Source organism: Massilia polaris (genome assembly GCF_012927275.1).
GTDB classification, from domain to species: Bacteria; Pseudomonadota; Gammaproteobacteria; order Burkholderiales; family Burkholderiaceae_D; genus Telluria_A; species Telluria_A polaris.
This window is the reverse complement of sequence record NZ_JABBGG010000002.1, coordinates 170,685-226,312: the sequence shown is the minus strand read 5'-3', so window position 1 is coordinate 226,312 and position 55,628 is coordinate 170,685. Positions and strand designations below refer to the sequence as shown.

Below are 55,628 nucleotides of genomic sequence, written 5' to 3'. Positions count from 1 at the left end.
CGAAGGCACAGGTCAAGATCGTCTGGGTCAACAGCTGGTTCGACCCGGGCAAGGAACGCGACGCAACGCTGACGCTGCTGGGACAGGGCGCCGACGTGGTCACCCACCACACCGACTCGACCGCCGTGGTGCAGGCTGCCCAGGAAAAGGGCAAGTACGCGATCGCCTACCACTCGGACATGAGCAAGTTCGGTCCGAAGTCGCAGCTGGCAGCGGTCACCCACCACTGGGGCGACTACTACACCAAACAAGCCAAAATGGTGCTCGACGGCACCTGGAAGACCAGCAGCACCTGGGGCGGCATCAAGGACGGCATGGTCAAGCTGGAAGGCATCTCGGCAGCCGTACCGGCTGACGTGAGGAAGCTGGTGCAGGAGCGCGAAAAGGCGATGGTCGCCGGCACCCTGAACCCGTTCACCGGCCCGATCAAGGACAACGCCGGCAAGGTTCGCCTCGCCACGGGTACGCTGGATGATGCTGGCCTGAACAAGATGGATTACTTCGTCGAAGGCGTGCAGGGCAAGGTCGGCAAGTAAGTTAGCACTTGCTCTCACGACCTTGGAAGCGGCTGTGGATTGTTCCATCGCCGCTTTTTTCTTTTCTAGACTAGCACGATCGTTCTTTTTTCGAACTATAATAAGTTCGCTGTCCCGATCAACTTCCGTCTGCGAGTTCCCGCCATGGCATTACCCGCCGCGTTACAAAACCTCAGCCTCCCCGTCATCGCCTCGCCGATGTTCATCGCCAGCGGACCGCAACTGGTCGCGGCGCAATGCAAGGCCGGCATCGTCGGCGCCTTCCCGGCGCTCAATGCCCGTCCCGCGGAGCTTCTGGACACCTGGCTGACCGACCTGCAAAAGGAACTGGCCGAGTTCCAGCAAGCGAATCCCGGCAAGCGGGTAGGGCCGATCGCGGTCAACCAGATCGTCCACCAGTCCAACGACCGGCTCGAACATGACGTCGAGGTCTGCGTGCGCCATAAGGTGCCGATCATCATTTCGTCGCTGCGCGCGCCGCCGAAGGAAATGATGGACGCGGTTCACAGCTACGGCGGCATCGTCATGCATGACGTGATTTCGATCCGCCACGCGCAGAAGGCGCTCGAGGCCGGCGTCGATGGCCTGATCCTGGTGGCGGCTGGCGCGGGCGGGCATGCTGGCGCGCTGTCGCCGTTTGCGCTGGTCGGCGAGGTGCGCAAGTTCTTCGATGGTCCGCTGGCGCTGTCAGGCTCGATCGCTACCGGCGGCGCGATTCTCGCGGCGCAGGCGATGGGCGCTGACCTGGCGTACATCGGCTCGCGCTGGCTGGCGACGAAGGAGTCGAACGTCAGCGAGGACTACCGCAATGCGATTGTGGAATCGGCGGCGTCGGATATCGTGTACACCAACCTGTTTACCGGCGTGCATGGGAACTACCTGAAGAAATCGATCGTCAACGCGGGACTCGATCCGGAGGCGCTGCCGGAGTCGGACAAGAGCAAGATGAGCTTTGGATCGGGCAGCGCGAAGGCGTGGCGCGATATCTGGGGCGCGGGCCAGGGCGTCGGCTTGATGGATGACGTGCCGACCGTGGCCGAGATGGTGGAGCGGTTGAAGCGCGAATATGACGCGGCGCGTGGGCGGCTTTGCTTGTCGTAGAAAATGAAAAGGGACGGCGATGCCGTCCCTTTTAGGTTTACGCAATCCGTGCTTAATCGCGCGGCTTCAGGTCTTCCTCGCGAATCGCCCACAATCCCGGCAGGTTCCGCCAGTAGCCATACACATCCATCCCAAATCCAACCACAAACTTGTTCGGAATCGTCAGCCCGACGATATCGGCGTGCACCGGCTTGGCGCGCTTGAGGTCCTTGTCCGCGAACACCGCCAGGATCACCTCCGAAGCGCCCATGTCCAGCAAGCGCTGCTTCACATGCGCCAGCGTCTCGCCCTCGTCGAGGATGTCGTCGACCACGATAATCGTGCGGCCCTCGACGTTCGAGCGCGGAATCACCTTCCACACCACCTGGCCGCCCGTGTCGTCGTCGCCGTAGCGGGTCACATGGATGTAATCGAACTCGAGCGGGAAGTCGAGCTGGGTCAGCAGCTGGCCGGTGAAGACGACAGCGCCGCCCATCACGCCCAGCACGAGCGGGAAGGCCTCGTCGTCGGGATTGCCAAAGCGCTCGTTGAGGGTGCCGGCGACGCGCGTAACAGCCGCCTTGACGATGTCCGCGTCGAAGATTTCTTCGGCATTCTTGATCAGGTCGCGCGCGCGCTTGTAGTGGAAGTCTTGCATGGTGGTCACGGTAAAAAGGAGACCCAGCAATTATCCTTCATATCCCATCGACAGGCCGGACGGCAGTTGGTTTTCTGCCACAAGCTAACTGTAGTCGCGCGCGTCCTCGATAACCTTGCCGTCCGCGGGGAGCGAACCCGGCGCCGCGAACACGACCTCGCCACGCAGCTTGGTCACCTCGCGGATCGAGCCGATGATGGCCGCTTGCAGATCGGCCGATGCCTCGCCTGACACTTCACAGTGCAGCGTCATCGCATCGTTGGCCATGCGGCCCGACACCACCAGGCGCGCTTTCAATACCTCGGGATGACGGCGCACAATATTGTCGACCTGCGATGGGTGCACGAACATCGCGCGTATTTTGGTGGTCTGGTCGGCGCGTCCCATCCAGCCTTTGATGCGGTCGTTGGTGCGCCCGCATTTCGACGGCGGCGCGCCGACCAGCAGCGCCGACATGTCGCCCGTCGCAAAGCGGATCAGCGGATAGTCGGGATTGAACGAGGTGACCACGACTTCGCCCGTGTCGCCCGGCGCGACAGGCTCGCCGCTGCCCGGCCGGACGATTTCGACGATCAGGTCTTCGTCGAGCACCATGCCCGGATTGACCACGCCATCGCTGACGGTTTCGTAGGCGATGCTGCCGATATCGGCCGATGCATAGGTCTGGATCACGTTCGGTACGCCGTTCTCCTGGAACCACGCGCGCAGCGATTGCGGCAGCGCTTCGGCGCCCATCACCGCGTTGCGCACGCTGCTGATGTCGGCGCCCATCTCACGCGCCTTTTCGATGATGATGCGCAGGAACGAGGGCGTGCCGACGTAGGTGTCCGGCTTGAGGTCGGCCATCGCCTGCACCTGCATCTCGGTCTGTCCGGCGCCGGCCGGGATCACCGCGCTGCCAATGCGGAACGCGCCGCCTTCAACCATGAAGGCCGCCGGCGTGAAGTGGTACGAGAAGCAGTTCTGCAGCAGGCCGCCATTGCGCACGCCGCCCGCATACAGCGGCCGCGCGAAGCGCCACCAGTCCTGGCCGCGTCCTTCCGGATCGAAGATCGGGCCCGGCGAGATGAACACGCGCGACATGTCGGACAGCGGCGTCGTGTTCAGGCCGCCGAACGGCATCGGGTCTTTCTGCAGCGTTTTCAGGTCCGACTTGCGCGTGATCGGCAGCATCGCCAGCGCCGCGCGGCTGTCGATCGAGGCTGGATCGACGCCGTCCAGGATGCGCTGCCAGCCGGGCGCGCGCTTGGCCAGCGCGACGAGCTGCGGCAGCCGCGCCATCAGGTCGCGTTCACGATCAAAGGGGTCGCGGGTTTCCAGCGCGTCCAGGGTATCGATGGTCATGCCGCTTCTCCTATTTCGCGCTGAAGCTTCTTGGTCAGCTTCGCGAATGCCAGTTCGTAGGAACGGCGCAGCAGCTGCGCCGCTTCGCCGTCGCTCAGCGCCCTGGTGTCGTCGGTGTACACCCACTTGAGCCGCGCCATGTAAGGCGCGGGGATGATTCCCGGACGGTCGGTCAGTTCGAGGAAGCGGTCGTCGTCCACCTTGAAACTGATGCGCCGCGCGGGCAGGTCTGCGTTGGTAGCGGCGAACATCTTGCCGCCTACCGAAAACACCGTGACTTCACCCCACTTGAGGTCCTGGGTGGCGCCGGGGAAGGTCAGGCACACCGTTTTTGCTGATTCAAAGTCCATGCTTGTTCTTTAATGTCATTCCGATCCGCTGATTTCGCGCTGCAGCTTTTTGGTCAGCTTCGCGAATACCAGTTCGTACGAGCGGCGCAGCAGCGCCTCGGCTTCGGCGTCGCCAAGGGCGCCCGCGTGTTCCACGTAAATCCACTTCGCCCGCGCCAGGTAAGGCGCCGGGATAATGCCGGGGCGGTCGGTCAGCTCGAGGAAACGTTCGTCTTCCACCTTGAAGCTCATGCCCTTGGCCGGGCTTTCGTCACCGGTCACGGCGAACATTTTCTCGCCAACCGAGAACACCAGGTCGGCGCCCCATTTGATATCTTCGGTGGCGCCGGGGAAGGTGCGGCACAGTGCCTTGGCACGCTCAAAATCCATCATGCTATCTTTCGTTATGCCAGCCAGCGCTTGCGGCGGCGGTAGAATTTCATGTCGCGGAAGCTCTTGCGTCCCGCGCCGGAGACGCCAAGGTAGAACTCCTTGACGTCCTCGTTGTTGGCCAGTTCGCTCGCTTCGCCTTCCATGACCACACGCCCGTTTTCGAGGATGTAGCCGAAGTCGGCGTAGCGCAGCGCGACCGTGGTGTTCTGTTCAGCCAGCAGGAAGGAGACGCCCTCCTTGCGGTTCAGGTCTTTCACGATGTCGAAAATCTCTTCGACGATCTGCGGCGCGATGCCCATCGACGGTTCGTCGAGCAGGATCATCGACGGCTTGGCCATCAGCGCGCGGCCGATGGCGCACATCTGCTGTTCGCCGCCCGAGGTGTAGCCGGCCTGGCTGCTGCGGCGTTCCTTCAGGCGCGGGAAATACTGGTACACCGCGTCGAGCGAATCCTTCAGCTCCGCACGCGATACCGAGCGCGTGTAAGCGCCGGTCATCAGGTTTTCTTCGATGGTCAGGTGGCCGAAACAGTGGCGGCCTTCCATTACCTGCGACAGGCCGCGCTTCACCAGTTCGTTCGGCGTGAGCTGGTCCACACGTTCGCCCTGGAACCGGACCTCGCCCTTGGTGACGTCGCCGCGCTCGCCGCGCAGCAGTGTCGAAATGGTCTTCAGCGTGGTCGATTTGCCGGCGCCGTTGGCGCCCAGCAGCGCCACGATTTTCCCCTTCGGTACCTGCAGCGACACGCCTTTCAGGACCAGGATGACGTGGTCGTAAATGACTTCGATGTTATTCACCGACAGGTAGGGCTGGCTGGCTGCGTCGTTCGTCATGGGCTTTCCACTTGTTCGTAAAACGCCCCGGCTGTCGAAACAGCCGGGGTGCGGTCGTGCTTCTTACTGCATGCAGGCCGGCGTGAGGTTTTTCTCCTTGGCGTAGGCGGCCGAGGATTCTTCAACCAGCTTGCGGGTCAGCGCCTTGTCGCCCACGACCCAGTTCGGCGTGATGGCTTTCCACTTGCTGCCGTCCCACTGCTGGACCTTGACCGCGCCCGAACCTTCGTGGTCGTCGCAGCTGGTCTTCACGGTCGGGAACATGCCGAACGCGCCGAGCGCCTTCTGGCGTGCTTCGTCGACGTTCAGGTTTTCCAGGCCCCAGCGAACCTGCTCGCCCGTCATGACCTTGCCCTTGCCGTACTTCTCCTGCGCCTTGCGGATACCTTCGACCCACAATATGCCCATCGTCATGCCGCGCATGTGGTACACGGAGCCGATGCGCTTCTGGTCGGCCAGGTTGCCGTTACCTGCCGCGTAGACCTTGGTGCGGATCTGGTCGATGACCGGGTAGTTGCCCGGCGTGTTGAAGGTCATCGAGGTGTAGCCCTTGGCTGCGTCGCCCGATGGAATGGTGTCTTCTTCCGAGCCCGCCCACCATACCCCGAGGATTTTCTCGCGCGGGAAGCCGTTGCGCTGCGCGGTCTTGATCGCGACCGAGTTCATCACGCCCCAGCCCCACAGGATCACGTGGTCAGGCTTGGCCTGGCGGATCTGCAGCCACTGTGACTGCTGCTCGCTGCCCGGCGGCGCGACCGCGATCTTGATCAGCTCGAAGCCGTACTGCCTGGCCTGTGCCTCCAGCACCGGCAGCGGCTCCTTGCCGAACGCCGAGTCGTGGTACAGGTGGACAATCTTCTTGCCCTTCAGCTTGGCGTAGCCGCCGTTCTTGTCGGCCAGGTACTTGATCATCGCGGCAGCCTGGTTCCAGTAGCTGGTAATCAGCGGGAAGACATACGGGAAGACCTTGCCGTTGGCGGCGTCGGAACGGCCGTAGCCGAGGGTCGTCATCGGGATCTTGTCCTGCGCGACGCGGTCAAGGATGCCGTACGCGATACCGGTCGACAGCGGCTCGACCAGCGTGGCGCCGCCTTCCTGGGTTTTCAGGCGCTCGTAGCATTCGACGCCGCGCGACGGGTTGTATTCGGTCTCGCACTCCTGCCACTTGATCTTGACGCCGTTGATGCCGCCGCTGGCGTTGACAAGGTTGAAGTAGTCGATCGCGCCGCCATAGAAGCCGGAGCCGCCGGCCGCATATGGGCCGACGCGATAGGATGGCAGCGCGACGAACTGGTCGGCTGCGCTAACTTGGTTGAAGGCGCCTGCGAGGGCCGCGCACAGCAAGAGCTTGGTGGTCAGTTTCATTTTTTGTCGTCTCCTAAGGTCCGTAAATAGCAACGTTTGTTATTGCGTCCGTGCGGCCCGGTTAATGCGGGAAGGGCCACAGGCGCAATTTTTCTTTACCTACTTGCCACAAGCGCGCGAGGCCATGCGGCTCCACGATCAGGAAAAATATGATCAACGCGCCAAACACCATCAACTCCAGGTTCGATGCCACCGACGTGGGCAGGGACATCCCGTGCGCCACGATGTTGAGGAAGACCGGCAGCAGCACAATGAAAGCCGCGCCAAGGAAGGACCCGAGGATCGAGCCAACGCCGCCGATGATGATCATGAACAGGATGCGGAACGACAGGTCGAGGTTGTAGGCCTCCGGTTCCACGGTTCCCAGGTAGGCGTAGGCGTACAGCGCGCCGGCCACGCCGCAGTAGAAGGAGCTGACCGCGAACGCCAGCAGCTTGGTGCGCATCGGACGGAATCCGATGACTTCCGCCGCCACGTCCATGTCGCGCACCGCCATCCAGGAGCGCCCGACGTTCGAGCGCACCATGTTCTTGGCCAGCAGCGCCATCAGCGCGACGATCGCCAGCACCAGCATGTACTTGCTCGCAGGGGTGTCGAACGCATAGCCGAAGATGGTGATCTGCTGCGCCGTGATCACGCCGGAGGAGCTGTTGCCGGTCAGGTAAGGAATCTTGGTCAGGCACCAGACCACGAAGAACTGCGTGGCCAGCGTCGACGCCGCAAGGTAGAAGCCGCGGATGCGCAGCGACGGCAGGCCGAATGCGATGCCGACCATGGCCGCGCACAAACCGCCCAGCACGAACGCAAGCAGCATCGGAATGCCGGGGATACGCGCGACGAAGTTCCACGACGCGAACGCGCCAACGGCCATGAAGGCCGCGGTGCCGAGCGACAGCTGGCCGCAGTAGCCGGTCAGGATGTTCAGTCCAATGGCGGCAAGGGAAAAGATCAGGAACGGGATCAGGATCGCCGACAGCATGTAAGGCGAGGCGATCATCGGGACCAGCGCCAGCGCGATGCCCATCAGCGCAAGCATGGCGACGCGGTCCTGGCGGATCGGGAATACCTGGCCATCCGACTGGTAGGTGGTTTTAAACTGTCCGGCTTCACGGTAGAACATCTCAAATCCTCCGGATGATTTTTTCGCCGAACAGCCCTTCAGGGCGAACCAGCAGGAACAACAACGCAAGCACGTACGGGAACCAGCCTTCGATGCCGCCGCCGACATACGGCCCGAGGTAGACCTCGGCCAGTTTTTCGGAAGCGCCGATAATCAGGCCGCCGACAATCGCGCCCGGCACCGAGGTGAAGCCGCCCAGGATCAGCACCGGCAGCGCTTTCAGGGCGATGAATGTCAGCGCGAACTGCACGCCGTTGCGGGCGCCCCAGAGCATGCCGGCCACCAGTGCGACCAGGCCGGCCACGCCCCACAGGACGGCCCAGATCCGCTGCAGGGGGATGCCGACAGCCAGTGCGGCCTGGTGGTCGTCAGCCACTGCGCGCAGGGCGCGGCCTACTTTGGTCTTGGAGAACAGCAGCGCGAGGACGGTCACCAGTACGCCGCAGATGGCGGCGGCGGTCATGTCGAAGTTGGACACCAGGATGTTGTAGTTATCCATCAGGTAGGTGTTCGGTATGTCGTCGATCGGCAGGTCGAGCTTGCGCACCTGCGAGCCCCAGACCAGCTGGGCCAGCCCCTCGATGAAGAAGGCGAGGCCGATGGTGGCCATGAACAGGGTGATTTCGGGCTGGTTGACCAGCGGACGCAGCACGATGCGTTCGATGGCGATGCCAAGCAGGATCATCACCGCAATGGTGGCCGGGACCGCGACCCACAGCGACACGCCGAACTTGTCGATGATGCCCACGCACGTAAGCGCGGCGAAGAACACCATTGCACCCTGGGCGAAGTTGAATACGCCGGACGCCTTGTAGATCAGGACGAAGCCAATGGCCACCAGCGCATACATCACGCCGGAGAGCAGGCCGCCGAGAAGCACCTCAATAAAAAAGCTCATGTTCATTCCTTAGTTCCCGCAACTGAGAGACCGTCATTCCCGCTGTCGCGGGAACCACGTTAATGAGCGACGCCAAGATACGCATTGATGACGTTCTGGTTGTTGCGCACCTCGTCGGGCGTGCCGTCGCCGATCTTCTTGCCGTAATCGAGCACCACCACGCGGTCCGAAATATCCATCACCACGCCCATGTCGTGCTCGATCAGCACGATGGTGGTCCCGAACTGGTCGTTCACGTCGAGGATAAAACGGCACATGTCCTGCTTTTCCTCGACGTTCATGCCCGCCATCGGCTCGTCGAGAAGCAGGATCTCCGGTTCGGCCGCCAGCGCCCGTCCCAGCTCGACGCGCTTCTGCAGGCCATACGGCAGCCGCCCGACCGGCGTCTTGCGGATCGCCTGGATCTCCAGGAAGTCGATGATCTCCTCGACTTTCTCGCGGTGGGCGATTTCCTCGCGCCGCGCCGGCCCGATGTACAGCGCCTGCATCAGGAAGTTCGACTTCATCTTCAGGTTGCGGCCGGTCATGATGTTGTCGAGGACCGTCATGCCCTTGAACAGCGCGATGTTCTGGAACGTGCGCGCCACGCCTGCCTTGGCGGCCGCGTAGCAGTCCATGTTCTTGCGGGTTGCGCCGCGCAGGACGATCTCGCCTTGCTGCGGGCGGTACACGCCGTTGATCACATTAAGCATCGAGCTCTTGCCGGCGCCGTTCGGCCCGATGATCGCGCGGATCTCGTGTTGCTTCACGTCGAAGGAAATATCGGTCAGCGCCTTGACGCCGCCGAACGACAGCGAGATGTTCTTCAGGTCGAGGATGACGGGGCCGATCGCGCGGCCAGCTCCGACCCGGGCTTCCAGATCAGTCATATCCATGGTATCGGTCTCCGTCACGCTGCGCGCTCCATCGATGGGAAGGTTTTGGCGTCGACGATGCGCAGGTCGGCGCTGACGACGCCGGTGCGGCCGTCCTCGAACTTGACCTGCGTGCTGATGTACTGGCTGGCCTTGTCGCTGTACAGCGCGTCGATCAGCACCGCGTACTTCTCGGCGATGAACTTGCGGCGCACCTTGCGGGTGCGGGTCAGCTCGTCGTCGTCCGGGTCGAGCTCCTTGTGCAGGATCAGGAAGCGGTGGATCTGGGTGTCCCCCATCATCGCCTCGCTGGCCAGGTCGGCGTTGACCTTCTCGATGCAGTCGCGGATCAGCTCATACGCCTGCGGGTGCGCCGCCAGGTCGGTGTAGCCCGAATACGAGATGTTGCGGCGTTCGGCCCAGTTGCCGACTGCTTCCATGTCGATGTTGATGAAGGCGCAGACCCGGTCGCGCGCATTGCCGAAGGCGACCGCCTCTTTGATATACGGGAAAAACTTGAGCTTGTTCTCGATGTAGTTCGGCGCGAAGATGGCGCCGCCGTTCATCTTGCCCACGTCCGCCGCGCGGTCGATGATCTTCAGGTGGCCGTCGGCGTCGAAGATGCCGGCGTCGCCGGTGTGGAAGTAGCCGTTCGCATCGATCACCTCAGCGGTAGCGTCGGGGCGCTTGAAGTAGCCGTCCATCGTTGCCTTCGATCGCACCAGCACTTCACCGTTGTCGGCCAGTTTCACTTCGACGCCGGGCGCTGCGACGCCGACGCTGTCGAACTTGATGTTCCCGTCAGGCTGCAGGCAGACGTAGGCGCAGGTTTCGGTCGAGCCGTACAGCTGCTTGAGGTTGACGCCGATCGAACGGTAGAAACGGAACAGGTCCGGCCCGATCGCCGCGCCCGCGGTGTAAGCGACGCGGATGCGCGACATGCCCAGCACGTTCCTGAGCGGGCCGTACACCAGCAGCTTGCCGATGGCGTATTTGAGCCTGTCGCCCGCTGCAACCGGCTTGCCGTCGAGGATATCGGCGCCGCAGCGCCTGGCCACGTCCATAAAGTAGTGGAACATGCGGCGCTTGATGGCGCCCGCGTCTTCCATGCGGATCATCACCGTGGTCAGCATGTTCTCGAACACGCGCGGCGGTGCGAAGTAATAGGTCGGGCCGATTTCGCGCAGGTCGGTCAGCACGGTGTCGCCCGATTCGGGGCAGTTGACGGTGAAGCCCGCGACCATCGCCTGCGCCAGCGAGAACAGGCAGTCGCCCACCCAGGCCATCGGCAGGTAGGACAGGATGTCTTCGCGGTCGGTCAGCTTGTCGAAGCCGACGCCGCCGGTGCCGGCCGCGATCAGCGAGGTATGCGACTGCACCACGCCTTTCGGCTTGCCGGTGGTGCCGGATGTATACAGGATGATGGCCGGATCGCTGCCGAGTCCCGCTTCCACCTGCGCTTCGAAGAAGCCGGGGTTGGCCTGGTCGTAGGCGCGTCCGAGCGTGGCCAGCTGCGCCAGCGACACCAGGCCTGATTGGGTGTAGTGGCGCATGCCGCGCTCGTCCTCGAACGCGATGTGCGCGACGCGCGGGCACAGCGCCTTCAGTTCGAGCAGCTTGTCGACCTGTTCCTGGTCTTCGACCACGGCGAAAGCGACTTCCGCGTCGTTCAGCACATAGGCCATGTCGGCAGCCGGCGCGTCCTGGTACAGCGGCACAGGAACGCCGCCCAGGCTTTGCGCGGCCAGCATCGCCCAGTACAGGCGCGGACGGTTGTCGCCGATGATGGCCAGGTTCATGCCGCGCTTGAAGCCGATCGACGCCAGTCCGCAAGCCATGGCGCGTACTTCGGCGTTGACTTCGGACCAGTTCCAGGTCTGCCAGATGCCCAGGTATTTTTCGCGATAAGCTGGCCGCGTTGGGCGGGTCTGGCGGTGCGCCAGCAGCCGCCGCGGAAAAGTCTGCAGTTGCGATCCGTCGGGTGTATCCACCGCGTGTCTCCTTCGCTTGTAACGGCATTCCGGCCGCGCAAAAGGATTTGCAGGGCAGGATGCGTTTTTGTGTGATGATATTAGCTCGCGTTTCAATCTTGCGTTGTCATTTGGATGACAATTGCGCGACTTTCGATGCTGCGACGCACAATGGACAATCAAGCACAAACACTGACACAACATCTCCGGGCGACTATCTGGGCGCGCTGCCTGACGGCGGCGCAGATGGTGCGCGTCGAGGCCGAGACTTTCGAGCAATTCGTACCGAAGGGTGGATTCGTTTGCCGCAAGGGCGAGCCGATGGAAAGCTGGACCGGCATCATCGACGGTCTGGTGAAGATGAACAACTTCTCTCCGGCCGGAAAGAGCGTGACCTTTACCGGCGTGCCGGCGGGCGGCTGGTTCGGCGAGGGTTCGCTGCTCAAGGATGACCGCCGCAAGTACGACGTGATCGCGTTGCGCGATACGCGGGTGGCGCAGATGCCGCGCGCGACGTTTGAATGGCTGCTGGAAACCAGTCTGCCGTTCACGCGTTTTCTTTTGATGCAGCTCAACGAGCGCTTAGGCCAGTTCATCGGACTGGTCGAGACCGACCGCCTGCTCAACGTCGACACCCGCGTGGCGCGCTGCCTGGCGTCGATGTTCAACTCCCACCTTTATCCTGGCGTCGAAAAGGTCGTTCAGATTTCGCAGGAAGAGATCGGCTACCTGTCGGGCGCTTCGCGCCAGCGCGCCAACCAGGCGTTGCAACTGCTGGAGAAGGAAGGGCTGGTGCGCATCGATTACGGCGGCATCCGCGTGCTCGATGTCGACGGCTTGCGCCAGTTCGAGACTTAGGCGGCGGGCCCGGCAAAGCTGTCGGGCAGCGACAGGACTTGTCCAGGCAGCGCAACCGGGGCCACCGCCACGGGGTCGCCGTTGCCACCGATGATACGGGACTGACCCGGCATGGACGGGTCGGCCAGCCCGAACATCGATAGCATGGAAGGCGCGACGTCATACAGGCTGGTACCTTCGGGCCATAGTTCGTCGACAGCGACGCCCGGACCGCTGGCAATCCAGAACGGACGCGTTTCGTTACCGCCGGTAATCATTATCACCGCATCATTGCCGCCGAGTGCCAGCATGCGCGCGACGAAAGCGTCCAGCAGCGCGATCAGCGCCCACGCGGTACCCTTGCCGGTTTCGCGCTGCGCGGGGTCGCCGAACATGCCTCCCAATCCGGCCAGTACCGGGTAACGAACCGCACACATGTCCAGCGCGCCATGTTCGGCCAGGTAGGTGGCCACTGTGTGCGCGCCGCTGGTCTCCGCGAGCGCCCTGGCGAGCATACGCAATTGCTCCGGCCGCACAGATCCGCTCTCGCCCGCTACCAGGGGGCCGAGCTGGGACGGCGCCAGGTCTTCGGGATGGACACGCAGGTCGGCCAGCAGGCCTGCCATGCTTAGCGGCGCCAGCGCGCCCGGCGGTATTCCCCATTGTGCATAGCTGTGCGCGCGGACCTCGAAGAATCCATCGCTGGCGATTATGCCCCGGGCCAATTCATCGAAGTGGGTACCGCGCAGGTTGACCAGCGCGCAGCGCTTGCCGGCATCGTCCAGGTAGCGAGCGAAACCCGGCACCTTGAGGTGCAGCGCGCCGGCGAGGTCGGCGCCGAATCGGTCCGGGCGCGGCGCCATGGCCGCCAGCAAGCCGCTGTCGGCGGGGCCGCGTCCGGTCAGGACCACCCCATCCATTAGCGGATGCCGGCCGACCGGCGCGAGAGGACCCGCGCTGCCGCTTTCGATCAGGGCATGGAGTGTGGGCAGCCAGGAAGCCGCATCGTCGCGGCTCAGGCACTCCCAGGGCAGGCCGGGCAGATGGAGCAGCATGGCCTTCATTCGGATTCACTCGCGTACGGCAGCGGCAACTCGTACAGGCTTGCGGCGCCGACCTGGCGTACGCGGAAGCGCCGAGCCAAGGCCAGTACGCTTGTGTTGTCCTCGTGAATATGTGCCACGCCACGCGTGCAGCCCTGCGCGACGAGCCGGCGCAGGGTGGAATGAATAATGTGGGTGAAAGCCCATGTATTGCGGCTGCCGGGGGCGATCAGCAGCGGGTCGATGGCGGCGATGCCATCGCGTACGACGATGCCTAGTGCGCCGGCCAGCACGCCATTCACACGGAAGGCGCGGGCATGGCTGATATCGGCGTTGGGCGCCGGATATTCGCCGCATGCCTCAAGGTGGCCGCGCGTGAGAATGCCAAATTCGCGGACGCAGAGTGTCGACAGGTCACGCGCGGCATTGTCGCGATAGGGCTCGTCCGCCAGGCCAGCAGGCAGGCGGCCCGACACTTCGAGGTGGTGGTGCTGGATATCGACATGGTCGAATGCCTTGTCGAAGGCGAATTCGAAGACGAGCGTGCGGCGCCGCGGCGCAAAACCGAAGCGCGCCATCAGCTTGTGGCCGATCTCGCTGTCGACCGGCGCAAGCGGACGAAGCGACGGCGCGCGCAGGGTGCGGGCCGTCCCGATCACGTGTTCGAGCATGGCGCTGGCGGCGCCGCGGCGGCGCATTTGCGGCGCGACGGCCAGGTCAAAACGATAGGCGGGGTGTTCGGCGCCGGTGGGCGAGCACAGGAGCGCAAAGCCAATCAACGCAGGGCCCTCGTACGCGGCGTACATGGCCGGCGTGGCCTTGACGTCGCGTGCGCCGGGGAAGAGAGATGGGATCAATGCGCTGTGGGTGCGCGTCACATCGCGCACTTCGATTGACCTCATCTGCTTCCTTCAGCGTGGGATTAGCGCTTGGCGGCGCGGCGGCGCATGGCGCCAATGCCTGCAAAGCCAGCAGCCAGCAGCGCCAGCGATGCCGGCTCCGGCACTTCGGCGGGTGGAACGCCGTTGCATCCGGCAGCGGCGGAACCGGCGCCGATGGCCGTGTTGGCGCAGGTTTCGACCGCAGTACCAATGATGGTCGCGGCGCCAGCATGGTTCATCGCGATATTAGCCCAGCCGTAGAAGGTGTCGTCGCCGCTTGCCAGTGCAAAGCCGAGGTAGCCGCTGACGTCGCTGAATCCGTTGTTCCAGCTGCCGGAATGGCATGAACCGTTGGTGCTGGCCTTCGGGCCGCAGCCGACGCCGGCATACCAGTTCTGGTGCGAGTACGCAGCCAGCATGTTGTTGGCGTCGAAATCAGTCGACGCGCCGATCAGGTTGCCAAATGCCAGCGGGCCGCCCGCACTGACGGTCGCGCCATTCAGGCCTTCGACTTCATAGCTAAACTTGCTGGTGAAAAGCTTGAGCTTGATATGGTTGGTAAAACGCAAGTCTTTGATGCCGTCGCCGTTGACGTCAAGCTTGATGACCGTGGCATTCGCCGCGCCGGCCGCGAAAGCGCCGCCCAGTGCGATCATCGACAGGAACATTGGTTTGAAGTTTTGGCTTTTCATTTTCTATTTTTTTCAAAAAGTTTGAATGTATGAGTATCAAGCAATATTGATGCCAAGAATCTAAACTTGATAAATATCAATGACTTATCTCAAGCTTTTTGTCTTCTGGCAGACAAGGTGTAAAAAATTCCGACACAACTCGGCGCTTGCACTTGTCGCCCGGACAGCGGGTATCATAGTCCGATGACTGTCCAACAAAATTCTCATGACTTTTTCTGAACCAGCGCCACCGCGCGCGGTGCGCCTGGAACGCCTGCGCGCGGCTATGCAGCGCCACCGTATTGACGCCTGTGTCGTGCCGTCGGCCGACCCGCACCTGTCCGAATACCTGCCGGGCCACTGGAAGGGCCGCGAGTGGCTGTCCGGTTTCACCGGTTCAGTTGGCACGTTCATCGCCACGTCATCGTTCGCCGGCGTGTGGACCGACGGGCGTTACTGGACGCAGGCCGAAACCGAACTGGCTGGCAGCGGCGTCGAGCTGATGAAAATTCCATCGGGCGCCAGCCTGCTGCACATCGAGTGGCTGGCTGCGAACATGGCGCCCGGCCAGACAGTGGCGGTGGACGCGCGCGTGCTTGGGCTGTCGACTGCGCGCCTGCTGTCGGATGCGCTGTCGGCGCGCGGCATCCTGCTGCGCACCGATATCGACCTGCTCGACGAGGTCTGGAGCGAGCGCCCCGGCCTGCCCACTGACCCGGTGTTCGAACATGCCGCACCTTTCGCGTCCACAAGCCGCGCTGCCAAGCTGGCCGCAACACGGGAAGCGATGGCGGGCCTTGGAGCCAATGCGCATTTCATTTCGACGCTGGACGATATCGCTTACCTGTTCAACCTGCGCGGGGCCGACGTCAGCTTCAACCCGGTGTTCCTTGCGCACGCGCTGATCGCGCCGGAACGCGCCACCCTGTTCGTCGGCGACGACAAGGTTCCGCCCGCGCTGCGCGCCAGCCTGCAGGCCGACGGCGTCCACCTGGCTCGCTACGACGACGCGGCCGGTGCACTGGCCACGCTGGGCACCGAGACCACGCTACTGGTCGATCCGCGCCGCATCACGGCGGGAATGCGCGCGGCGGTGGGGCCCGGCGCGCGCGCGATCGAAGCGGTCAACCCGACCACCTTCGCCAAGTCGCGCAAGACCGGCGACGAAGCCGCGCACGTGCGCGCGACGATGGAGCAAGACGGAGCCGCGCTGTGCGAGTTCTTCGCCTGGCTCGAAGCCACGCTGCAGGACCCGCAGCGCGAACTTCTGACGGAAGTGGCCATAGACCGCCACATCACGGCTGCCCGCGCGCGCCGTCCGGGGTTTGTCAGCCCGAGCTTCGGCACCATCGCCGGCTTCAATGCCAACGGCGCGATCATGCATTACCGCGCCACAGCGCAGTCGCACGCCGTCATCCAGGGCCACGGCCTGCTGTTGATCGATTCTGGCGGCCAATACCTGGGCGGCACCACCGACATCACGCGCGTGGTCGCGGTCGGCGAGATCAGCGACGCGCACCGGCGCGACTTCACGCTGGTGCTCAAAGGGCTGATCGCACTGTCGATGGCGCAGTACCCGCGCGGTACCCGTTCGCCGCTGCTCGATGCGATTGCGCGCGCCCCGATCTGGGCCGCCGGTATCGATTTCGGCCACGGCACTGGACATGGCGTCGGCTACTTCCTGAACGTGCACGAAGGGCCGCAGTCGATCTCCCCAAGCACCGCGCCGGACCCGCACACCGCGATGGAGCCGGGTATGATCACGTCGATCGAACCTGGCATCTACCGGCCGGGCAAGTGGGGCATCCGCATCGAAAACCTGGTGCTGAACGTGCCGGCCGCAACGACGCAATTCGGCGAGTTCCTGCGCTTCGAAACGCTCACGCTGTGCCCGATCGATACGCGCTGCATGGACCTGTCGATCCTGCGCGCCGACGAGCGCGCGTGGATCAACGATTATCATGCGACCGTGCGCGCACGCCTGGCACCCCATGTCGCGGGCGCGGCGGCGGCATGGCTTCATACCCGGACGGAGGAAATCTGATGGCAAGTGGACGTTCAACCCGCGCGAGCACCGCCGTGGACCGCCTCAAGGAGCGCACCGGGAACCAGGGGTACTCGATGGCCCGCACTGGCGACGGCCTGTTCCAGCTGAGCGAAAAGCCAGGCGAGCCGCCGCTGTGCGAGCCGCTCGAACTCGACGAATTTGTCGCGTTCGTGAAGAAGCTGGGACCGCAGGAGGTCAGGCGCGTCAGCAAGTATGATGTCGCGTTCGAAAAACAACTGGTAAAGAAACCGACCACCTGAGCGGGCAACCGCCGAAAGACAGCGCATGGCTCCTAATGAACTGCTGGCCTCTTACTGGTCACAACCGGAAATCGGAACCAACCTGCTGATACTGGCCAATATGGTGGGCGCGCTGCTGCTTGGCCTGTTGGTGGGCTATGAGCGCAGCTACCACGGCCGCGCTGCCGGGATGCGCACCTACGGCCTGGTATGCATGGCGTCGGCCGCGCTGATGATGGTCGCCGGCTACCCCGACTCGTGGTACGGGGGGCAGGGCACCGCGATGACGCTCGGGATCGATCCGACCCGCGTCATCCAGGGCATCGTCACCGGCATTGGCTTCCTCGGCGCGGGCGTGATCATGCGCGAAGGCTTCAACATCAGCGGACTGACGACGGCCGCGTCGATCTGGACCGCATCGGCGATCGGCGTGATGGTCGGCGTCGGCTTCTACCTGGCTGGGATCGGCCTGGCGCTGCTGTCGGCCGGTATCATGATCTACCTGTCGCGGCTCGAAGGCATCCTGCCGTCGCGCCATGCGATCGCCATATCGCTGCGCTTCGACGCTGGCTACACGCCGCGCGAGACCGAACTGCGCCGGCTGGCCCTGGAACGCGGCTACGAAATCGCCGGCGGCTCGCTCACGATCAGCAACGACCACGGCGTGCACGAGTGGCGCTTCGTCGCGCTCGCGCTGTCGAAGCACAGCGGCGCGCCGTTGTCCGACCTGGCCCATGAATTGTCCAACTACGATGGCATTGCCAGCTTCAAGCTGGCGCACGCGCGTAACTGATTAAAAAGGAAAAACGTGACTCCGCAAGACGTTCTTGATTTCTGGTTCCTGCCCGCTTCCCACGAAGGCCACGGCAAGCCGCGCGCCGAATGGTTCCAAAAGGACGCCGCATTCGACGCTGCCATCACCGACCGCTTCGGCACGCTGATCGCATTGGCGGTCGGCGGCGGCCTGCGCGAGTGGGACGAGCACGGGCCGCAAGGAACGCTGGCGCGTATCGTGGTGCTGGACCAGTTCACGCGCAACAGCGCACGCGGCACGCCCGACGCATTTGCCGGCGACGCGCTGGCGCTGGCCGCCGCGCGCAAGCTGGCCGACAGCGGCGCGCACCTGGCGCTGACGCCGGTACAGCGCTCGTTCGCCTACATGCCCTTCGAGCACGCCGAGGACGCGGCGATGCAGGAGACTGCGGTACGGCTGTTCAGCGACCTGTCCAGGGAAAATCCTGGCTTCGAGATGGCCCTCGATTACGCGCACCGCCACCGCGGCGTGATCGCGCGCTTCGGCCGCTTCCCGCACCGTAACCCGATCCTTGGCCGTGCGTCGACAACCGGGGAGCTGGAGTACCTGAGCCAGCCCGGCTCCGGATTCTGATGGCGCCTACGCTGAACATCATCGGCGCCGGCCATGTCGGGCGCGTGCTGGGACGGCTGTTTGCAGCCAGCGGCGAGTTCGATATTGGCGGCGTCCTGACCCGCTCCGCCGGCAGCGCAGCCGATGCGGTTGCCTTCATCGGCGCAGGGCAGGCGCTGGAAAGCGTGGCGCAGCTTGCCCGCGCCGACACGTGGATGCTGGCGGTGCCCGACGACCAGATCGCGGCCGTGTGCGAACAGCTTGCGGCCACGGTGGCGCTGGACGGCGCACTGGTGTTCCATTGCAGCGGCGCGAAATCGTCAGTGGAGCTGGACTCGGCAGCCCGGGCCGGCGCGCTCACCGCGAGCGTCCATCCGATCCGCAGCTTCGCCGACCCGCAAGCTGTGGCCGGGTCATTCGGCGGCACGTGGTGCGGCGTCGAAGGCGCGCCCGGTGCGATCGCGATGCTGGAGCCGGCGCTGCTGGCCATCGGGGGAAGGGTGGCGCACATCGACGCCGCCGCGAAAACCCTGTACCACGCAGCGGCGGTATTCGCGTCGAACTATCTTGTCACCGTCGTCGACACGGCACTGCGCGCATACCAGGCTGCCGGCATCCCCGCAGCGGCTGCGCGCGAACTGGCACGGCCGCTGGCGACCGAAACGCTGGCCAACGTATTCAGGCTCGGACCGGAAACCGCGCTGAGCGGTCCGGTCGCGCGTGGCGATATGGCAACGGTAGCGCGCCAGCAGGCGGCGGTTTCGGCATGGGACCCGGAGGCGGGCAAGCTCTACGAAGCGCTGGCCGCAGCGACGGTCCAGTTGGCGGCGAGACGGACTTAGTTGCCATTTTGCACGGCTAATCTGTTGGTTTTGTCCGACGTTGGGCGCTGTTGATGTCGCGGTTAAAAAAAGATGCAAGGATGCATCGACAAACGCCAGAAATCGCAATAAGCTTGTTCCGTTACGGCAACTCATACCCGAGTATTGTCTAAAAGTCAGCTTTGGCGACGGTCAAGCGGAGAAAAGAATGCTATTCCTGAAAACTACATCTGTGACGAAGGCCCCAGGCATCTACGAAGTGGATATCGCGGCCAAGCCACCCGGCAAGACCTTCGGCATCTTCTTGGCGACCGACCCGGACAATCCCCCGGCCGGCGTGCTGGCTGCGCTGGAAGGCATCGGTTTCCAGAATACCTACAAGCAGAGCTACACCCACAAGGACAAGGGCAAGGTGCTCGACCTGCATTTCCAGAAGAACGGCACCGACCTGTTCAACGGCTGGAAAACGGACGAGTGCGCTGCCAACCTGGCCGCCATCGAGACCCTGTTCGACAGCGTCGGCGTCAAAGTCGCACCCCGCGTGATGAGCCTGGCCGAAGCCTACGCCTGAACCCCGATGTTGTCCTGCTCCATGCTGGTATCCTGTCGATGCGATGCCGGCATCCTGGCCGGCCAGCACAACAATGGACCTGTTCACCTCAAGCAATTCCCTGATCCAGATACCGATTCCGGACGGTGAATTGCTGTGGCTCGAGCAGTTGCCGCTCGGCCTGGGCAACGACGAGGTACTGGCGCAGCTGGTGGCGCAAACCGCCTGGCGCGCCGAGTCGATTACCCTATGGGGCAAGCAGCACCTGCAGCCGCGCCTGACCGCATGGCATGGCGACGCGCGCTACAGCTATTCCGGGCTCGACCTCGCGCCGCAGCCGTTCACGCCCCTGCTGTCGGAGATCAGGCAGGCCGTCGAAACCGCGACCGGACACCGGTTCAACAGCGTACTGCTCAACTACTACCGCAACGAGCGCGACAGCATGGGCATGCATAGCGACGACGAAGCCGAACTTGGCCCGGAACCCGCTATCGCTTCGGTCAGTTTTGGCGCCACCCGCACCTTCATCCTGCGTCACAGGCACTCGAAACAGACCCTGAAACTCGACCTGAGCAGCGGTTCGCTGCTACTGATGAGGGGAAAGACACAACATTTTTGGTTGCACGGAATTAACAAATCCGCACGCCAGATCGGACCGCGCGTGAACCTAACTTTCCGCTATATCACCTAAAAGTCGGCTAAAATTCGCAAAAATGCCCATGAAAATAGCTGAACACCAGGTCAGCTATTTTCAATTCGGGTTACATCTCATTACAAATCTTACGGGATACCCACGGACTCAGCCTTGCCGTTGATGCTATCTTGGCTACCTCGCAATTCAATCGAATTGCGGACCAGAACGTTTCAACAACACAGGAGTCCGTATGAAAAAGCTTATCTTCGCATTGATCGCAGGTGCCACCGCAATGGGCGCAGCCCAGGCACAGAACAAACCGTACCTTGGCGCCGGTGTGGTTGCCGCTGATAACACGTTTGAAGTGTCGGGTACGACCAACCGCAGCGCCGAAGGCTACAAGGCCGGCGGCAAGATCTTCGGCGGCGTCGAAATCGACCAGAACTTCGGCGTTGAGCTGGGCCACACCGACTTCAAGAAAACCGATGTCGGCTTCACCCGGAACGGCGTCGCCGGCCGCGGTGAGACCGATGGCCGTGCGACCTACGTCGCCGCCAAGGCAACCGCGCCGATGAACGAGCAGTTTTCCTTCTTCGGCAAGCTGGGCGTCGCCCACACCAAGGCTAAGCTGAGCAGCGCCACCCCTGGCATGACGCGCAGCGAGTCCGACAACGCGCTGTACGCCGGCCTGGGCGCCCAGTACAACCTGAGCCAGCAAGTCGCGCTGACCCTGGAATACGAACGCTATGGCAAGAAGCGCGATTTCGGCCCTAAGCCGGACGCGGTGACCCTGGCAGCACGTTACAACTTCTAAACTGAAGTCGTAAGTTTCAACGCAGGGCGGGAAGGGCCGATCGGCTTTCCCGCCCTGTTCTATTGTGGCGGCGTTTTTTCAGGTGGGAATCGCGTAGCCGGCCGCGACAAAGCGGTGCAGCGACGACCACGGCCAGTCTTCTGGCCGCTGGCACATGCCGTGCCGCAATGGGTTGCGGTGGACGCAGTCGACCAGCCTGCGGTATTCGGCCTCGTCGGGCACCGGGAGGTGCTGGTAGCGGCGCGTCCAGATGGCGCCCGCATCGCCGTTGCCCAGCCCTGACTTGCGCAGCGACTTGGAAAAAGCGATCTTCACCGCGCGCCAGCGCGTGGCGCAGTCGTGGTCGCCCGGCGGCAGGGTCCAGATCGCGTGCGCATGGTCGGGCAGCACCACCCATGCATCCACATGGAAGGGCTTGCGGGTGCGAACCAGCCGGATGGCTTCGCCGAAGGCCGAGATGTGATCCGTCAGCAGCGCGCTGTGCGGGTCGTCCAGCCTTACCGTAAAGAAGTAGGTCGGACCAGGGACGCGGTTGCCTTGGTAGTCGTTCATCAGAATTGCTCCGAGAAACCCTGTCCTTCAGGGCAGGGAGTGAAAGGAGCCGGGCGCGTAGCGCCCGCAGCCGTCCAGGTAAAAAAATGTTTTGAACTTGGTTGTTGGGGCATGGTCAAACTCCATAAGTGCTTCAGTATGCGATTACGCGCTGGGGCATGAGTCACCTGCACCGTTTTTTTCCGATCCGCAGTCGCCTTAGGCGAGGTCGAGAGATATCCTGCGGATTGAATAAGAAGCTGGGCTACTTTCAGTCCGGCTTCCGTCTGGGGCATCAGACGCCAGCAGTGGGAATCCCCTTCCGTTTACGAAGGGGAGGATGTCAACATCGTAGTTTGGACGATGGCTACGCGCCGCCATGTCGATTTGCTCAAACGGGCGGAATGGCTTTTCTGCGGCACAAAAAAAAAGCTCCCTTCAGAAGGGAGCTTGTGGCTGGCGCCGTTTCCGTTTACACGGTCAAGGGCTTGTAGCGAATACGTTTCGGCTTGGCGCCTTCTTCGCCCAGTCGCTTCTTCTTGTCGGCTTCGTACTCCTGGTAGTTACCGTCGAAGAAGGTGACCTGCGAGTTGCCTTCGAAAGCCAGGATGTGCGTCGCGATACGGTCGAGGAACCAGCGGTCGTGCGAGATCACCATCACGCTGCCGGCGAACTCGAGCAGGGCATCTTCCAGCGCGCGCAGGGTTTCCACGTCGAGGTCGTTGGACGGTTCATCCAGCAGCAGCACGTTGCCGCCCTGGAGCAGCGTCTTGGCCAGGTGCAGGCGGCCGCGTTCACCACCGGACAGGTTGCCGACGATCTTCTGCTGGTCCGAACCCTTGAAGTTGAAGCGCCCCAGATAGGCGCGCGACGGCATTTCGAAGCGGCCCACGGTCAGTATGTCGGCGCCGCCCGCGACGTCCTCGAACACCGATTTTTTGTCGGACAGTTCATCGCGGTGCTGGTCGACGATCGAGACCTTGGCAGTCTGGCCGATCGCCACTTCGCCGCTGTCCGGTTGTTCTTTGCCGGTGATCATCTTGAACAGGGTCGACTTACCGGCGCCGTTCGGCCCGATGATGCCGACAATCGCGCCCGGCGGCACGGTGAACGACAGGTTGTCGATCAGCAGGCGGTCGCCGAATGCTTTCGAGACGTTCTTGAACTCAATGACTTCATTGCCCAGGCGCTCGGCCACAGGGATGAAAATCTCCTGGGTTTCGTTGCGCTTCTGGTATTCGTGCTCGGACAGCTCGTTGAAGCGGGCCAGGCGGGCCTTCGACTTGGCCTGGCGCGCCTTTGGGTTCTGGCGCGACCATTCAAGTTCCGTCTTCAGCGCCTTCTGGCGTGCCGATTCGGTCGATTCTTCCTGCTTCAGGCGGGCCTGCTTCTGGTCCAGCCACGAGCTGTAGTTGCCCTTCCATGGAATGCCGCTGCCGCGGTCCAGTTCCAGGATCCACTCGGCCGCGTTGTCGAGGAAATAGCGATCGTGGGTGATGGCGACCACGGTGCCCGGGAAGCGCAGCAGGAACTGCTCGAGCCAGTCGACCGATTCGGCGTCCAGGTGGTTGGTCGGCTCGTCGAGCAGCAGCATGTCAGGCTTGGACAGCAGCAGCTTGCACAGCGCCACGCGGCGCTTCTCGCCGCCCGACAGCACGCCGATCTTCTGGTCCCAAGGCGGCAGGCGCAGCGCATCCGCAGCCATTTCCAGCTGCAGGTTCAGGTTGCCGCCGTCGGAGGACGAGATGATCGCCTCCAGCCGCGCCTGCTCGGTGGCGAGCGCGTCGAAGTCAGCGTCTTCATCGGCATAGGCCGCATACACGGCTTCCAGCTTGGCTTGCGCTTCGAACGCTTCGCCCAGGCCCGATTCGACTTCCTGGCGTACGGTGAGTTCAGGGTCCAGCTGCGGTTCCTGCGGCAGGTAGCCGATGTTCAGGCCCGGCATCGGGCGCGCTTCGCCCTGGATGTCGGTGTCGATGCCTGCCATGATTTTCAGCAGGGTGGACTTGCCGGAGCCGTTCAGGCCCAGCACGCCGATCTTGGCGCCCGGGAAGAATGAGAGGGAAATGTCTTTCAGAATCTGGCGTTTGGGCGGAACGATTTTGCCCACGCGGTTCATGGTATAGACGTAATTTGCCATTGAGTATCTCGGTTAAAGCGGAAGGTCAACAGGATACAGTAATCGGCAATGCTTATGGCCGTTTCACATCCATTTCACGGGGCGCGGCGCACGCTTGGGGTCATCCATTAACCAAGGAGCATGACATGACCCGTACTTTCCTCCGCGCAACCGCCTGGCTGGCCGGTATCCTGGCGATGCTCGCCGCCCTCGGCTGGGGCTATTACCTGAGCCTCGACCTCGACAGCATCCCGAAGGCCAACCAGCATGCGACCACGGCAGGCCTGCCTTACCTGAAGCAAGCCGTGAATGAGAAGCGTGGCCGCATCCTGGCCATTGTCAGCAGCGCCGAACGCGGCGGGCCGTTGAGCAAAAAAGCTGGCTACGAGCTGACCGAACTGTCGCGCGCCTATTACGCGTTCAAGGTGAACGGCTACGAAGTGGACATTGCGTCGCCACTGGGCGGCAGGCCGCCGGCCAGCATCGACACGGACGACCTGCAGGACCTCGATTACGCGTTCCTGAACGACGCCGAGGCGCAGGCAAAGGCAAGCCAGTCGCTGCCGCTGGCGCGGGTCGACACGGCGCGCTACGACGCCGTGTATGTCGTCGGCGGCAAGGGAGCGATGTTCGACCTTCCGGGCAACCGCGATGTTGCACGCATTGTGCTGGACGTCGCGCAGCGCGGCGTGGTTGGCGCGGTGTGCCATGGACCCGCTGCACTGCTGGACGTGGCCATGGCGGACGGCAAGCCATTTGTCGCCGGCAAACGGATGACCGGCTTCACCAACGATGAAGAGCTGTTCCTCGATGCGAATGCGCGTGCGCGCTTCCCGTTCCTGCTGCAGGACCGGGCGCTCGACCGCGGCGCACGCTTCGTCTCGGCGCCAAACTATCTTGACAACACTGTCGTCGACGGCCGCCTCGTGACAGGGCAGAATTCATGGTCGACCTGGTCGACCGTCGAGGCGATGATCAAGGCGCTGGGCCATGCGCCGGTTGCCCGTGAGCCAGGCCCCGACGAAAACAGCGTGCGCATGCTGGCCGCTTACCAGCGTGGCGGCCTGGCGGCAGCCCGCGCCGAGCAGGCGAGCGTGCCGCAGTTTGATAAGATGCTGGTACTGATGCACGCGCTCGTGGCTGCGATGGAGTGGCGCCTCGCCGACGCATTCCAGCTACAGCGCCTGGCAAACCGATAAAGGACCGCAGTCCGTGCACATACTCGTCGTCGAAGACCACGCGCCGCTGGCGCGCAACCTGGCTGAAGGCCTGGAGCAGCATGGCCACAGCGCCGACTTCGCGGCCGACGGCGCGCACGGGCTGGGGCTCGCGCTCGACAACCATTACGACCTCGTACTGCTCGACCTGACCCTGCCCGGCATCGATGGCCTCGAAGTCTGCCGGCGCTTGCGTGACCAGTCCGCGCGGCGCATCCCGGTGCTGATGCTGACCGCGCGCGACGCATTGCACGACAAGCTGGCCGGTTTCGACAGCGGCGCCGACGATTACCTCGTCAAGCCATTCGCGCTGGAAGAACTGCTGGCGCGCTGCCATGCGCTGGCGCGGCGCCACACGCTGCACCAGCATCACACCCTGGCGATTGGAAGCCTGAGCATCGATCGCCAGGCGCAGGCTGCGGCGCGCGACGGACAGCCGCTTCGGCTGCACCCGGCCGGCTACCAGATCCTGCTGGCGCTGGCCGAAGCGCATCCGCGCACGGTGACGCGCTCGGAACTGACGCACGCTTTATGGGGCGACGATCCGCCCGACTCGGACGCCCTGCGCAGCCACATGTACCTGCTGCGCCAGGCGCTGGACAAGCCGTTCGCCCGTGCGATGCTGCTGACGGTGCACGGCGTCGGCTTCCGCATCGACGCCGCCGCATGAGCGCGCCGAACCACAGCCTGCGGCGCAGGATCGTCGCCGCCTTTACCGTGTTCGCGCTGGCGACGGCACTGTGCTTCTCCGCTTTCAGCCTGATTTTTGTGTACACGGTCGAAGACAGCTTCTTCCACAACATGTTGCGCCAGGAAGTGGACCACCAGCGACAGGCTGGCGCCAGTCCCATCAAACCGCTGCGCGATTTCGTCAGCATCCATCGCGACAGCAGCACTTTTCCGCCCGACCTCGCGCGTCAGTTCAATGCCGGTGCCGGACGCGAGTTCTTCGGCGACGCAGGCCGCCATTACCACGTTGTTCCGCCAGGCGCGGTGCCGTATTACCTCGTCGCGGAGGTGAGCCGGGAGCTGGTCGTGCGTGCGCGCCTGCCATTCATCGCGGGCGTGCTTGGCGCGCTGGCGCTGGCGATGGCGGCGCTGACCGCGGGCTTCGGTTACTGGCTGGCGCGCCGCGCAACCGCGCCGCTGGACCGGCTCGCACACCTGGTCGCACATGCCGCACCCGGACAGCTGCCGCGCAGCTTCGCGGGCGACTTTCCCGACAATGAAATCGGCGCGCTGGCGAAGGGGCTGGAACAGGCGATGGACAGGATCGCCGAATTCATCGAGCGCGAACAGCATTTCACGCGCGACGCCAGCCACGAACTGCGTACCCCGCTGGCCGTTGTCAGCGGCGCCGCAGGCCTGCTTGCCAGCCAGCCGCTGGCGCCGCAACAAGCGGCGCAGGTGCAGCGCATCGTGGTCGCTTCCGAGGCCATGGCGCAATCGGTCGACACCCTCTTGGCGCTGGCGCGCGAAGACCTTGGTCAAACGCCGTCGGCGGAACCGGTGCTGATGCTGCCGCTGGTGGAAAGCGTGGTGGTCCAGCATGCGCACCTGCTGGATGGTAAAGCGGTAAAAGTGGTGGTGGATGTCGATGCGAAGGATTGCGCGGTGTGCCGCCGCGTCGCGCTGTCGATCCTGCTGTCGAACCTGGTCAGCAACGCATTCGCCCATACGATGGCTGGACAGGTTCGCATCAGCTTCGAACAGCCCTGCCTGATGGTGGCCGACAGCGGCCCGGGAATACAACCGCGCCTGCACAGGGCAGGCGCGAAGGGGGAGGGCAGTACAGGCTTCGGACTAGGCCTGTCGATCGCACACCGGCTGGCGGCGCGCAGCGGGATCGGCCTCGAGATCGACAGCGAAGCGGGTGCGGGCACCCGCGCCGTTCTGCGCTTTACTTAATTAGAGCGCTTCCACAGCCCTTCGGCCGCGTACAGCGCCAGCGCGCTCCAGATCATCAGGAAGCCGACCAGCTTGCCCGAGGTGAAGGCCTCGTGGAACAGGAAGATGCCAAGCGCGAACTGGATGGTCGGGCCGATGTACTGCAGCAGCCCGAGTACCGACAACGGGATCTTGCGCGCACCGGCCGCGAACAGCAGCAGCGGGATCGCGGTGATCGGTCCGGCCGCCACCAGCAGCCAGCGGGTGGTGTCGGACGCGGTGTTGATGAAGGCGTTACCGCCATTCATCGTCAGCCACACCACATAAGCGAGCGCGAACGGGAACAGCAGCATGGTTTCGAACGACAGGCCTTCGAGCGCGCCCAGTGCCGCGGTTTTGCGCATCAGGCCATACAGGCCGAAGGACGCGGCCAGCACCAGCGCGATCCACGGCATGCGGCCGGCGTCCCACGCAAGCCACGCCACGCCGGCCGCGGCCAGCGCGATCGCCGCCCACTGGCCGCGGCGCAGGCGCTCCTTCAGCACCAGGTAGCCGAGCATGACGTTGACCAGCGGGTTGATGAAGTAGCCCAGGCTCGATTCAATCACGTGTCCGTTGTTGACCGCCCAGATATACAGCAGCCAGTTCCCGGACAAGAGCAGGGCGCTGATCGCGAAGCTGCCGATCACGCGCGGCTGGCCGAGCAGCGGACGCACCCAGGCCCACTGGCGGCGCACGGTCAGCACGATCATCAGGAACAGCAGCGACCACACCACGCGGTGCACCATGATCTGGGTCGGCGGAACTTCGTTAAGCGCGTGGAAGTAGAGCGGGAACAGGCCCCAGCACAGGAATGCCAGGGCGGCGGACAGGATGCCGGTACGCATGAGGAACAATCAAAAAATTCGCTAAGACAACATTATCGCTGACCTGGATAATCGCCGCTGACGGCGGCTTACCTGCTGTAAAGGCGACCGCCGTGCTTGAGTGGTAAAGTGCCAACGACCCAAACTTTATTCCGCTTGCAAATTGCCTTCCACTGGCATATTGTGCAACGCATCAAAAACAACAATATGGTGCAACTTTGACCTCGGAACATAAGAAAAGCAGCGTTGCGGCGCTGACGCTGGCTGCGGTCGGCATCGTCTACGGCGACATCGGCACCAGCCCGCTGTACACCCTGAAAGCTGTTTTCGACACCACCCACGGCCTCGCGCTCAACACGCCCAACCTGCTCGGCGTCCTGTCCCTGATCTTCTGGGCGCTCACCATAATCGTTTCCCTCAAGTACGTCACCTTGATGCTGCGCGCCGATAACCGCGGCGAGGGCGGTGTCATGGCGCTGATGGCGCTGGCGCTCAATTCGGTCACCAAGGGGTCCGCCTGGTACGTGCCGCTGATGATGCTTGGCGTGTTAGGCGCCACCATGTTCTACGGCGACAGCGTGATCACGCCCGCCATCTCGGTGCTCGGCGCGATCGAAGGGCTCGAAGTGGCCGCCCCGGGAATGGAAGCGTATGTCGTGCCGATTTCGATCGTGGTGCTGGTCGCGCTGTACTCGGTGCAGTCGCGCGGCACCGCCGGCATCGGCCGCTGGTTCGGCCCGATCATGCTGGTCTGGTTCCTGACCCTTGCGGTGATGGGCGTGTACCACATTTTCGAGGCTCCCGAGATCCTGGCCGCGCTCAATCCGATGCACGCCGGCCGCTTCATGTTGGATAATAAGTTCACCGCGTTCGTCGCGCTTGGCGCCGTGGTGCTGGCGATGACCGGCGCCGAGGCGCTGTATGCCGACATGGGCCACTTCGGCAAGAAGCCGATCCGCCTGGCCTGGTTCGCGGTTGCCTTCCCCGCACTGGCGCTCAACTATCTTGGCCAGGGCGCGCTGCTGATCAGCCATCCTGACGCGGTCAGCAATCCGTTCTTCAACCAGGTCGACGGCTGGGCCGTCTATCCGCTGGTGGCGTTGTCGGCGATGGCCGCCGTGATCGCGTCGCAGGCGACCATTTCGGGCACCTTCTCGATGACCAAGCAGGCCATCGCGCTGGGCCTTCTGCCGCGCATGCGCGTGCTGCATACGTCGGCCAGCGAGATCGGCCAGATCTACATCCCCGCCGTGAACTGGCTGCAGCTGGTCGTGGTGCTGCTTGCCGTGGTGTCGTTCGGATCGTCCGACGAACTGGCGGGCGCCTACGGCATCGCCGTTACCGCCACCATGCTGTGCACGACCATCCTGACCTTCTTCGTCACGCGCTACCGCTGGCACCTGCCGCTGGTGCTGTGCTTCGGCGCGACCGGCTTCTTCTTCGTGATCGACGTGATGCTGCTGTCGTCGACCACGCTGAAACTGTTCCACGGCGGCTGGTTCCCGCTGCTGCTCGGCGCGATCCTGTTCACCGTGATGATGACCTGGAAGCACGGCCGCGAGCTGGTGTTCCAGAACCTGCAGAAGCATGCGATCCCGCTGCCCGACTTCCTCGACTCGCTGTTCGTGGCGCCGCCGGCGCGCGTGTACGGCACCGCGATCTTCCTGCGCGGCGAAAGCGACGGCGTCCCGCACGCCCTGCTGCACAACCTGTCGCACAACAAGGTGCTGCATGAGCGCGTGGTGTTCCTGACCGTGCATATCCTCGAACAGCCATGGGTATCGGAGCCGGACCAGGTCAAGGTCGTCGACCTGGGACACAAGTGCTACCAGCTGAACGTGTTCTACGGCTTCAAGGATGAACCGGACATCCCGCACATCCTGAAAATGGCGGCCGTCCACGGCCTCGAATTCGAGATGATGGAGACCTCGTTCTTCATCGCGCGCCAGACCGTGATTTCGGCGCCTGGCGGGGGCATGTCGCCATGGCGCGAGCACATGTTCGTGGCGATGTCGCGCAATGCGCGCGGCGCCGCCGACTACTACCAGATCCCGAGCAATCGGGTGATCGAACTGGGAACCCAGATCGAAATTTGATGTCGCCGCTTGCGCCTGGTAATTCGCCGCGTCGATAGCGCGCGAATGATCTGGCGCAGACTGGCGCGGGCAACTCGCCAGCATGCTTGGGATTCCACCCGAAAGGAATCCCGCCATGTTTTTCAAAGCCAACTTCGCAGGCATGCTCGCAGCACTTGTGCTGGGGGCGTCCGCGGCGCACGCCGCGCCCTTGTATTCCATTACGGCCCTGCCGGCCAACACCTTCGCCTACGCGATTAACAACGCCGGCCAGGTCGGCGGCGATGTCGGCGTGGGCGCCGAGGGCCATGCATTCATCTGGGCGGCCGGCGTTCTGACCGACCTGGGCTCGGCCGGCACCGCCAGCAGCGCACGCGCGGTCAGCCGCAACGGACTGGCGGCGGGCTTTACCACCTCAAGCGAGCAGAACCGGGCATTCGTGCACGACGGCACTGGCTTGATTCGGCTCGGAACGCTTGGCGGCGCCAACAGCACGGCGCACGCGGTCAACGCCCTGGGGCAGGTTGCCGGCCAGTCGAACAACGCCGCCGGCGAATTCCGCGGCTTTATCTATTCTGGCGGCACGATGACCGACCTGGGCACGCTGGGCGGGAATTTCGCCTATGCCGCCGCGATCAACCATGCCGGGCAGGTGGTCGGCGAGTCGGCGTTCGATCCGGAACGGGTGTCAGCCGTCCATGCCTTCATCTATGAAAACGGTTCGATGCGCGACCTCGGCACCCTCGGCGGAAGCCTCAGCAGCGCGGCCGCCATCAACGATGCCGGACAAATTGCCGGCCACTCCTATACCGTGGGCAGTGTGGAGCACGCGTTCCTGTACACCGGCGGAATGATGATCGACCTCGGCACCCTGGGCGGCGGGCGCAGTTTCGGCTACGGCATCAATGGGCTGGGGCAGGTGGTCGGCAGTTCCGGCCTGGAGGGCGATCTCGACATGCACGCCTTCATCTACAGCGCCGGCGCGCTGACCGACCTGAACGCGCTGATCGACCCGGCTTCGGGCTGGGTGCTGCACGAGGCGCGCGGCATCAACGACCTGGGGCAGATCGCGGCCTTCGGCTGCATGGGCGAGAACTGCCAGGCGGTGCTGCTGGACCTGGTGCCGCAGGTGCCGGAGCCTGCCGCTGTGCTGCTGATGCTGGCAGGACTCGGCGCGCTGGCGGCAGGACGGGTCAGCGCAGCATCTCGACGTGCATGATGCCGTCTTCGTCGTAGGGTTCGGACACGGTCTTGAAGCCGAAGCCGGCGTAGAACGCTTCAAGGTACTGCTGCGCGCCGATACGGATGCGGTGGCCCGGGTACAGCTGTTCGGCGCGGGCGATCCCTTCGGCGAGCAGCTCGCGGCCGATGCCGGTGCCGCGCGCGGCCTGGGTCGACAGCACCCGGCCGAGCGACATTTCAGTGTACTTCACGCCCGGCGCAATCACGCGCAGGCTCGCGCCCAGCTGGCGCTTGCCGTCGATGATCCTCCAGCCCAGCAGGTGCCAGGCATCCTGGTCGTAGCCGTCCAGGTCCGGATACAGGCATTGCTGTTCGAGCACGAACACGTTCTGGCGCTGGGCCAGCATTGCATAAAGGTCTGCGTTGGGGAGGTCAGCAAAGCTGCTCCACTGCCATTCGGTCATGCTGGACATCCTTGTAAAACTTTGCTGCCTGTGGTGTTCGTTGTAGAAGGCGACCACGAAGCACTCCTGCTCATTCGCCGCACAGGGTACTGCTGTTGTAGGCGGCGACGAAGTCGTCGAAGTTGCCGGTGTCGGCCTGTTCGATGCGTGCCTGTTCGGCCAAAGACACGGCCGCCATCTCGGCGAACATCGCCTCCTCGGCCGGCATCAGCGGGGACTCGCGGAAGTACGCGGCATGCAGTTCGCTCTGGCGCAGTCCGAAGGCCGCGCTGGAGCCGAGCGCGCGCACTTGTTCCAGCACGCGCGCCGACGGCGTCAGCGCCGGGTTGGCGACTTTCGCTTCCTGCACCGCCAGCGATGCCGCGTGCACGCCGGCTTCGTTGTGCTGTTCGTCGAGCAGCGCAGCGACCGGGCGGATGCGGTCCATCAGTTCGCGCGCCCAGTCCTGCAGCGTGACTTCCTCGCCGCCGCGGGTCAGCATCAATCCCGGCTTGCGGCCTTCCTTGACGGTGTCGGCGAAGTTACGCGCGTGGACCTGGCTTTCGATGGCGTCGATGAGCGGGCTGTCGTCGAGCGCGCAGAACAGCAGGAAGGTGTCGAGGAAGCGGCCGGTTTCGACACTGATGCCGACCGGCTCGAACGGATCGACGTCGAGGCAGCGCACTTCGATGTACTGCACGCCGCGACGGCACAAGGCCTGCACAGGGCGTTCCCCGGTGCGGATCACGCGCTTCGGTCGGATCGTCGAATAGTATTCATTCTCGATCTGCAGCACGTTGGTCGACAGCTGGATCCATTCGCCGTCCTTCTTGGTGCCGAGCTCCTGGTACGGCGCGTATGGGCGGTTGACCGCATCCATCAGCGTCGTGACATAGCTCTCCAGCGAATTCTCGTGCGGGGTCAGGCCCGATTGCGCGGCGTTCTGGTAACCCAGGTCGCTCATGCGCAGGCTGGTCGCGTACGGCAGGTACAGGGTGTCCCCGGACAGCGTCTCGAGGTCGTGCCGGCGTCCGCGCAGGAAGCTTTTCGACAGCGCAGGCGAGGCGCCGAACAGGTACATCAGCAGCCAGCTGTAGCGGCGGAAGTTGCGGATCGTGGCGATGTAGCCTTCGGACTGGAAGTCGCGCAACGGCCGGCGGCGTTCCTCCGGAATGCCTTCGTTGGCCGACAGAAGCTGCCAGAATTTTTCAGCCAGCGAGTAGTTGTAGTGGATCCCGGCGATGCACTGCATCGCCTTCCCGTAGCGCAGCGCGAGGCCGCGGCGGTACACGTTCTTGAGCGTGCCGATGTTCGAGGTGCCGTAGTACGCGATCTCGATATCTTCTTCGGCCGGCAGCTCGCAGGGCATCGACTCGCTCCACAGCATCTCGTCGCCCATGTGCTGGTAGGCGAAGCGGTGGATAGCGTCGAGCTGGTTGAGCGTGGTGCCGATGTCGTTTTCGGCCGGGGTGATGAATTCCAGCAGGGCTTCGGCGTAGTCGGTGGTGATCTGCGGATTGGTCAGCGCGGATCCCAGCGCGACCGGATGCATCGTCGCGGCGAGGTTGCCGCGCGGGTCGACGCGCAGCGTTTCGCGCTCGATGCCGCGCAGCCCCTCGCCCAGCACGGAACGGCGTTCGTCGTCGTCGAGAAGCGCCAGGCGGCGGCTTAATTGGTTGGACACTTGGGATCCTTTCTTCTACTGCGTGTTGTAAGTTGTGCAGAGATTAACCGAAAATCGGAGAGCGCGTCTGGCGCCCTGCGATTTTGCCGGGCCACCCCATTTCAGCTGCCATTGGCGGCGCGCGGCGGCGCCGGATGGGACGCCGCTTCCAGCGATTCTTCGATCCAGCGCCCGACCAGCCTTTCCATAATCGGCAGCGGCAGCGGGCCGTTGCCGAGCAGCGCTTCGTGGAACTGGCGCACGTCGAAGCGCTCGCCCAGCACCATCTGCGCGCGCGCCCGCAGCGCCTGGATGCGCAGCTGCCCGGCCTTGTAGGCCAGCGCCTTCGCGGGCTGCGCGATGTAGCGGTCGACCTCGATTTCGTTGTCGGCCGGCGCGTTGGCGGTGTTCGCGTTCAGGTAGTCGGCCGCCTGCTGGCGCGACCAGCCCATCGCGTGGATGCCGGTGTCCGCCACCATCCGCGCCGCGCGCAGCAGTTCCGAGTTGAGCTGGCCGAAAGCGGAAAACGCATCCTTGTAGAAGCCCATCTCGTAGCCGAGCGATTCGGCGTACAGCGCCCAGCCCTCGCCGAAGGCCGGATACCATGCATGGCGCCGGAACGCGGGCAATCCGGCCAGCTGGTGCGCGCGCGCGACCTGCAGGTGGTGGCCCGGCACGCCTTCGTGCAGGGCCAGCGACTCGATCTCCCAGATCGGGCGCGCATCGAGCCGCGCGGTGTTGACGACCAGCCCGGCCGCGCGTATCGCGCTGCCTTCTTCGTAATAGGCGCCGCCGAGCGCGTCGCCGTTTTCCCGCGCCGCCGGCTTGACCACCAGTTCTTCGGCGGGCAGCGTCAGGAACAGGCGCGCAAGCTGCGCGTTGGCGCGGCCCATGACGCTGCGGTAGCGCACCAGCAGTTTTTCCGGCTTCGTGTAGAACAGCCGCTTGTCGCTGTTGGCGAAGGCCGAGAACTGGGCAAACGTTCCGGTAAAGCCGGTGCGTGCGATCACGCCGCGCATGTTCGCGCGGATGCGCTCGACTTCGCGCAAGCCCAGCGCGTGCACTTCGGCTGGCGTCGAGGCGCCGCCGGTTTGCTGCGCCACCAGCAGCGCGTAGTATTCGGCGCCGCCGGGCAGGGCGGATGCGGCGATGGCGTCGCGCGCGGCCGGCAGGTATTCGTTGCGGATGAACGCTTCCAGCACCTGCAACGCCGGCGCAACCTTGATGCGCAGCGCAGCCGGCCCGGCGGCCGCGAGTTCCTCACGAAGCGCTGGCGTGATCGTCGCGGGTATGGCGGCGAAAGGCGCGGCCAGCGCGCCGCTCTCGATCGACTCGCGCATCGCCCGCAGCATGGCGGGCACGCCGGCAATGGTGGTCTTCGGCGCGACCCAGCCGGTGACCATCCCTTCGCGCATCTGCTCGATCAGGCCATCGACATGGGCCGGGACGGCGTCCAGCCGCGCGAGGTAGTTGCGGTAGTCAGATTCGGACGTGAACGGCATCTGCGCGACCATCTGCGCGAAGCGGATATGCAGTCCGTCCTGGTTCGAGATCGGCTGCAACTGGTATGGGTAGAAGGCCAGCTGTTTCAGGATCTCGTCGTGCTCGTGGATGAACAGTTCGAGCGAGAGCCGGTCCTGTGCCGGCAGGCGTTCGGTGACGATGGCGCGCGCCTGCTGCAGCATCGCGCGGTGGTGCAGCAAGGCGGCGCGGCTGGCGGCCAGCGAGCTGTCGGACAGCGCATTGTTGAAGCGGTGGTCGCCAATGGCCGTGGCGTATTCGGGGCGGGCCCGCAGGCGCCATTGCCAGTCTGCCGAATAGAGCGAGCGCGCCGGTTGCTCCGCCGTGTCTGCAGCCGCGGCCACCAGCGGCAGCATGGAGACAACACAGATGGCCAACAGTTTGCGCATGCACGGCTCCCTTGGGTGGGTAGCCATTCTAGCAAAGGCGTTCATCGCGGGTAGCGCGCCTAAGGTGCGCGTCCGCCGGTGACGCGCTCGATGCCGGCAAGGTCGCGCCAGCTTGCCACGTCCACATAGCCCTGTTCGGCCAGCAAATCCCGAACCTGCGCGGCCTGGTCGTAGCCGTGTTCCATCAGCAGCCATCCGCCCGGCTCGATGTGGGCCGGGGCGCCCGCGATGATGATGCGCAGGGCCGACAGACCGTCCGCATGGTCGGTCAGCGCGCCGGCCGGTTCGAAGCGCAGGTCGCCCTGCGACAGGTGGATGTCGCCCTCGGCGATATACGGCGGATTGGACACCACCATGTCGAAGCGTTCGCCTTCGATCGCGGCGAACCAGTCGCTTTGCACGAAGCGCACGCGGGCGCCGTTGCTTGCGGCGTTCTGGCGCGCGACGTCGAGCGCGGCGGGGCTGACGTCGAGCGCGCTGACCTGGGCGTCGCGGCGCGTGTGGGCGACCGCCACCGCGATGGCGCCGCTGCCGGCGCCCATGTCGAGCACGCGGCCTTGCGGCGGCAGGCGCTCCAGCGCCAGTTCGACCAGCAGTTCGGTATCGGGGCGGGGAATCAGCACCGCATCGGTGACGCGGAAGTCGAGCCCGAAGAACTCGCGCCGCCCGACGATGTAGGCGATCGGCTCGCCCTGCAGGCGCCGTTCGACCAGCGCTTCCAGCGCGGCCGCTTCAGCATCGGTGATGGTGCGTTCGGACTGGGTGATCAGGCCGACCCGCGAGAGGCCGAGCGCATGGCACAGCAGGATGCGGTTCTCCAGCGCTTCAAGCGGCAGTCCCGCCTGCAGCGCCGCGACCGTGGTGCCGGCCTCGATGTCCATCAGCGGCTGCGGCGCACCAGCGCGAACAGCAGGGCGATCGTCACGAGCGCGAACCAGACGCCCGACCACTGCGGGATCGACAGGCCGAACAGGGTGTCGCGCGCGTCTTCGCACAGGCCCTCGGCGCGGAACAGCCACGGCATGAATTCAGCGGTCGGGATCTTGTTGAGGAAGGTCTCCATCGGGTCGATGCCGCACGAGAAGCCGGGGTTGGCCAGCACGTACAGGTGCTTCGCCACATAGCCGACGCCGGTCAGCGCACTGGCCGCGGCGACCGCGGTCCAGATCTTCGGCTTGTTCGAAAACGCCGCCACCAGGCTGAACATGCCCGCGCCCAGGAAAGCGTAACGCTGGATCACGCACAGCGGGCAGGGAAGCATGTCCTTCCCGTGCTGCAGGTAGAGGGCGGCGCCGACCAGCGCGAAGCAGGTTGCGGCCACGGCCAGGAGCAGGGTGCGGTTGTTGGGCATCGTCTCTTCCAGTGAATGGTTGTTAAATTTTTCTTATTATTGCTGAGCAAACTTATTGCTGGCTTAATCGCCCAGCGCCGCCAGCAGTTCGGCCTGGTGCTCGGCGGCCAGCGCGTTGGTCAGCTCGGTCAGCTCGCCGTCCATGATGAAATCGAGCTTGTACAAGGTCAGGTTGATGCGGTGGTCGGTCATGCGGCCCTGCGGGAAGTTGTAGGTGCGGATACGCTCGCTGCGGTCGCCCGAGCCGATCAGGCTCTTGCGGGTGGCCGCTTCCTTCGACTGCTGCTCGCGCAGCTGCACGTCCTTGATGCGCGCGGCCAGCACCTTCAGCGCCGACGCCTTGTTCTTGTGCTGGCTGCGGTCGTCCTGGCATTCGACCACGATCCCGGACGGCAGGTGGGTGATGCGCACCGCCGAATCGGTCTTGTTGATGTGCTGCCCGCCGGCGCCCGAGGCGCGGTAGGTGTCGATGCGCAGGTCGGCCGGGTTGATGTTGACGTCCTCGACTTCATCGGCCTCCGGCATCACGGCGACCGTGCATGCGGAGGTGTGGATGCGGCCCTGGGTTTCGGTGGCCGGCACGCGCTGCACGCGGTGGCCGCCCGACTCGAACTTGAGCTTCGAGTAGGCGCCGTTGCCGACCAGGCGCACGATGACTTCGCGGTAGCCGCCCAGGTCCGACGGCGACTCCGACACCATCTCGACCTGCCAGCGGTTACGTTCGGCGAAGCGGGTGTACATGCGCAGCAGGTCGCCGGCGAACAGCGCCGATTCGTCGCCGCCGGTGCCGGCGCGGATCTCGAGGAAGATGTTGCGCTCGTCGTTGACGTCCTTCGGCAGCAGCATCTTCTGCAGGTCCAGCTCCAGCCCCGCCACGCGGTCCTTGCCCGCTTCGATCTCTTCCTGCGCGAAGTCCTTCATGTCCGGGTCCTGCAGCATCTCCTGCGCCTCGGCGATGTCGGCCTGGGCGCGCTGGAAGTCCTTGTACAGCGCCACCAGCGGGCCGATCTCGGCGTGCTCGCGCGTCATCTTGCGGTAGCTGTCCATGTTCGACGTGGCTTCCTGGCGCATCAGGAGTTCGTCCAGTTCCACAAGGCGGTTGGCCAGTTGGTCCAGCTTGGCCAGCATCGATGGTTTCATAAGGCTGTTCTAAAGAGTGTGGGGGATGCGCGCGGTGCGCGGCCATGCGAGGCGCCGCTTTCGGGAGCGGCGCAAATACTGGAAGGCGCTAACGGCGGCCGCGGAACAGCTGCGGCAGCAGCGAGGCGAGGCGGGCGCGCTCGTCGCCCTGGGCACGGTGCAGCGCCTGCTGCGGGCCGTGCAGGAACTTGGCGGTGAGGCCCTTCGACAGCGCTTCGAGCACTGCTTCGACGTCGTCGCCGCGCGCCAGCATCTTGCGCGCGCGTTCGAGTTCGAACAGGCGCATCGCTTCGCTGTTTTCCTGGATGTCCTGGATGACCGGTACCACGGCGCGGTCGTCGATCCAGTGCATGAACGACTGCACGCGCGTTTCGATGATGGCTTCGGCCTGCGAGACGGCGGCCTGGCGGCTCTCGAGGCCGGTCTGTACCACCTGGCCGAGGTCGTCGACGGTGTACAGGAAGGCGTCGTCGAGGCGCCCGACTTCGGCTTCGATATCGCGCGGCACCGCCAGGTCGACCAGGAACATCGGCTTGTGGCGGCGCGCCTTGAGCGCGCGCTCGACCAGTCCGAGGCCGATCAGCGGCAACGTCGACGCGGTGCACGAGATGACGATGTCGAACTGCGGCAGCTGCTCCGGCAGGGCCGAAAGCGCGATGGCGCGGCCATTGAAGCGGTGCGCCAGCGCTTCGCCGCGCTGCATGGTGCGGTTGGCGATGGTGATGCTTTTCGGGTTCTGCGCGGCGAAGTGGGTCGCGCACAGTTCGATCATTTCGCCGGCGCCGATGAACAGCACGTTCTGGTCGGCGACCTTGTCGAAGATGCGCTGCGACAGGCGCACCGCGGCGGCGGCCATCGAGACGCTGTGGGCGCCGATTTCAGTGGTGCTGCGCACTTCCTTGGCGACCGAGAAGCTGCGCTGGAACAGCTGGTGCAGATAGGTGCCAAGGCCGCCCGCTTCGTCGGCGTGGCGCACCGCGTCCTTCATCTGGCCGAGGATCTGCGGCTCGCCCAGCACCATCGAATCGAGGCCGGAGGCGACGCGGAACGCATGGCGCACCGCTTCGCCCTGCGGCAGCATGTACAGGTGCGGGCGCAGCTCGGAGAAAGCGAGGCGGTGGTAGCTGGCGAGGAAATGGGCGCTGGCGTCGAGCGGGTCGGCGACCTGGCTGGCCGCGTACATTTCGGTGCGGTTGCAGGTCGAGAGGATGGCCGCTTCGTCGCTGCCGTGCGAATCGAGTTTGGCAAACCAGCCGCGCGCAGCCTGCACCGCCTGGCCGAGCTGGTCAGGCGCAAGCGCCAGTTGCTCGCGAATCGAGACCGGTGCGGTGGTGTGGTTCAGGCCAACGGCGAGGAGTTGCATGTATGTACATTATGCGGTGCGGTGCAGCCATTATACCGTGCCGGACAAGGTCCCACATCGGAACAGCCCGGTATTGGCACTATGAAAAGCCGGATCGGCGTGACTTACGCGCCGAGTTTTTCCAGCCGGTAACCGTAGCTGTAGACAGGTACCAGCCGGAAGCCGTTTTCTGGCTTGAGCTGGAGCTTGTTGCGGACGCGCGAAACGTGGGTGTCCATGGTGCGCGACGGCACTTGCGTTTCGCGGATCCACACCGCTTCATGGATGTAGGCGCGCGACAGCGGGCGGCCGATGTTACGGAAGAACAGCAAGGCCAGGTAAAACTCCTTGTGCGTGACGTCGATGACGGCACCGTCCATCAGCAGGCGGCCCGGGCGCGTTTCGAACACGTAGGGACCGAACTGCAGCATTTCCGCACCATTCTGGGACGGGTAGGCGCGCCGCAGCATCGCCTGCACCCGCGCCACCAGCTCGCCGCGGCGCAGCGGCTTGATCATGTAGTCGGTGGCGCCCGCGCCGATGCCGGCCACGATGTCGTCTTCGCCCGAGCTGCTGGTCAGGAACATGACCGGCATATTGCCGGGCATCTTTTCACGCGCCTTGCGCACGACGTCGGCGCCGTCCATGTCGCCGACCTGCCAGTCGAGGATCAGCATGTCGGTACTGTCCTTGCGCAGGTGCGCAAGCAGCTCCTTCCCGCTGTCCCAGGACTGGCAGGAATGGCCGGCGGCAGTCAGTACCTGGCATATCAGGTCCGCCTGGCTGCGATCGTTGTCGAGGACTGCGATTCTCATGATGGAAGAGGTCTGACGTAAATCGCCATTGTAGGATACATCCTACAAATATTTAAAGAATAGTTACTCGAAATATAACAGGCTTTTACAAATAAGACACATAAGAGACACTTCTTTACCCAAACGCCTGCAAGCAGCCGGGCGGCCAGCCGTGCTCCGTACTAAATTTATAACAAGGTACACTGTATAAAACCGCGATATCAGTAATTATAAATCTTCAGAGAAACATTCAGGGAGAACGAGCATGACAAGCGTTGCGGCGGCGCAGTGGGGAACAATCCCCGTGAATACCAAGGAAATCAATGACGTACGTGAACGCTGCCGGCGCCTGGTGCGGCGCAAAGCCGTCATCGCGGCCGGCGTGTCGGCCGTGCCGATCCCGGGAATCGACGTGGTGTCCGACCTGTCGCTGTTCGCCAAACTGGTCGACGAAGTCAATACATCGTTCGGCCTGACGGCGGAGCAGATCGACCGCCTGCAGCCCAGCCACAAGCTGATCGCCTACAAGGCGGCAGTCGGCATCGGGGGTATGTTAGTGGGAAAGATTGTGTCGCGCGAGCTGCTGCTCGGCGTCTTCAAGCGCATGGGCGTGCGGTCGGCGGCCAAGTCGGCGACCAAGTTCGTGCCGATTGCCGGGTCGATCGTCGCGGCGGGCATTGGATTTGCCGTGTTCCGCCACCTCGGCTACAAGCACGTCGAGGCGTGCGCCAATGTGGCGCGCGAACTGTCCGGCGCGCAGCCGGCGTAGGCAGTCCGGCCGCCCTTTCGCAGGCGCGGCCGGCCAGGCCGGTTAGTTGTCCGGCAGCACCACGTTTACGTCGAGCACTTCAAGGTTGCCCTGGCGGTCCAGGGAAATCTTGATGTCGTCCGCATTGACCTTGGTGTATTTCGAAATCACTTCGATCAGCTCGCGGTGCAGCGCCGGCAGGAAGTCGGGGCCGGCGCGGTGGGTGCGTTCACGCGCGATGATGATCTGCAAGCGTTCCTTGGCGGCGGTCGCGCTCTTCGGCTTCGGAGGGAACAGGAATGAGAGCAGGGCCATGTCACTTCGTCCCAAAGATGCGCTGCAGCAGCCCCGGCTTTTCGTAGCTGGTGAAGCGCAGCGGCACGTCTTCGCCGAGGAAGCGCGAAATCACATCTTCGTACGCCTCGGCAACGTCGGTACCTTTGAAATGGATGGCCGGGTTGCCCTGGTTCGATGCGTGCAGCACCGATTCGGATTCCGGGATGATGCCGATCAGCGGGATGCGCAGGATTTCCTGCACGTCCTGGTAGGACAGCATTTCGTCCGCTTCGACCCGCTTCGGCGAGTAGCGCGTGATCAACAGGTGCTCCTTGACCGGCTCGGCGCCGGTCTGGGCGCGGCGCGACTTGGCCTGGATGATGCCGAGGATGCGGTCGGAATCGCGCACCGACGATACTTCCGGGTTGGTCACGATGACCGCTTCGTCGGCGAAGGTCAGCGCCATCAGGGCGCCGTGCTCGATGCCGGCCGGCGAATCGCAGATGATGTACTCGAAGCCCATGTTGATCAGCTGGTTCAGCACGCGCTCGACGCCTTCTTCCGACAAGGCATCCTTGTCGCGGGTTTGCGAGGCCGGCAGGATGAACAGGTTGTCGCAGTGCTTGTCCTTGATCATGGCCTGGTTCAGGGTCGCTTCGCCATTGATCACATTAATCAGGTCGTACACCACGCGCCGCTCGCAGCCCATGATGAGGTCGAGGTTGCGCAGGCCGACGTCGAAGTCGAGCACCGCGGTCTTGTGGCCACGCATGGCCAGCCCGGTGGAGAAGCTGGCGCTGGAGGTGGTCTTGCCGACGCCACCTTTGCCGGACGTCACAACAATAATTCTTGCCACAGAAGGTCCTTTTCAGTATCTGGTTTTCAGGCGCGGGTAGCCGAACTGAGCGATAGTATATCGAGTCGGTCTCCGTGCAAACGGATTTGTGCAGGCCGCAAGGCCAGTTCAGGCGGGAAACCTTCGTCGAAGGTACGGTACACCCCGGCGATGGAAACCAGCTCCGGCTGCATCGACAGCGCGAAAATGCGCGCTTCCGCATTGCCGGAGGCGCCGGCCAGGGCACGCCCGTGCAAGGCGGCGTACACGTGGATGCTGCCGTCGGCGATGATTTCAGCGCCATTGTTGACGACAGCGGTAATGATCAGGTCGCAGCCGCGCGCATACACGCGCTGGCCGGCGCGCACCGGGGTATCGACGATCATCGCGCCGAGTGGCGCCGCGGCGACTGGCGCCACAGGGGCGGCAGGGGCGGATGCGGGCGCCGGGACCGGCGCCGCCGGCGCCGCTTCGGCTTCGTCGCGCGGCTTGACGCCGCTGCTGCCGTCGTCGATCGACAGGCCGCGCGCGCGGATCGCCTCGGCCATGGCCGGGGTGGCGCCGCGTACCGCGACCGCGTTCAGGCGGTATTTCTTCAGGACATCAACGAGCTGGTCCCAGTCGATGTGGCTCACGTCGGCGGCGATCGCGCCGACGTCGATCACCGCGAATTCATCTTCGAAGAAGTCGGACACGCCGCCCGTCATCTGCTTCAGGGCGGCGTCGATGGCCAGCGGCTCGGCCGAATGCAGGATCGTGGAGATCGCAACGACGGTGGAAATCTTGATTTCGATGGGCAGTTGGGACGGGCTTTTGAGCATAAATATCTGGCTGGGGGTTCGGCGCCATCGGTCGTTCCTGACGGCAACTAAGCCCGGCGGATGCAGGGCCCGTGCATTCTACTGTGAAATTTGCCTGAACGGGAGCATGGGACAAGACGGGCGGACCTGCGGCCCCGGCATGTATAGGCAATTTCCGGAAAATTGACTTGCCCGCGACAGTAGATTTTCGTGAATTAGCTGATAAGATTGATTTTGCTCAAACGCGGGCCAGATCAGCAATTTAGGATAGATAACTTTGCCGCCTGGGCGCAGTGCCCTGAAACCCTTCGGCCAGTGGCCGGAACATGGAGAAATACATGGAAGACGTCGTAATTGTGGCCGCCGGCCGAACCGCAGTCGGCAAGTTTGGCGGCACGCTATCCAAGATCCCCGCTGCGGAGCTGGGCGCCCACGTAATCCGCGGCCTGCTGGCAAAAACCGGCATCGACCCCGCCACCATCAGTGAAGTCATCCTTGGCCAGGTGCTGACCGCCGGCGTCGGGCAAAACCCGGCGCGCCAGGCGGCGATCAAGGGCGGCATCCCGAACATGATCCCGTCCTACACCATCAACAAGGTGTGCGGCAGCGGCCTCAAGGCCACCCACCTGGCGACTCAGGCGATCCGCTGCGGCGACGCCAGCATCATCATCGCCGGCGGCCAGGAAAACATGAGCGCGTCGCCGCACGTGCTGAACAACTCGCGTGACGGTTTCCGCATGGGCGACGCCAAGCTGGTCGACACCATGATCGTCGACGGCCTGTGGGACGTCTACAACCAGTACCACATGGGCGTGACCGCCGAAAACGTCGCGAAGAAGTTCGAAGTCTCGCGCGCCGAGCAGGACGAGTTCGCGCTGCAGTCGCAGCTGAAAGCCGAAGCGGCGCAGAAAGCGGGCAAGTTCAAGGACGAGATCATCGCGCTGGAAATCCCGTCGAAAAAAGGCGCGGTGATGTTCGACACCGACGAGTATCCGAAGCATGGCGCGACGCTTGAATCGCTGTCCGGCCTGCGCCCTGCGTTCGACAAGGCGGGCACGGTCACCGCGGGTAACGCATCGGGCCTCAACGACGGTGCGGCCGCGGTCATCATGATGACGGCCTCGAAGGCGCGCGAACTGGGGCTGACCCCGATGGCGCGAATCAAGGCGTATGCGTCGTCCGGCGTGGCGCCTGAAATCATGGGCATCGGCCCGGTGTCGGCATCGACCCTGTGCCTGCAGAAGGCCGGCTGGACGCACCAGGACCTCGACCTGATGGAGATTAACGAAGCGTTTGCCGCACAGGCGATCGCCGTCAACCGCCAGATGGGCTGGGACACCAGCAAGATCAACGTCAACGGCGGCGCCATCGCCATCGGCCACCCGATCGGCGCATCCGGCGCGCGCATCCTGGTGACCCTGCTGCACGAGATGGCGCGGCGCGACGCCAAGCGCGGCCTGGCGAGCCTGTGCATTGGCGGCGGCATGGGCGTGGCACTGGCAATCGAGCGCGACTGAACGTAGAGAGTAGTTATGGATCACCTATAAAAACTGGAGAAGACACATGGCTAGAGTGGCATTGGTAACTGGCGGTATGGGCGGCTTGGGCGAGGCAGTATGTTTCAAACTTGCCGCGCTGGGATACAAGGTCGTGACGACGTATTCGCCTGGTAACAGGAAGGTCGAATCGTGGCTCGCTTCGACGAAAGACATGGGCTACGGGTTCAAGGCCTACGAGTGCGACGTGGCGGACTACGATTCGGCGCAGGCCTGCGTGACCAGGGTCGAGAAGGAAGTCGGCCCGATCGACGTGCTGGTCAACAACGCCGGCATCACGCGCGACATGACCTTCAAGAAGATGGACAAGCCGAACTGGGATGCGGTGATGTCGACCAACCTCGACTCCGTGTTCAACATGACCAAGCCGGTCTGCGACGGCATGGTCGAACGCGGCTGGGGGCGGATCATCAACATCTCGTCGGTCAACGCATCGAAGGGCGCATTCGGCCAGACCAACTACTCGGCGGCCAAGGCCGGCATGCACGGCTTCACCAAGGCGCTGGCGCTGGAAGTGGCGCGCAAAGGCGTCACCGTCAACACCATCTCGCCGGGTTATATCGGCACCAAGATGCTGACCGAGATTCCGAAGGAAGTCCTGGAGACCAAGATCATTCCGCAGATCCCGATGGCGCGCCTTGGCAAGCCGGAAGAAGTGGCCGGCCTGGTGGCTTACCTGGCGTCGGACGAAGCGGCATTCGTCACCGGTGCTAACATCGCGATCAACGGCGGCCAGCACATGTCGTAAGCGCTCAGCCAGACGTACACCGTCATTCCCGCGCAGGCGGGAATCCACGCCGCCCATGAACCGGGGTGCTATGGATTCCCGCCTTCGCGGGAATGACGCATTTTGTGCCGTACTTTTTCTTGTTACATCCGTTAACGTCAATGACCATAACCAGCTACCGCATCGCGTGCTCGCGCGACATCCCGGCAATGTCGGCGATCCGCCTTGCCGTCGTCGAAAACCAACTGCGCGATCCTGCGCGCATCACGCCGAAGATGTACGCCGACTATCTCGGGGCGCTGGGCCGTGGGTGGGTGTGCGAACGCAGTGGCGTCATCGCGGGCTTTGCCTATGCAAGCCGCGACGACGGCTCGATCTGGGCGCTGTTTGTCGACCCGGCGCATGAGGGGTCTGGCATCGGCAAGCAGTTGCTGGCGCTGGCGACCGGCTACCTGTTCGAACAGGGGCATGCGAAGGTCGTGCTCAGCACAGGACCAGGCACGCGCGCCGACCGCTTCTACACCGCGCAGGGCTGGCGGCGCAGTCATGGCGACGGCGCCGCCGAAGCCTTTTTTACACTGGACCGGCCCAGCCATGCGGCCAGCCAAAAAGCAGAGGTAACACCATGTTCACACTCCAGCGGGGCGGCATGACACTGTCGTCACTCGACGAACGAGTGCTGCATCCCGGCGTCAAGGGCCTTCCGATTACCGAGCCGCTGCGCCAGGGCGCGATCGGCGTGCAAGGCTGGAATGTGCTGAACGCGGATACCAGCTTCCCCGTTGCAGTGCTCAAGACGTCGGCGCTGCAGCATAACCTGGACTGGATGCGCGCATTCTGCGACCGCTACGGCGCGACGCTTGCGCCGCACGGCAAAACCACGATGAGCCCGCAGCTGTTCGGCGCCCAGCTGGCCAACGGCGCCTGGGGCATCACGCTCGCCACCGCAGCGCAGGTCCAGGTAGCGCACCGCTTCGGCCTGCGGCGCGTGCTGCTGGCCAACCAGCTGGTGGCAAAGGCCGACATCAACAGCGTGCTGCACCTGATGCGCGGCGACCCGGACTTCGAGGTGTCCGCACTGGTCGATTCGCTCGACGGCGTCGCGCGGCTCGGTGAAGCCGCAGCCGCGCAGGCGCTTGCGCGCCCGCTGCCATTGCTGGTCGAACTGGGCCTGCCCGGCAAACGCGCCGGATGCAGGAGTCCGGAGCAAGTGATGGCGGTCGCGCGCGCAGTCGCCGCCACGCCGGGCCTGCAACTGGCCGGCATCGAAGGCTATGAAGGCCTGCTGGTCTCGAACGACCGCGAAGCCGACGTGCGCGAGGTAGCAGCCTTTGTCGCGCGCATCGCCCAGCTTGCGCGCGATGCCGACGGCGAAGGCTTGTTCGGCAGCGCCGAGATCCTCGTGTCCGCAGGCGGTTCGGCCTATTTCGACCTCGTCGCGCGCGGCTTCAACGGCATGCGCGGCCTGTCGCGCCCTGTCCGGCCGGTGTTGCGCAGCGGCTGCTACCTGACCAGCGACCACGGCTCCTACCAGCGCCTGATCGGCGCGCTCGACGAACGCGAAGCGCGCGGACCCGGGTTGCGTCCCGCGCTGGAAGTCTGGAGCATGGTGCAGTCGCGGCCGGAACCGGGCCTCGCGATCCTCACGATGGGCAAGCGCGACGCCTCTTACGACATCGACCTGCCGCTGCCGCTGTATGCGCACCGGCCCGGCCCCGGCGCGCCGACTGTCCTGCCCGAGGGCTGCAGCATCGTCAAGATGAACGACCAGCACGCGTACCTGCAGCTGCCGGAAGGCGACCCGGTGTGCGACGCGCTGGTCGTCGGCGACCTGGTCGGCTGCGGCATTTCGCATCCCTGCACGACCTTCGACAAATGGCCGCTGCTGCTGGCGGTGGACGACGCATACAACGTGCACCATGCGGTGAATACGTTTTTCTAGTGCGCTACAATCCGGACTCGACCACCACGAGACCAGCCATGCCCGCGAATCCGACATCCCTGTTTCCCCCGATCCTGCCGACCCGGCAAGGCATGCTCGAAGTCGACGAGCTGCACACGATCTACTGGGAGGAGGTCGGGAATCCGGAAGGCGTGCCGGTCGTGTTCCTGCACGGTGGTCCGGGCGCCGGCCTGTCGCCGCAGCACCGCCGCTTCTTCGACCCGCAGCACTACCGCGTGATCCTGTTCGACCAGCGCGGCGCCGGCAAGTCGACGCCGCTCGGCGAGTGGCGCAACAACACCACGCAGCTGCTGATCGAAGACATCGAAAAACTGCGCGTCAGGTTCGGCATCGACAAGTGGCTGGTGTTCGGCGGCTCGTGGGGATCGACGCTGGCGCTGGCTTACGGCGAAGCGCATCCCGAACGCTGCCTTGGCTTCATCCTGCGCGGGATCTTCCTGTGCACGGCCTCTGAAGTCGACTGGTTCCTGAACGGCGTGCGCTGGTTCTACCCCGAGCTGTACGACGAATTCGTGGCGCCGATTCCCGAGGCCGAGCGGGGCAACCTGCTCAAGGCGTACAGCGAGCGCATGCTGGGCACCGACCCCGAAGTCTACTGGCCTGCCGCGCGCGCGTGGAGCCGCTACGAAGGCCGCCGCGTATTCCTGCTGCCACAGGAAGAAGAACCTGCATCCGACACGCTCGACCTGGGCGTCGGCCGGCTCGAATCGCACTACATGGCCAACCTTGGCTTCTTCAGCGACGACCAGCTGGTGAAAAACGTCGGCCGCATCGCCCACCTTCCAGCCGTGATCGTGCAGGGCCGCTACGACGTGATCTGCCCGCCGCTGTCGGCTTACCGCCTGCACCAGGCCTGGCCCGAATCGCGCCTGCGCATGATTCCGGACGCCGGCCACGGCGCGCTGGAAGCGGGCATTTCGAAGGCGCTGGTGGCCGCAACCGAGCAGTTCAAGCGGATGGGCCGCTTCGACTAAGCCCCTGTCCGGCCGGGGCGCCTGATACACTAGCGCCACAAGACCGATAAAACAACGTTGCCTTACCCATGAACATCCAGATTAGCGACATAGGCCACGTCATCCAGCTGGCGATTGCACCGGTATTCCTGCTGACCGGCGTGTGCACCATGCTGATGGTGCTGACCAACCGGCTGGCGCGCATCATCGACCGCTCGCGGGTGCTGGAAGACCGGCTCGAGATCGCCGCCCATGATCCCTACTTCGACGAACTCGACGTGCTGGACCGGCGTTCGCACCTGATCAACTACTCCATTACGCTCAGCACGACCTGCGGGTTCCTGATCTGCCTCGTCATCGCGCTGCTGTTTGTCGGCGACACGACCAACCTGCCGCTCGACCGCTACGTCGCCGGCCTGTTCGTGCTTGGCATGTTCGCCCTCATTGGCAGCTTCGCCTACCTGCTGCGCGAAATCTTCATTGCGTCGACGGCGATGCGCGCGCGGCGCCATATGCGTCCGCGCCGCATGCGCGCCGATGGCTCTTAACCGAAAAAATTATCTATGCACGATTACAAACGCCCACCGACCCTGTACCGCTACTCGCTGCGTTCGGAACTCGAACTGTCGCTGAAGGAAGGCGCGTTCATGCTGACCTCCGCGAATAACTTCCTGACCCTGTCGTTCTCCAGATCCTGGGACAAGTCGCTGTTCGACGTGCACACGGCCGACAGCTGCCTGGTCATCCACAACACCGAGGAATTCGGCGAGCGCCTGCACCGCGCGGTGCAGCGCACGCTGCCCAACTGGGCCGGCATCGACGGCGCCGTCGAATACGGCGTGCGGGCCGCACTGGGCGCGGCGTTTACCAAGTCCAGCGCCGAAGCCGACGAGCAGGAATGGCTGTTCGCATGGCGCGCGATGTCGCCGAAAATGAGCATGAACCCGGTCACGGTGCGGATCGGGAATACCGAAAGCTTCGCAGAGCTGCGCGGACGCGACTACTACGCAGCCTGACAGGCTAGCGATTAGAACCCGGCATCTACACGAATCGGGTTCTAATGGGGATTGGCGTCGATACTACTAAAATAATGACCACTCCCAGCTACCCGCACCTTCTCGCCCCGCTCGACCTCGGCTTCACCACGCTGCGCAACCGCGTCATCATGGGCTCGATGCACACCGGGCTCGAAGACCGTTTCTACAACTACGGCAAGCTGGCGGCGTTCTACCGCGAACGCGCGCGCGGCGGCGTCGGACTGATCGTCACCGGCGGCATCTCGCCGAATCGCCAGGGCTGGCTGCTGCCGTTCGGCGGGACGATGAATTTTGCGGGCGACGTCATCAACCACCGCCGCGTGACGAATGCGGTGCACGAAGAGGGCGGCAAGATCCTGATGCAGATCCTGCATTCGGGCCGTTACGGCTACCAGCCGTTCGTCGTATCCGCATCCAGCGTCAAATCCCCGATCTCCAGGTTCAAGCCGCGCGCGCTGAGCGAAGAGGGCATCGAGGCCACCATCCGCGACTACATCCGCTGTGCCAGGCTCGCCAAAAAGGCCGGCTACGACGGCGTCGAGGTGATGGGCAGCGAAGGCTACCTGCTGAACCAGTTCCTGTGCGCGCGCACCAACCTGCGCACCGACCGCTGGGGCGGCAGCATCGAGAACCGCATGCGCCTCGCCGTCGATATCGTCGCGCGCATCCGCCGGCAAGTGGGCGAAGACTTCATCATCATGTACCGCCACTCGCTGCTCGACCTGGTCGATGGCGGCAACAGCTGGGAAGAAGTGGTCGCGGTCGCGAAGGCGCTGGAACAGGCCGGCGTCACGATCCTCAATACCGGCATCGGCTGGCATGAGGCGCGGGTGCCGACCATCGTCACCTCGGTGCCGCGCGCGGCCTTCGCCAGCGTGGCCGGGCGGCTGCGGCGCGAAGTGAAGGTGCCCGTGGTGGCGTCGAACCGGATCAACATGCCGTTCGAAGCGAACGACATCATCGAGCGCGGCGACGCCGACCTGATATCGATGGCGCGGCCCTTCCTTGCCGATCCGTTCTTCGTTGCCAAGGCGGCGCAAGGGCGCGCTGACGAGATCAACACTTGCATCGGCTGCAACCAGGCCTGCCTCGACCATACCTTCGCGAACAAGCGCGCCACCTGCCTGGTGAATCCGCGCGCCTGCTACGAGACGGAGCTGGTGTATTCGAAGGCCAGCGTGGTGCGCAAGGTGGCGGTGGTGGGCGCCGGGCCGGCGGGACTGTCAGCGGCGACTGTCGCGGCGGAGCGCGGGCACGATGTGACGCTGTTCGATTCCAGCGACAGCATCGGCGGCCAGTTCCGCATCGCGATGCAGATCCCGGGCAAGGAAGAATTCGCCGAGACCATCCGTTATTTCGGGCGCCAGCTCGAACTGGCTGGCGTGAAGCTGCGCCTCGGCCAGCGCGTCGCGCGCGATGAACTGGCGGCCGCGGGATTTGACGATGTGATTGTGGCGACCGGTATCAAGGTGCGCATGCCTGCGATCGACGGCATCGGCCACAAGAGCGTGCTGTCGTATATCGATGTGCTGCAGAAGAAGGCGCCGGTGGGCAGGCGCGTGGCGATCATCGGCGCGGGCGGCATCGGGTTCGATGTGGGGGAGTACCTGGTGCACAATGCCTCGCATCCGCTGCCGGTGCCGATCCGCGAGTGGACGGGCGAGTGGGGCGTGGACCTGAATGCGATCACGGCGGGCGGACTGGTGAAGCCGGTGGAGCCGGAACCGGCACGCAAGGTGTATCTCATGCAGCGCAAGGCGTCCAAGCCGGGGGCTGGGCTGGGCAAGACGTCGGGGTGGGTGCACCGCGCGACCCTGGTGCGTAACGGCGTGGTGATGATGGCGGGGGTGCAGTACAACCGCATCGACGACCAGGGGCTGCATGTTACGGTCGGCGGCGAGGAGCGGCTGATCGCGGTGGATAACGTGGTGATCTGCGCGGGACAGGACAGCCTGACCGAGCTGATGCCGCCGGAAGGCGCGACCGGCGGGCCCAGGTTCTACAAGATCGGCGGGGCGGCGCTGGCGGCGGAACTGGATGCGAAGCGGGCGATCAGGGACGGGGCGGAGGTGGCGGCGAAGCTGTAACGCCGTTCCCGCAGGGCCGCCGAGGCGTCCGCGGGAACGACGGTTCGATTATTTTTTTCGCACTACCACGCAGCCAATCGAATAGCCGGCGCCAAACGAGCAGATCACGCCATTCGCACCCGACGGCATGTCCTCATGGTGCGTGTGGAACGCGATGATCGACCCCGCCGACGAAGTATTCGCGTAGGTGTCGAGGATCACAGGCGCCTCGTCCGGCCCGGCGTCGCGGCCGAGCAGCATGCGCGCGATCAGCTGGTTCATGTTCAGGTTCGCCTGGTGCAGCCAGAAGCGCGAAATGTCCGATACCTGCAGGCCCGCGCGTTCCACCGTCTCCTTGATCATCTCGGCGGCCATCGGGCACACTTCCTTGAATACCTTGCGGCCCTGCTGGCGGAACAGCTTGTCGGCCTTGCCCACGCCAGACTCGTCGAAGCGGTTCATGAAACCGAAGTTGTTGCGGATGTTGTTCGAGAACTGGGTCTTGAGCTTCGATTCGAGAATCTCGAACTGGTGGCGGCCCTTCGCCGTCTCTTCCGCTTCGATGATGATCGCCGTGCAGGCGTCGCCAAAAATGAAGTGGCTGTCGCGGTCGCGGAAATTGAGGTGGCCGCTGGTGATCTCCGGGTTCAGCACCAGCACCGCGCGCGCCTGGCCGCTTTGGACCGCCGACATCGCGGTCTGGATGCCGAAGGTGGCCGACGAACAGGCCACGTTCATGTCGAAACCGAAGCCCTGGATGCCAAGCGCTTCCTGCACTTCGACGGCCATGGCCGGATAGGCGCGCTGCATGTTGCTGCAGGCGACCACCACCATGTCGATGTCGGCAGCGGCGCGGCCGGCGTTGTCGAGCGCCTGGTGCGCGGCCCTGACGCAGATTTCCGCTTGCAGCGACAGTTCGTCGTCGCCACGCTCGGGAATGCGCGCGGTCATGTGCTTTGGATCGAGGATGCCGGACTTCTCCATCACGTAGCGCGACTTGATGCCGGACGCTTTTTCGATGAAGGCGGCGCTCGACGGTTCGATCGCGGTCACCGTGCCTTCCGCTATCGCCTGCGCGTTTTCTGCGTTGAACAGTTCGGCGTAGCCGTTGAAGGCGGTGACCAGCTCTTCATTCGTGATCGAATTGGCCGGCGTGAAAAGGCCAGTGCCGCTGATGACGACTTTTTTCATAGGGAGACTTTCAAATTAGGTAAGCCGGGACGTGCCCGGCAGGCGGGATGATTTTACACGCCTGTCTTAGCCCGGACAAAAGAACAGTCCGGACCTGTCAGGGCCTGGAAGCCGCCGCCGCCGGCTTGGCCGCCTGGTGGGCCAGCGTGGTCTTCGCCTGCGTCGTGGACAGCTGGACCGGCAAGCCTTTCAGGTGGTTCAACGCCTGCTTCAGCTGGAAGTCGCCAGTGCTGCCATATTCGAGCGGCCCGCGCTTGCGCTCGATCGCGAGGATGCGCATCTGCTCTTCCATCTCGTCGTTGCGCGCGCTCGCGGCTTCCTCGTCGCGGTCGTTCGACAGGTGCTTTTCCAGGTCCGCCTCGCGCATGCGCAGGCCATTCAGCCCGTCCCCATCCGCGTGTTCATCCACCTGCAGGTCGGGCGCGATGCCTTTGGCCTGGATCGAACGTCCCTTCGGCGTGTAGTAGCGCGCGGTGGTCAGCTTGACTGCGGTGTCGTTGGTCAGCGGGCGCACGGTCTGTACCGAGCCCTTGCCGAAAGTCTGGCTGCCCATCACGATGGCGCGCTTGTAGTCCTGCAGCGCGCCGGCCACGATTTCCGACGCCGACGCCGAACCCGTATTCACCAGCACCACCATCGGTACATTCTTGATCGCCAGCGGCAGGCGCGCCAGCGCGTCGTTGTCGCTCAGCGCATAGTATTCGGCGCGGCCGTAGAAGCTTTGCTTCGAGTCGGGCAGCTGGCCGTTGGTCGAGACGATTTCGGCGTCCTTCGGCAGGAAGGCCGCGGACACGCCAATGGCGCCCTGCAGCAGGCCGCCCGGATCGTTGCGCAGGTCGAGCACCAGGCCTTTCAGGTTCGGGTCCTGCTTGTACAGGGCCGTGATCTTGGCGGCCATGTCGTCCACGGTCGGCTCCTGGAACTGCGAGATGCGCAGCCATGCGTAGCCCGGTTCGACGATCTTGCCCTTGACGCTCTTCTGCACGATCTCCTCGCGCATGATCGTGAATGCCAGCGGCTGCGGCGCGTCCTTGCGCAGGATGGTCAGGTTGACGTTGGTCTTCGGCTCGCCGCGCATCTTCTTGATCGCCTCGTCGATGGCGAGGCCCTGGATCGGCACCGAATTGATGCGGGTGATCAGGTCGCCCGCCTTGATGCCGGCGCGGTACGCGGGCGAATCCTCGATCGGCGACACGATGCGGATATAGCCTTCCTCGCTTTCGGCGATCTCGATGCCGAGGCCGACGAATTTGCCTTCGGTGCCTTCGCGCAGTTCGCGGAAGGCCTTCTTGTCGAGATAGGCGGAATGCGGGTCGAGCGAAGCGACCATGCCGGAGATGGCGTCGGTCAGCAGCTTCTTGTCCTGCACCGATTCGACGTAATCGCTTTTGATCAGGCCGTAAACGTCGGCCAGCTGGCGCAGCTCCTCGAGCGGCATGCCCGGATTGACGGGGCGCTGCGCGAGTGCGGAAAATTGCATCGACACTGCGACGCCGGCGATGACGCCCAGGCCGACAAGGCTGGTATTTTTAAGTGTTGAGCCCATGAGATCACCTGACCGATGCTAGAAATTCAATGTTTGCGCCTGAGTCCGCGCACGGTCCAGTATAAACCCGATTCCCTCAAGCGCGCACGGCCGTGCAAGCAACGGCGCCTTAGCGCATGCATACATTGTGTCGTTCTGTATCGAAAAGTAAAAAACGGCTGCCGCGCATTTGCGGGAAGGTAACAGAAGCTAGAATGCGATCATCCCACCATCCCTGCGTGGGGCGTGCATATTCCGCCTCCGCTTGCGGTACCTATTTTGAATGGCCCAATGAAAAAAATAATTCCCATTGCCTGTGCAGCGCTGCTGAACGGCGCCGCAGGCTACGCCGTGGCGCAAGTGACAAGCGCCGTCGCCGCCCAGCCGGCGCCTGACACCGCACCCGCGGCTCCCGCCGCTGCCGCCAACAAGCTGCAGCAGGTGACCGTCACCGGCAGCCGCGCCAACGACACCGAGGCGCGCCGCAATTCAACCGCAGGCAAGATGATCTTCGGACGCGAAGAACTGGACCGCAACGGCGACAGCAATGTCGGCGAAATTCTCAAGCGCCTGCCTGGCGTGACGATGGGCGGCGCGCCGGGACGCGGCGGCGGCGGCGTACGCATGCGCGGCCTTGGCAGCGGCTACACCCAGATGCTGGTCAACGGCGAGCGTCCGCCTCCGGGCTTTTCGCTGGAATCGCTGGCGCCCGACCAGGTCGAGCGCATCGAGGTCATGCGCGGCCCGGTGGCCGAATTCTCCACGCGCGCCATCGCCGGCACCATCAACATCGTGCTGCGCGAGGGCTACCAGCAGAAGGACATCCAGCTGCGCGTCACCGACAGTATCGAGAACGGCCTGCACAGCCCGGACGTGTCGCTGACGGTTCCCGGCAAACAGGGCGCGCTGACATGGCTGCTGAACGGCTCGGCCGGCGTGCGCCGCGAGCGCGACGAAAGCTACTCGTTCGACCAGGACATCCTTGAGAGCGGCGATATCCAGAAGGAACAGGAGATCTTCGGCAGCGGCGAGCGCCGCTCGACCCGCCTGCACCTCGGCCCGCGCGTCTCGTACAAGTTCGAGAACGGCGACACGCTGACCTACCAGCAGTTCCTGATGCACGCGAAGAGCGTCGGCACCACCGATAGCGTGCTGGCGCAGCGGATCGGACTGGTGGCGCCGGAGTACGCGCTGTCGCAGGGCGTGTCGGACGCCACCTCCACCTTCACGCGCGGCTTCGGCAACTGGGTCCACCGTTTCGAAGGCGGCGCCAAGGCCGACGTCAAGTTCGGCCTCGGCGGCGGGCGCAGCGAAAGCGAGTCCGAGCGCTACCACTACGGCGGCGATGGCGCGCTGACCGACCGCTTCTTCGACGGCGACGAATCGCGCAGCACCAGCTTCAGCTTCGGCGGCAAATACACCAAACCGGCAGGCACCGGTCACACGCTGGCCGCGGGCTGGGATGTCGAAACCGGCAGCCGCAGCACCACCCGCGTATCGCTCGACAACGGCCTGCCGCAGTTCGAGGATTCCGGCTCCGACCTGTCGGCCGACACCCGCCGCATCGCCGCCTTCGTGCAGGACGAGTGGGACATCAGCAAAACCTGGTCGGCATACTTCGGCCTGCGCTGGGAAGGCATCCGCACCGAAAGCACCCGCGCCGGCACCGACGTCGAGAACAACACCAGCGTTTTCAGCCCGGTGCTGCATACGGTGTGGCGCATCCCGGGTTCCGAAAAGGACCAGGTCCGCGCCAGCTACACGCATAGCTACAAGTCGCCCGACCTGAATGACCTGATCGCGGCGCCGACCTTCTCGCGCCTGAACAGCGCCACGCGCCCTGACCGCATCGGCAATCCTGACCTGAAGCCGGAACTGGCCAAGGGCATCGACCTCGCGTACGAGCACTACCTCGGCCGCAACGGCATCGTGTCGGCCAGCGCCTTCGTTCGCAACATCGACAAGCTGATGCGCCGCGAGATCAGCCTGCGCAACGGCCGCTGGGTATCCAGCCCGGCCAACATCGGCAGCGCGCGCACCAGCGGCATCGAACTGGAGGCCAAGTTCCAGCTGGCCGAGCTGATGACCGACGCGCCCGACGTCGACTTCCGCGCCAATTACAGCCGCTTCTGGTCCGACGTCGAAGGC

At 64.3% G+C, this 55,628-nt stretch carries 55 protein-coding genes (2 of these 55 cut by a window edge); 26 read left to right on the top strand and 29 right to left on the bottom strand.

The genetic code is table 11. From position 1 onward, the window contains the following. A protein-coding gene (locus HHL21_RS04830) for a BMP family ABC transporter substrate-binding protein (protein ID WP_169464121.1) crosses the window boundary here: on the top strand, positions 1–536 show its 3' portion. Its footprint begins 547 nt before the window's first position; only the last 536 of its 1,083 coding nucleotides appear in the window; the start codon falls outside the window, past its left edge; the stop codon is at positions 534–536. A gap of 144 nt (positions 537–680) precedes the next feature. Continuing rightward, positions 681–1,637 (top strand): NAD(P)H-dependent flavin oxidoreductase, encoded by a 957-nt coding sequence (locus tag HHL21_RS04825; protein ID WP_169464120.1) that lies wholly within the window; start codon positions 681–683, stop codon positions 1,635–1,637. 52 nt (positions 1,638–1,689) lie between these two features. Here HHL21_RS04825 and HHL21_RS04820 read toward each other — a convergent pair whose 3' ends face one another. The 10 genes from HHL21_RS04820 to HHL21_RS04775 form a co-directional block, all read right to left on the bottom strand. Continuing rightward, positions 1,690–2,274: a hypoxanthine-guanine phosphoribosyltransferase gene (locus tag HHL21_RS04820; protein WP_169464405.1), complete on the bottom strand. Its 585-nt coding sequence runs from the start codon at positions 2,272–2,274 to the stop codon at positions 1,690–1,692. Between the two features lie 84 nt (positions 2,275–2,358). Beyond that, positions 2,359–3,618: a phenylacetate--CoA ligase family protein gene (locus HHL21_RS04815; protein WP_169464119.1), complete on the bottom strand. Its 1,260-nt coding sequence runs from the start codon at positions 3,616–3,618 to the stop codon at positions 2,359–2,361. Further along, positions 3,615–3,968 (bottom strand): MmcQ/YjbR family DNA-binding protein, encoded by a 354-nt coding sequence (locus HHL21_RS04810; RefSeq protein ID WP_169464118.1) that lies wholly within the window; start codon positions 3,966–3,968, stop codon positions 3,615–3,617. Before HHL21_RS04810 ends, HHL21_RS04815 begins: the two co-directional genes overlap by 4 nt. Before the next feature lie 15 nt (positions 3,969–3,983). Further along, positions 3,984–4,340, bottom strand: a complete 357-nt coding sequence (locus tag HHL21_RS04805; RefSeq protein ID WP_229496045.1) for an MmcQ/YjbR family DNA-binding protein — start codon at positions 4,338–4,340, stop codon at positions 3,984–3,986. An 11-nt stretch (positions 4,341–4,351) separates the two neighbouring features. Further along, positions 4,352–5,173, bottom strand: a complete 822-nt coding sequence (locus HHL21_RS04800) for an ABC transporter ATP-binding protein (RefSeq protein ID WP_169464117.1) — start codon at positions 5,171–5,173, stop codon at positions 4,352–4,354. Positions 5,174–5,236: 63 nt separating this feature from the next. After that, positions 5,237–6,538 (bottom strand): ABC transporter substrate-binding protein, encoded by a 1,302-nt coding sequence (locus HHL21_RS04795; protein ID WP_169464116.1) that lies wholly within the window; start codon positions 6,536–6,538, stop codon positions 5,237–5,239. A gap of 61 nt (positions 6,539–6,599) precedes the next feature. Beyond that, positions 6,600–7,658, bottom strand: a complete 1,059-nt coding sequence (locus HHL21_RS04790; protein WP_169464115.1) for a branched-chain amino acid ABC transporter permease — start codon at positions 7,656–7,658, stop codon at positions 6,600–6,602. Between the two features lies 1 nt (position 7,659). Beyond that, a complete protein-coding gene (locus HHL21_RS04785) occupies positions 7,660–8,556 on the bottom strand; it encodes a branched-chain amino acid ABC transporter permease (protein ID WP_206085589.1) in 897 nt (298 codons plus the stop codon). A 59-nt stretch (positions 8,557–8,615) separates the two neighbouring features. After that, positions 8,616–9,431 carry an ABC transporter ATP-binding protein gene (locus tag HHL21_RS04780; protein WP_169464113.1) on the bottom strand — a complete coding sequence of 272 codons (816 nt, stop codon included), beginning with the start codon at positions 9,429–9,431 and terminating at the stop codon, positions 8,616–8,618. Between the two features lie 14 nt (positions 9,432–9,445). After that, the gene (locus HHL21_RS04775; RefSeq protein ID WP_169464112.1) at positions 9,446–11,401 is read right to left on the bottom strand and encodes an AMP-dependent synthetase/ligase; all 1,956 of its coding nucleotides are present in this window, start codon (positions 11,399–11,401) and stop codon (positions 9,446–9,448) included. Between the two features lie 150 nt (positions 11,402–11,551). On the opposite strand from HHL21_RS04775, the gene HHL21_RS04770 reads away from it, so the two are divergent. Further along, entirely contained in the window at positions 11,552–12,238 is a 687-nt protein-coding gene (locus tag HHL21_RS04770) for a Crp/Fnr family transcriptional regulator (RefSeq protein ID WP_169464111.1), read from the top strand. On the opposite strand, the gene HHL21_RS04765 is transcribed toward HHL21_RS04770, so the two are convergent. The 3 genes from HHL21_RS04765 to HHL21_RS04755 are packed head-to-tail and all read right to left on the bottom strand — an operon-like array spanning position 12,235 to position 14,833. After that, entirely contained in the window at positions 12,235–13,272 is a 1,038-nt protein-coding gene (locus tag HHL21_RS04765) for a hypothetical protein (protein ID WP_169464110.1), read from the bottom strand. The genes HHL21_RS04770 and HHL21_RS04765 overlap by 4 nt on opposite strands. Positions 13,273–13,277: 5 nt before the next feature. Beyond that, positions 13,278–14,162 (bottom strand): GNAT family N-acetyltransferase, encoded by an 885-nt coding sequence (locus HHL21_RS04760; RefSeq protein ID WP_169464109.1) that lies wholly within the window; start codon positions 14,160–14,162, stop codon positions 13,278–13,280. Between the two features lie 20 nt (positions 14,163–14,182). After that, on the bottom strand, positions 14,183–14,833 hold the full coding sequence (locus tag HHL21_RS04755; RefSeq protein ID WP_169464108.1) for a PEP-CTERM sorting domain-containing protein: 651 nt from the start codon (positions 14,831–14,833) through the stop codon (positions 14,183–14,185). Between the two features lie 205 nt (positions 14,834–15,038). Here HHL21_RS04755 and HHL21_RS04750 point away from each other — a divergent pair, with 205 nt between their 5' ends. From HHL21_RS04750 to HHL21_RS04715, 8 genes are all read left to right on the top strand, one after another. Continuing rightward, positions 15,039–16,856 carry an aminopeptidase P family protein gene (locus HHL21_RS04750; RefSeq protein WP_169464107.1) on the top strand — a complete coding sequence of 606 codons (1,818 nt, stop codon included), beginning with the start codon at positions 15,039–15,041 and terminating at the stop codon, positions 16,854–16,856. Beyond that, a complete protein-coding gene (locus HHL21_RS04745) occupies positions 16,856–17,119 on the top strand; it encodes a hypothetical protein (RefSeq protein WP_169464106.1) in 264 nt (87 codons plus the stop codon). Before HHL21_RS04750 ends, HHL21_RS04745 begins: the two co-directional genes overlap by 1 nt. A 25-nt stretch (positions 17,120–17,144) precedes the next feature. Continuing rightward, a complete protein-coding gene (locus tag HHL21_RS04740; RefSeq protein ID WP_169464105.1) occupies positions 17,145–17,891 on the top strand; it encodes an MgtC/SapB family protein in 747 nt (248 codons plus the stop codon). 15 nt (positions 17,892–17,906) lie between these two features. Beyond that, a complete protein-coding gene (locus HHL21_RS04735) occupies positions 17,907–18,485 on the top strand; it encodes a DUF924 family protein (protein ID WP_169464104.1) in 579 nt (192 codons plus the stop codon). Continuing rightward, a complete protein-coding gene (locus tag HHL21_RS04730) occupies positions 18,485–19,306 on the top strand; it encodes a Rossmann-like and DUF2520 domain-containing protein (protein WP_169464103.1) in 822 nt (273 codons plus the stop codon). Before HHL21_RS04735 ends, HHL21_RS04730 begins: the two co-directional genes overlap by 1 nt. Before the next feature lie 187 nt (positions 19,307–19,493). Next, positions 19,494–19,856, top strand: a complete 363-nt coding sequence (locus tag HHL21_RS04725) for a hypothetical protein (protein ID WP_169464102.1) — start codon at positions 19,494–19,496, stop codon at positions 19,854–19,856. 73 nt (positions 19,857–19,929) lie between these two features. Next, a complete protein-coding gene (locus HHL21_RS04720) occupies positions 19,930–20,526 on the top strand; it encodes an alpha-ketoglutarate-dependent dioxygenase AlkB family protein (RefSeq protein ID WP_169464101.1) in 597 nt (198 codons plus the stop codon). Positions 20,527–20,719: 193 nt separating this feature from the next. Further along, positions 20,720–21,283 carry a porin family protein gene (locus HHL21_RS04715; RefSeq protein WP_169464100.1) on the top strand — a complete coding sequence of 188 codons (564 nt, stop codon included), beginning with the start codon at positions 20,720–20,722 and terminating at the stop codon, positions 21,281–21,283. A gap of 78 nt (positions 21,284–21,361) precedes the next feature. Here the strand turns inward: HHL21_RS04715 and HHL21_RS04710 are convergent, their stop codons facing one another. Continuing rightward, a complete protein-coding gene (locus tag HHL21_RS04710; protein WP_169464099.1) occupies positions 21,362–21,835 on the bottom strand; it encodes an REP-associated tyrosine transposase in 474 nt (157 codons plus the stop codon). Positions 21,836–22,286: 451 nt separating this feature from the next. Beyond that, positions 22,287–23,954: an energy-dependent translational throttle protein EttA gene (ettA, locus tag HHL21_RS04705; protein ID WP_169464098.1), complete on the bottom strand. Its 1,668-nt coding sequence runs from the start codon at positions 23,952–23,954 to the stop codon at positions 22,287–22,289. A 125-nt stretch (positions 23,955–24,079) separates the two neighbouring features. On the opposite strand from ettA, the gene HHL21_RS04700 reads away from it, so the two are divergent. Genes HHL21_RS04700 through HHL21_RS04690 form a run of 3 tightly spaced genes read left to right on the top strand, consistent with a single transcriptional unit; the run spans position 24,080 to position 27,058 of the window. Beyond that, a complete protein-coding gene (locus HHL21_RS04700; RefSeq protein WP_169464097.1) occupies positions 24,080–25,132 on the top strand; it encodes a type 1 glutamine amidotransferase domain-containing protein in 1,053 nt (350 codons plus the stop codon). A gap of 13 nt (positions 25,133–25,145) precedes the next feature. Beyond that, positions 25,146–25,820 (top strand): response regulator transcription factor, encoded by a 675-nt coding sequence (locus tag HHL21_RS04695; RefSeq protein WP_370659665.1) that lies wholly within the window; start codon positions 25,146–25,148, stop codon positions 25,818–25,820. Continuing rightward, positions 25,817–27,058, top strand: a complete 1,242-nt coding sequence (locus HHL21_RS04690) for a sensor histidine kinase (protein ID WP_169464096.1) — start codon at positions 25,817–25,819, stop codon at positions 27,056–27,058. Before HHL21_RS04695 ends, HHL21_RS04690 begins: the two co-directional genes overlap by 4 nt. On the opposite strand, the gene rarD is transcribed toward HHL21_RS04690, so the two are convergent. Further along, entirely contained in the window at positions 27,055–27,924 is an 870-nt protein-coding gene (rarD, locus tag HHL21_RS04685; RefSeq protein WP_169464095.1) for an EamA family transporter RarD, read from the bottom strand. The genes HHL21_RS04690 and rarD overlap by 4 nt on opposite strands. A gap of 197 nt (positions 27,925–28,121) precedes the next feature. Here rarD and HHL21_RS04680 point away from each other — a divergent pair, with 197 nt between their 5' ends. Beyond that, positions 28,122–29,999, top strand: coding sequence for a potassium transporter Kup (locus HHL21_RS04680; RefSeq protein WP_169464094.1), 1,878 nt, complete (start codon positions 28,122–28,124; stop codon positions 29,997–29,999). A gap of 115 nt (positions 30,000–30,114) precedes the next feature. Further along, a complete protein-coding gene (locus HHL21_RS04675) occupies positions 30,115–31,197 on the top strand; it encodes an HAF repeat-containing PEP-CTERM protein (RefSeq protein WP_169464093.1) in 1,083 nt (360 codons plus the stop codon). Here the strand turns inward: HHL21_RS04675 and HHL21_RS04670 are convergent. The 8 genes from HHL21_RS04670 to HHL21_RS04635 form a co-directional block, all read right to left on the bottom strand. Then, positions 31,172–31,624, bottom strand: coding sequence for a GNAT family N-acetyltransferase (locus HHL21_RS04670; RefSeq protein WP_169464092.1), 453 nt, complete (start codon positions 31,622–31,624; stop codon positions 31,172–31,174). The two genes, HHL21_RS04675 and HHL21_RS04670, sit on opposite strands and share 26 nt — an antisense overlap. Positions 31,625–31,694: 70 nt before the next feature. Then, a complete protein-coding gene (gshA, locus tag HHL21_RS04665) occupies positions 31,695–33,287 on the bottom strand; it encodes a glutamate--cysteine ligase (RefSeq protein WP_169464091.1) in 1,593 nt (530 codons plus the stop codon). Positions 33,288–33,388: 101 nt separating this feature from the next. Next, the gene (locus HHL21_RS04660) at positions 33,389–35,176 is read right to left on the bottom strand and encodes a DUF885 domain-containing protein (protein ID WP_169464090.1); all 1,788 of its coding nucleotides are present in this window, start codon (positions 35,174–35,176) and stop codon (positions 33,389–33,391) included. A gap of 59 nt (positions 35,177–35,235) precedes the next feature. Further along, a complete protein-coding gene (gene prmC, locus HHL21_RS04655) occupies positions 35,236–36,057 on the bottom strand; it encodes a peptide chain release factor N(5)-glutamine methyltransferase (protein ID WP_169464089.1) in 822 nt (273 codons plus the stop codon). After that, positions 36,057–36,527, bottom strand: coding sequence for a disulfide bond formation protein B (locus HHL21_RS04650; protein ID WP_169464088.1), 471 nt, complete (start codon positions 36,525–36,527; stop codon positions 36,057–36,059). Before HHL21_RS04650 ends, prmC begins: the two co-directional genes overlap by 1 nt. Positions 36,528–36,590: 63 nt before the next feature. Further along, positions 36,591–37,667 (bottom strand): peptide chain release factor 1, encoded by a 1,077-nt coding sequence (gene prfA / locus HHL21_RS04645; RefSeq protein WP_169464087.1) that lies wholly within the window; start codon positions 37,665–37,667, stop codon positions 36,591–36,593. An 88-nt stretch (positions 37,668–37,755) separates the two neighbouring features. After that, the gene (gene hemA / locus HHL21_RS04640; RefSeq protein ID WP_169464086.1) at positions 37,756–39,030 is read right to left on the bottom strand and encodes a glutamyl-tRNA reductase; all 1,275 of its coding nucleotides are present in this window, start codon (positions 39,028–39,030) and stop codon (positions 37,756–37,758) included. Positions 39,031–39,134: 104 nt separating this feature from the next. Beyond that, positions 39,135–39,824 carry a response regulator transcription factor gene (locus HHL21_RS04635; RefSeq protein WP_169464085.1) on the bottom strand — a complete coding sequence of 230 codons (690 nt, stop codon included), beginning with the start codon at positions 39,822–39,824 and terminating at the stop codon, positions 39,135–39,137. A 244-nt stretch (positions 39,825–40,068) separates the two neighbouring features. Here HHL21_RS04635 and HHL21_RS04630 point away from each other — a divergent pair, with 244 nt between their 5' ends. Then, positions 40,069–40,572 (top strand): hypothetical protein, encoded by a 504-nt coding sequence (locus HHL21_RS04630; RefSeq protein ID WP_169464084.1) that lies wholly within the window; start codon positions 40,069–40,071, stop codon positions 40,570–40,572. 42 nt (positions 40,573–40,614) lie between these two features. Here HHL21_RS04630 and minE read toward each other — a convergent pair whose 3' ends face one another. Genes minE through minC form a run of 3 tightly spaced genes read right to left on the bottom strand, consistent with a single transcriptional unit; the run spans position 40,615 to position 42,483 of the window. After that, positions 40,615–40,866 carry a cell division topological specificity factor MinE gene (gene minE / locus HHL21_RS04625; protein ID WP_169464083.1) on the bottom strand — a complete coding sequence of 84 codons (252 nt, stop codon included), beginning with the start codon at positions 40,864–40,866 and terminating at the stop codon, positions 40,615–40,617. Between the two features lies 1 nt (position 40,867). Further along, positions 40,868–41,683 carry a septum site-determining protein MinD gene (gene minD / locus HHL21_RS04620; protein WP_169464082.1) on the bottom strand — a complete coding sequence of 272 codons (816 nt, stop codon included), beginning with the start codon at positions 41,681–41,683 and terminating at the stop codon, positions 40,868–40,870. A gap of 26 nt (positions 41,684–41,709) precedes the next feature. After that, positions 41,710–42,483 carry a septum site-determining protein MinC gene (gene minC / locus HHL21_RS04615; RefSeq protein ID WP_169464081.1) on the bottom strand — a complete coding sequence of 258 codons (774 nt, stop codon included), beginning with the start codon at positions 42,481–42,483 and terminating at the stop codon, positions 41,710–41,712. A 317-nt stretch (positions 42,484–42,800) separates the two neighbouring features. Here minC and HHL21_RS04610 point away from each other — a divergent pair, with 317 nt between their 5' ends. The 8 genes from HHL21_RS04610 (at position 42,801) to HHL21_RS04575 (ending at position 50,785) form a co-directional block, all read left to right on the top strand. Continuing rightward, the gene (locus tag HHL21_RS04610) at positions 42,801–43,979 is read left to right on the top strand and encodes an acetyl-CoA C-acetyltransferase (RefSeq protein WP_169464080.1); all 1,179 of its coding nucleotides are present in this window, start codon (positions 42,801–42,803) and stop codon (positions 43,977–43,979) included. Positions 43,980–44,025: 46 nt separating this feature from the next. Next, the gene (gene phbB, locus HHL21_RS04605) at positions 44,026–44,766 is read left to right on the top strand and encodes an acetoacetyl-CoA reductase (RefSeq protein ID WP_169464079.1); all 741 of its coding nucleotides are present in this window, start codon (positions 44,026–44,028) and stop codon (positions 44,764–44,766) included. A gap of 140 nt (positions 44,767–44,906) precedes the next feature. Beyond that, entirely contained in the window at positions 44,907–45,398 is a 492-nt protein-coding gene (locus tag HHL21_RS04600) for a GNAT family N-acetyltransferase (protein ID WP_229496043.1), read from the top strand. Then, positions 45,371–46,687: an amino acid deaminase gene (locus HHL21_RS04595; protein ID WP_169464078.1), complete on the top strand. Its 1,317-nt coding sequence runs from the start codon at positions 45,371–45,373 to the stop codon at positions 46,685–46,687. The genes HHL21_RS04600 and HHL21_RS04595 overlap by 28 nt, the downstream gene beginning before the upstream one ends. A gap of 38 nt (positions 46,688–46,725) precedes the next feature. Next, complete coding sequence (gene pip / locus HHL21_RS04590) at positions 46,726–47,682, top strand: prolyl aminopeptidase (RefSeq protein WP_169464077.1); 957 nt, start codon at positions 46,726–46,728, stop codon at positions 47,680–47,682. 68 nt (positions 47,683–47,750) lie between these two features. Next, the gene (locus tag HHL21_RS04585; protein WP_169464076.1) at positions 47,751–48,209 is read left to right on the top strand and encodes a DUF2721 domain-containing protein; all 459 of its coding nucleotides are present in this window, start codon (positions 47,751–47,753) and stop codon (positions 48,207–48,209) included. Positions 48,210–48,224: 15 nt separating this feature from the next. Then, positions 48,225–48,677, top strand: a complete 453-nt coding sequence (locus HHL21_RS04580; protein WP_169464075.1) for a hypothetical protein — start codon at positions 48,225–48,227, stop codon at positions 48,675–48,677. 74 nt (positions 48,678–48,751) lie between these two features. Next, positions 48,752–50,785, top strand: a complete 2,034-nt coding sequence (locus HHL21_RS04575; protein WP_169464074.1) for an NADPH-dependent 2,4-dienoyl-CoA reductase — start codon at positions 48,752–48,754, stop codon at positions 50,783–50,785. Positions 50,786–50,833: 48 nt separating this feature from the next. Here the strand turns inward: HHL21_RS04575 and HHL21_RS04570 are convergent, their stop codons facing one another. Both HHL21_RS04570 and HHL21_RS04565 read right to left on the bottom strand, forming a co-directional pair. Beyond that, positions 50,834–51,955 (bottom strand): beta-ketoacyl-ACP synthase III, encoded by a 1,122-nt coding sequence (locus HHL21_RS04570; protein WP_169464073.1) that lies wholly within the window; start codon positions 51,953–51,955, stop codon positions 50,834–50,836. Positions 51,956–52,052: 97 nt separating this feature from the next. Then, a complete protein-coding gene (locus HHL21_RS04565; protein ID WP_169464072.1) occupies positions 52,053–53,501 on the bottom strand; it encodes a S41 family peptidase in 1,449 nt (482 codons plus the stop codon). A gap of 270 nt (positions 53,502–53,771) precedes the next feature. Here HHL21_RS04565 and HHL21_RS04560 point away from each other — a divergent pair, with 270 nt between their 5' ends. Beyond that, positions 53,772–55,628, top strand: the 5' portion of a protein-coding gene (locus HHL21_RS04560; protein ID WP_169464071.1) for a TonB-dependent receptor plug domain-containing protein. It continues 357 nt past the right edge of the window; 1,857 of the gene's 2,214 nt are visible here — the first part of the coding sequence; its start codon is at positions 53,772–53,774; its stop codon lies beyond the right edge, outside the window.

Excerpts from the sequence above, each read along its gene's own strand:
- HHL21_RS04825 (WP_169464120.1), top strand. The coding sequence starts at position 681 with ATGGCATTACCCGCCGCGTTACAAAACCTCAGCCTCCCCGTCATCGCC.
- HHL21_RS04820 (WP_169464405.1), bottom strand. The coding sequence starts at position 2,274 with ATGCAAGACTTCCACTACAAGCGCGCGCGCGACCTGATCAAGAATGCC.
- HHL21_RS04815 (WP_169464119.1), bottom strand. The coding sequence starts at position 3,618 with ATGACCATCGATACCCTGGACGCGCTGGAAACCCGCGACCCCTTTGAT.
- HHL21_RS04810 (WP_169464118.1), bottom strand. The coding sequence starts at position 3,968 with ATGGACTTTGAATCAGCAAAAACGGTGTGCCTGACCTTCCCCGGCGCC.
- HHL21_RS04805 (WP_229496045.1), bottom strand. The coding sequence starts at position 4,340 with ATGATGGATTTTGAGCGTGCCAAGGCACTGTGCCGCACCTTCCCCGGC.
- HHL21_RS04800 (WP_169464117.1), bottom strand. The coding sequence starts at position 5,173 with ATGACGAACGACGCAGCCAGCCAGCCCTACCTGTCGGTGAATAACATC.
- HHL21_RS04795 (WP_169464116.1), bottom strand. The coding sequence starts at position 6,538 with ATGAAACTGACCACCAAGCTCTTGCTGTGCGCGGCCCTCGCAGGCGCC.
- HHL21_RS04790 (WP_169464115.1), bottom strand. The coding sequence starts at position 7,658 with ATGTTCTACCGTGAAGCCGGACAGTTTAAAACCACCTACCAGTCGGAT.
- HHL21_RS04785 (WP_206085589.1), bottom strand. The coding sequence starts at position 8,556 with ATGAGCTTTTTTATTGAGGTGCTTCTCGGCGGCCTGCTCTCCGGCGTG.
- HHL21_RS04780 (WP_169464113.1), bottom strand. The coding sequence starts at position 9,431 with ATGGATATGACTGATCTGGAAGCCCGGGTCGGAGCTGGCCGCGCGATC.
- HHL21_RS04770 (WP_169464111.1), top strand. The coding sequence starts at position 11,552 with ATGGACAATCAAGCACAAACACTGACACAACATCTCCGGGCGACTATC.
- HHL21_RS04765 (WP_169464110.1), bottom strand. The coding sequence starts at position 13,272 with ATGCTGCTCCATCTGCCCGGCCTGCCCTGGGAGTGCCTGAGCCGCGAC.
- HHL21_RS04760 (WP_169464109.1), bottom strand. The coding sequence starts at position 14,162 with ATGAGGTCAATCGAAGTGCGCGATGTGACGCGCACCCACAGCGCATTG.
- HHL21_RS04755 (WP_169464108.1), bottom strand. The coding sequence starts at position 14,833 with ATGAAAAGCCAAAACTTCAAACCAATGTTCCTGTCGATGATCGCACTG.
- HHL21_RS04750 (WP_169464107.1), top strand. The coding sequence starts at position 15,039 with ATGACTTTTTCTGAACCAGCGCCACCGCGCGCGGTGCGCCTGGAACGC.
- HHL21_RS04745 (WP_169464106.1), top strand. The coding sequence starts at position 16,856 with ATGGCAAGTGGACGTTCAACCCGCGCGAGCACCGCCGTGGACCGCCTC.
- HHL21_RS04740 (WP_169464105.1), top strand. The coding sequence starts at position 17,145 with ATGGCTCCTAATGAACTGCTGGCCTCTTACTGGTCACAACCGGAAATC.
- HHL21_RS04730 (WP_169464103.1), top strand. The coding sequence starts at position 18,485 with ATGGCGCCTACGCTGAACATCATCGGCGCCGGCCATGTCGGGCGCGTG.
- HHL21_RS04725 (WP_169464102.1), top strand. The coding sequence starts at position 19,494 with ATGCTATTCCTGAAAACTACATCTGTGACGAAGGCCCCAGGCATCTAC.
- HHL21_RS04720 (WP_169464101.1), top strand. The coding sequence starts at position 19,930 with ATGGACCTGTTCACCTCAAGCAATTCCCTGATCCAGATACCGATTCCG.
- HHL21_RS04715 (WP_169464100.1), top strand. The coding sequence starts at position 20,720 with ATGAAAAAGCTTATCTTCGCATTGATCGCAGGTGCCACCGCAATGGGC.
- HHL21_RS04710 (WP_169464099.1), bottom strand. The coding sequence starts at position 21,835 with ATGAACGACTACCAAGGCAACCGCGTCCCTGGTCCGACCTACTTCTTT.
- ettA (WP_169464098.1), bottom strand. The coding sequence starts at position 23,954 with ATGGCAAATTACGTCTATACCATGAACCGCGTGGGCAAAATCGTTCCG.
- HHL21_RS04700 (WP_169464097.1), top strand. The coding sequence starts at position 24,080 with ATGACCCGTACTTTCCTCCGCGCAACCGCCTGGCTGGCCGGTATCCTG.
- HHL21_RS04690 (WP_169464096.1), top strand. The coding sequence starts at position 25,817 with ATGAGCGCGCCGAACCACAGCCTGCGGCGCAGGATCGTCGCCGCCTTT.
- rarD (WP_169464095.1), bottom strand. The coding sequence starts at position 27,924 with ATGCGTACCGGCATCCTGTCCGCCGCCCTGGCATTCCTGTGCTGGGGC.
- HHL21_RS04675 (WP_169464093.1), top strand. The coding sequence starts at position 30,115 with ATGTTTTTCAAAGCCAACTTCGCAGGCATGCTCGCAGCACTTGTGCTG.
- HHL21_RS04670 (WP_169464092.1), bottom strand. The coding sequence starts at position 31,624 with ATGACCGAATGGCAGTGGAGCAGCTTTGCTGACCTCCCCAACGCAGAC.
- HHL21_RS04660 (WP_169464090.1), bottom strand. The coding sequence starts at position 35,176 with ATGCGCAAACTGTTGGCCATCTGTGTTGTCTCCATGCTGCCGCTGGTG.
- prmC (WP_169464089.1), bottom strand. The coding sequence starts at position 36,057 with ATGGACATCGAGGCCGGCACCACGGTCGCGGCGCTGCAGGCGGGACTG.
- HHL21_RS04650 (WP_169464088.1), bottom strand. The coding sequence starts at position 36,527 with ATGCCCAACAACCGCACCCTGCTCCTGGCCGTGGCCGCAACCTGCTTC.
- prfA (WP_169464087.1), bottom strand. The coding sequence starts at position 37,667 with ATGAAACCATCGATGCTGGCCAAGCTGGACCAACTGGCCAACCGCCTT.
- hemA (WP_169464086.1), bottom strand. The coding sequence starts at position 39,030 with ATGCAACTCCTCGCCGTTGGCCTGAACCACACCACCGCACCGGTCTCG.
- HHL21_RS04635 (WP_169464085.1), bottom strand. The coding sequence starts at position 39,824 with ATGAGAATCGCAGTCCTCGACAACGATCGCAGCCAGGCGGACCTGATA.
- HHL21_RS04630 (WP_169464084.1), top strand. The coding sequence starts at position 40,069 with ATGACAAGCGTTGCGGCGGCGCAGTGGGGAACAATCCCCGTGAATACC.
- minE (WP_169464083.1), bottom strand. The coding sequence starts at position 40,866 with ATGGCCCTGCTCTCATTCCTGTTCCCTCCGAAGCCGAAGAGCGCGACC.
- minC (WP_169464081.1), bottom strand. The coding sequence starts at position 42,483 with ATGCTCAAAAGCCCGTCCCAACTGCCCATCGAAATCAAGATTTCCACC.
- HHL21_RS04610 (WP_169464080.1), top strand. The coding sequence starts at position 42,801 with ATGGAAGACGTCGTAATTGTGGCCGCCGGCCGAACCGCAGTCGGCAAG.
- phbB (WP_169464079.1), top strand. The coding sequence starts at position 44,026 with ATGGCTAGAGTGGCATTGGTAACTGGCGGTATGGGCGGCTTGGGCGAG.
- HHL21_RS04600 (WP_229496043.1), top strand. The coding sequence starts at position 44,907 with ATGACCATAACCAGCTACCGCATCGCGTGCTCGCGCGACATCCCGGCA.
- HHL21_RS04595 (WP_169464078.1), top strand. The coding sequence starts at position 45,371 with ATGTTCACACTCCAGCGGGGCGGCATGACACTGTCGTCACTCGACGAA.
- pip (WP_169464077.1), top strand. The coding sequence starts at position 46,726 with ATGCCCGCGAATCCGACATCCCTGTTTCCCCCGATCCTGCCGACCCGG.
- HHL21_RS04585 (WP_169464076.1), top strand. The coding sequence starts at position 47,751 with ATGAACATCCAGATTAGCGACATAGGCCACGTCATCCAGCTGGCGATT.
- HHL21_RS04580 (WP_169464075.1), top strand. The coding sequence starts at position 48,225 with ATGCACGATTACAAACGCCCACCGACCCTGTACCGCTACTCGCTGCGT.
- HHL21_RS04575 (WP_169464074.1), top strand. The coding sequence starts at position 48,752 with ATGACCACTCCCAGCTACCCGCACCTTCTCGCCCCGCTCGACCTCGGC.
- HHL21_RS04570 (WP_169464073.1), bottom strand. The coding sequence starts at position 51,955 with ATGAAAAAAGTCGTCATCAGCGGCACTGGCCTTTTCACGCCGGCCAAT.
- HHL21_RS04565 (WP_169464072.1), bottom strand. The coding sequence starts at position 53,501 with ATGGGCTCAACACTTAAAAATACCAGCCTTGTCGGCCTGGGCGTCATC.